This is a genomic window from Rhizobium sp. RAF56, from assembly GCF_052113965.1.
Classification (GTDB): domain Bacteria; phylum Pseudomonadota; class Alphaproteobacteria; order Rhizobiales; family Rhizobiaceae; genus Rhizobium.
The window spans coordinates 1-55,790 of the sequence record NZ_JBFRDU010000002.1 but is presented as its reverse complement, the minus strand read 5'-3'; the positions used below and the strand labels follow the sequence as shown (position 1 = coordinate 55,790).

General features: G+C 62.4%; 54 protein-coding genes and 1 pseudogene (1 of these 55 running past the window's edge). 33 read left to right on the top strand and 22 right to left on the bottom strand.

All coding sequences use genetic code 11. The annotated features are described in order from the left end of the window. The 3 genes in view from xdhB to AB4048_RS02150 are tightly spaced (at most 38 nt apart) and all read right to left on the bottom strand, a layout consistent with a single transcriptional unit that may run on beyond the window. On the bottom strand, positions 1-639 hold the beginning of the coding sequence (gene xdhB, locus AB4048_RS02160) for a xanthine dehydrogenase molybdopterin binding subunit (RefSeq protein WP_442200271.1). Its footprint begins 1,701 nt before the window's first position; 639 of the gene's 2,340 nt are visible here — the first part of the coding sequence; it begins with the start codon at positions 637-639; its stop codon lies off the left edge, out of view. Beyond that, entirely contained in the window at positions 639-2,105 is a 1,467-nt protein-coding gene (gene xdhA / locus AB4048_RS02155) for a xanthine dehydrogenase small subunit (RefSeq protein WP_442200270.1), read from the bottom strand. Before xdhA ends, xdhB begins: the two co-directional genes overlap by 1 nt. Positions 2,106-2,143: 38 nt before the next feature. Next, positions 2,144-2,920 carry a 3-hydroxybutyrate dehydrogenase gene (locus tag AB4048_RS02150; RefSeq protein WP_442200269.1) on the bottom strand — a complete coding sequence of 259 codons (777 nt, stop codon included), beginning with the start codon at positions 2,918-2,920 and terminating at the stop codon, positions 2,144-2,146. Between the two features lie 136 nt (positions 2,921-3,056). Between AB4048_RS02150 and AB4048_RS02145 the strand changes: the two genes are divergently transcribed. From AB4048_RS02145 to map, 9 genes and pseudogenes are all read left to right on the top strand, one after another. Further along, positions 3,057-3,251 (top strand): type II toxin-antitoxin system HicA family toxin, encoded by a 195-nt coding sequence (locus AB4048_RS02145; protein WP_442200268.1) that lies wholly within the window; start codon positions 3,057-3,059, stop codon positions 3,249-3,251. 12 nt (positions 3,252-3,263) lie between these two features. Further along, positions 3,264-3,650, top strand: a complete 387-nt coding sequence (locus AB4048_RS02140) for a type II toxin-antitoxin system HicB family antitoxin (RefSeq protein WP_442200267.1) — start codon at positions 3,264-3,266, stop codon at positions 3,648-3,650. Between the two features lie 69 nt (positions 3,651-3,719). Further along, a complete protein-coding gene (gene glpK / locus AB4048_RS02135; RefSeq protein WP_442200266.1) occupies positions 3,720-5,213 on the top strand; it encodes a glycerol kinase GlpK in 1,494 nt (497 codons plus the stop codon). A 155-nt stretch (positions 5,214-5,368) separates the two neighbouring features. After that, positions 5,369-5,743, top strand: coding sequence for a YciI family protein (locus tag AB4048_RS02130; RefSeq protein WP_442200265.1), 375 nt, complete (start codon positions 5,369-5,371; stop codon positions 5,741-5,743). Further along, positions 5,740-7,002 (top strand): RNA polymerase sigma factor, encoded by a 1,263-nt coding sequence (locus AB4048_RS02125; RefSeq protein ID WP_442200264.1) that lies wholly within the window; start codon positions 5,740-5,742, stop codon positions 7,000-7,002. The genes AB4048_RS02130 and AB4048_RS02125 overlap by 4 nt, the downstream gene beginning before the upstream one ends. 94 nt (positions 7,003-7,096) lie before the next feature. Continuing rightward, positions 7,097-7,573: an SRPBCC family protein gene (locus AB4048_RS02120; RefSeq protein WP_442200263.1), complete on the top strand. Its 477-nt coding sequence runs from the start codon at positions 7,097-7,099 to the stop codon at positions 7,571-7,573. Between the two features lie 30 nt (positions 7,574-7,603). Beyond that, the gene (locus AB4048_RS02115; protein ID WP_442200262.1) at positions 7,604-8,014 is read left to right on the top strand and encodes a DoxX family protein; all 411 of its coding nucleotides are present in this window, start codon (positions 7,604-7,606) and stop codon (positions 8,012-8,014) included. Positions 8,015-8,235: 221 nt separating this feature from the next. Beyond that, positions 8,236-9,295 (top strand): annotated as a pseudogene (locus AB4048_RS02110) (LLM class flavin-dependent oxidoreductase); the annotation flags it as partial. A 36-nt stretch (positions 9,296-9,331) separates the two neighbouring features. Continuing rightward, positions 9,332-10,090, top strand: a complete 759-nt coding sequence (map, locus tag AB4048_RS02105) for a type I methionyl aminopeptidase (protein ID WP_442200469.1) — start codon at positions 9,332-9,334, stop codon at positions 10,088-10,090. A gap of 10 nt (positions 10,091-10,100) precedes the next feature. On the opposite strand, the gene AB4048_RS02100 is transcribed toward map, so the two are convergent. After that, positions 10,101-10,661 carry a PadR family transcriptional regulator gene (locus AB4048_RS02100; RefSeq protein WP_442200261.1) on the bottom strand — a complete coding sequence of 187 codons (561 nt, stop codon included), beginning with the start codon at positions 10,659-10,661 and terminating at the stop codon, positions 10,101-10,103. A 408-nt stretch (positions 10,662-11,069) separates the two neighbouring features. Between AB4048_RS02100 and sbmA the strand changes: the two genes are divergently transcribed. Beyond that, positions 11,070-12,335: a peptide antibiotic transporter SbmA gene (sbmA, locus tag AB4048_RS02095; protein WP_442200260.1), complete on the top strand. Its 1,266-nt coding sequence runs from the start codon at positions 11,070-11,072 to the stop codon at positions 12,333-12,335. Positions 12,336-12,519: 184 nt separating this feature from the next. Continuing rightward, complete coding sequence (locus AB4048_RS02090) at positions 12,520-13,308, top strand: glycosyltransferase family 25 protein (RefSeq protein WP_442200259.1); 789 nt, start codon at positions 12,520-12,522, stop codon at positions 13,306-13,308. Between the two features lie 31 nt (positions 13,309-13,339). Here the strand turns inward: AB4048_RS02090 and AB4048_RS02085 are convergent, their stop codons facing one another. Beyond that, positions 13,340-14,326: a polysaccharide deacetylase gene (locus AB4048_RS02085; protein ID WP_442200258.1), complete on the bottom strand. Its 987-nt coding sequence runs from the start codon at positions 14,324-14,326 to the stop codon at positions 13,340-13,342. Positions 14,327-14,482: 156 nt separating this feature from the next. Here AB4048_RS02085 and AB4048_RS02080 point away from each other — a divergent pair, with 156 nt between their 5' ends. From AB4048_RS02080 to AB4048_RS02060, 5 genes are all read left to right on the top strand, one after another. Then, entirely contained in the window at positions 14,483-15,070 is a 588-nt protein-coding gene (locus AB4048_RS02080; protein WP_442200257.1) for an NnrU family protein, read from the top strand. A 104-nt stretch (positions 15,071-15,174) separates the two neighbouring features. Further along, positions 15,175-15,858, top strand: a complete 684-nt coding sequence (locus AB4048_RS02075) for a tetratricopeptide repeat protein (RefSeq protein ID WP_442200256.1) — start codon at positions 15,175-15,177, stop codon at positions 15,856-15,858. A gap of 15 nt (positions 15,859-15,873) precedes the next feature. Further along, positions 15,874-17,295 (top strand): ribosome biogenesis GTPase Der, encoded by a 1,422-nt coding sequence (gene der / locus AB4048_RS02070; protein ID WP_442200255.1) that lies wholly within the window; start codon positions 15,874-15,876, stop codon positions 17,293-17,295. A 101-nt stretch (positions 17,296-17,396) separates the two neighbouring features. Then, positions 17,397-17,861, top strand: coding sequence for a hypothetical protein (locus AB4048_RS02065; RefSeq protein WP_442200254.1), 465 nt, complete (start codon positions 17,397-17,399; stop codon positions 17,859-17,861). A gap of 1 nt (position 17,862) precedes the next feature. Further along, a complete protein-coding gene (locus tag AB4048_RS02060; RefSeq protein ID WP_442200253.1) occupies positions 17,863-18,144 on the top strand; it encodes a type II toxin-antitoxin system RelE/ParE family toxin in 282 nt (93 codons plus the stop codon). Between the two features lie 13 nt (positions 18,145-18,157). Here the strand turns inward: AB4048_RS02060 and AB4048_RS02055 are convergent, their stop codons facing one another. Continuing rightward, positions 18,158-19,249 (bottom strand): glycosyltransferase family 4 protein, encoded by a 1,092-nt coding sequence (locus AB4048_RS02055; protein WP_442200252.1) that lies wholly within the window; start codon positions 19,247-19,249, stop codon positions 18,158-18,160. A 233-nt stretch (positions 19,250-19,482) separates the two neighbouring features. Between AB4048_RS02055 and AB4048_RS02050 the strand changes: the two genes are divergently transcribed. Together AB4048_RS02050 and AB4048_RS02045 are read left to right on the top strand one after the other, a co-directional pair. Beyond that, positions 19,483-20,382: a hypothetical protein gene (locus AB4048_RS02050; RefSeq protein ID WP_442200251.1), complete on the top strand. Its 900-nt coding sequence runs from the start codon at positions 19,483-19,485 to the stop codon at positions 20,380-20,382. Continuing rightward, positions 20,379-20,696: a hypothetical protein gene (locus tag AB4048_RS02045; protein ID WP_442200250.1), complete on the top strand. Its 318-nt coding sequence runs from the start codon at positions 20,379-20,381 to the stop codon at positions 20,694-20,696. Before AB4048_RS02050 ends, AB4048_RS02045 begins: the two co-directional genes overlap by 4 nt. A gap of 13 nt (positions 20,697-20,709) precedes the next feature. On the opposite strand, the gene AB4048_RS02040 is transcribed toward AB4048_RS02045, so the two are convergent. Further along, positions 20,710-21,621, bottom strand: coding sequence for a sugar kinase (locus AB4048_RS02040; protein WP_442200249.1), 912 nt, complete (start codon positions 21,619-21,621; stop codon positions 20,710-20,712). A 173-nt stretch (positions 21,622-21,794) separates the two neighbouring features. Here AB4048_RS02040 and bglA point away from each other — a divergent pair, with 173 nt between their 5' ends. After that, complete coding sequence (gene bglA / locus AB4048_RS02035; protein ID WP_442200248.1) at positions 21,795-23,450, top strand: beta-galactosidase BglA; 1,656 nt, start codon at positions 21,795-21,797, stop codon at positions 23,448-23,450. An 11-nt stretch (positions 23,451-23,461) separates the two neighbouring features. Here bglA and ade read toward each other — a convergent pair whose 3' ends face one another. The 7 genes from ade to AB4048_RS02000 form a co-directional block, all read right to left on the bottom strand. Then, positions 23,462-25,159: an adenine deaminase gene (gene ade, locus AB4048_RS02030; RefSeq protein WP_442200247.1), complete on the bottom strand. Its 1,698-nt coding sequence runs from the start codon at positions 25,157-25,159 to the stop codon at positions 23,462-23,464. A gap of 161 nt (positions 25,160-25,320) precedes the next feature. After that, positions 25,321-26,646: an aspartate aminotransferase family protein gene (locus tag AB4048_RS02025; RefSeq protein WP_442200246.1), complete on the bottom strand. Its 1,326-nt coding sequence runs from the start codon at positions 26,644-26,646 to the stop codon at positions 25,321-25,323. A 361-nt stretch (positions 26,647-27,007) separates the two neighbouring features. Beyond that, a complete protein-coding gene (locus AB4048_RS02020; RefSeq protein ID WP_442200245.1) occupies positions 27,008-27,376 on the bottom strand; it encodes an ArsR/SmtB family transcription factor in 369 nt (122 codons plus the stop codon). A gap of 117 nt (positions 27,377-27,493) precedes the next feature. Then, positions 27,494-28,231: a HugZ family pyridoxamine 5'-phosphate oxidase gene (locus AB4048_RS02015; protein ID WP_442200244.1), complete on the bottom strand. Its 738-nt coding sequence runs from the start codon at positions 28,229-28,231 to the stop codon at positions 27,494-27,496. A gap of 137 nt (positions 28,232-28,368) precedes the next feature. Beyond that, complete coding sequence (gene choV, locus AB4048_RS02010; protein WP_442200243.1) at positions 28,369-29,424, bottom strand: choline ABC transporter ATP-binding protein; 1,056 nt, start codon at positions 29,422-29,424, stop codon at positions 28,369-28,371. Then, positions 29,421-30,266 (bottom strand): choline ABC transporter permease subunit, encoded by an 846-nt coding sequence (gene choW, locus AB4048_RS02005; RefSeq protein ID WP_442200242.1) that lies wholly within the window; start codon positions 30,264-30,266, stop codon positions 29,421-29,423. Before choW ends, choV begins: the two co-directional genes overlap by 4 nt. 84 nt (positions 30,267-30,350) lie before the next feature. Next, on the bottom strand, positions 30,351-31,301 hold the full coding sequence (locus AB4048_RS02000) for a choline ABC transporter substrate-binding protein (RefSeq protein ID WP_442200241.1): 951 nt from the start codon (positions 31,299-31,301) through the stop codon (positions 30,351-30,353). Positions 31,302-31,516: 215 nt separating this feature from the next. On the opposite strand from AB4048_RS02000, the gene AB4048_RS01995 reads away from it, so the two are divergent. From AB4048_RS01995 to AB4048_RS01985, 3 genes are all read left to right on the top strand, one after another. After that, on the top strand, positions 31,517-32,098 hold the full coding sequence (locus AB4048_RS01995) for a thymidine kinase (protein ID WP_442200240.1): 582 nt from the start codon (positions 31,517-31,519) through the stop codon (positions 32,096-32,098). A gap of 84 nt (positions 32,099-32,182) precedes the next feature. Beyond that, positions 32,183-33,205, top strand: a complete 1,023-nt coding sequence (locus AB4048_RS01990; protein WP_442200239.1) for a hypothetical protein — start codon at positions 32,183-32,185, stop codon at positions 33,203-33,205. 158 nt (positions 33,206-33,363) lie between these two features. Then, positions 33,364-34,500 (top strand): DUF2333 family protein, encoded by a 1,137-nt coding sequence (locus tag AB4048_RS01985; RefSeq protein WP_442200238.1) that lies wholly within the window; start codon positions 33,364-33,366, stop codon positions 34,498-34,500. 29 nt (positions 34,501-34,529) lie between these two features. Here the strand turns inward: AB4048_RS01985 and AB4048_RS01980 are convergent, their stop codons facing one another. After that, positions 34,530-35,255, bottom strand: coding sequence for a helix-turn-helix transcriptional regulator (locus tag AB4048_RS01980; protein WP_442200237.1), 726 nt, complete (start codon positions 35,253-35,255; stop codon positions 34,530-34,532). Between the two features lie 350 nt (positions 35,256-35,605). Between AB4048_RS01980 and AB4048_RS01975 the strand changes: the two genes are divergently transcribed. Beyond that, the gene (locus tag AB4048_RS01975; protein WP_442200236.1) at positions 35,606-36,544 is read left to right on the top strand and encodes a hypothetical protein; all 939 of its coding nucleotides are present in this window, start codon (positions 35,606-35,608) and stop codon (positions 36,542-36,544) included. A 113-nt stretch (positions 36,545-36,657) separates the two neighbouring features. Next, positions 36,658-38,337, top strand: coding sequence for a formate--tetrahydrofolate ligase (locus AB4048_RS01970; protein ID WP_442200235.1), 1,680 nt, complete (start codon positions 36,658-36,660; stop codon positions 38,335-38,337). A gap of 1 nt (position 38,338) precedes the next feature. Here the strand turns inward: AB4048_RS01970 and AB4048_RS01965 are convergent, their stop codons facing one another. Beyond that, positions 38,339-39,166, bottom strand: a complete 828-nt coding sequence (locus AB4048_RS01965) for an extensin-like domain-containing protein (RefSeq protein ID WP_442200234.1) — start codon at positions 39,164-39,166, stop codon at positions 38,339-38,341. A gap of 280 nt (positions 39,167-39,446) precedes the next feature. Here AB4048_RS01965 and AB4048_RS01960 point away from each other — a divergent pair, with 280 nt between their 5' ends. Then, a complete protein-coding gene (locus AB4048_RS01960; RefSeq protein WP_442200233.1) occupies positions 39,447-41,750 on the top strand; it encodes a TonB-dependent hemoglobin/transferrin/lactoferrin family receptor in 2,304 nt (767 codons plus the stop codon). 88 nt (positions 41,751-41,838) lie between these two features. Here AB4048_RS01960 and AB4048_RS01955 read toward each other — a convergent pair whose 3' ends face one another. Then, positions 41,839-42,120: a helix-turn-helix domain-containing protein gene (locus AB4048_RS01955; protein ID WP_442200468.1), complete on the bottom strand. Its 282-nt coding sequence runs from the start codon at positions 42,118-42,120 to the stop codon at positions 41,839-41,841. Between the two features lie 365 nt (positions 42,121-42,485). On the opposite strand from AB4048_RS01955, the gene AB4048_RS01950 reads away from it, so the two are divergent. Further along, positions 42,486-44,675: an anthranilate synthase gene (locus AB4048_RS01950; protein ID WP_442200232.1), complete on the top strand. Its 2,190-nt coding sequence runs from the start codon at positions 42,486-42,488 to the stop codon at positions 44,673-44,675. 66 nt (positions 44,676-44,741) lie between these two features. Here AB4048_RS01950 and AB4048_RS01945 read toward each other — a convergent pair whose 3' ends face one another. Then, the gene (locus AB4048_RS01945; protein ID WP_442200231.1) at positions 44,742-45,686 is read right to left on the bottom strand and encodes a GlxA family transcriptional regulator; all 945 of its coding nucleotides are present in this window, start codon (positions 45,684-45,686) and stop codon (positions 44,742-44,744) included. An 83-nt stretch (positions 45,687-45,769) separates the two neighbouring features. On the opposite strand from AB4048_RS01945, the gene AB4048_RS01940 reads away from it, so the two are divergent. From AB4048_RS01940 to queF, 3 genes are all read left to right on the top strand, one after another. After that, entirely contained in the window at positions 45,770-46,462 is a 693-nt protein-coding gene (locus AB4048_RS01940) for a DJ-1/PfpI family protein (protein ID WP_442200230.1), read from the top strand. A gap of 130 nt (positions 46,463-46,592) precedes the next feature. Continuing rightward, a complete protein-coding gene (locus tag AB4048_RS01935) occupies positions 46,593-47,507 on the top strand; it encodes a cation diffusion facilitator family transporter (RefSeq protein ID WP_442200229.1) in 915 nt (304 codons plus the stop codon). Beyond that, positions 47,508-47,972: a preQ(1) synthase gene (queF, locus tag AB4048_RS01930; RefSeq protein ID WP_442200228.1), complete on the top strand. Its 465-nt coding sequence runs from the start codon at positions 47,508-47,510 to the stop codon at positions 47,970-47,972. It abuts the gene before it with no gap. A 13-nt stretch (positions 47,973-47,985) separates the two neighbouring features. Here queF and AB4048_RS01925 read toward each other — a convergent pair whose 3' ends face one another. Next, positions 47,986-48,741 carry a DeoR/GlpR family DNA-binding transcription regulator gene (locus AB4048_RS01925; RefSeq protein WP_442200227.1) on the bottom strand — a complete coding sequence of 252 codons (756 nt, stop codon included), beginning with the start codon at positions 48,739-48,741 and terminating at the stop codon, positions 47,986-47,988. A 123-nt stretch (positions 48,742-48,864) separates the two neighbouring features. Between AB4048_RS01925 and AB4048_RS01920 the strand changes: the two genes are divergently transcribed. Then, on the top strand, positions 48,865-49,230 hold the full coding sequence (locus tag AB4048_RS01920) for a DUF4406 domain-containing protein (RefSeq protein ID WP_442200226.1): 366 nt from the start codon (positions 48,865-48,867) through the stop codon (positions 49,228-49,230). An 81-nt stretch (positions 49,231-49,311) separates the two neighbouring features. Here the strand turns inward: AB4048_RS01920 and AB4048_RS01915 are convergent, their stop codons facing one another. After that, the gene (locus tag AB4048_RS01915) at positions 49,312-50,070 is read right to left on the bottom strand and encodes a DUF2076 domain-containing protein (protein WP_442200225.1); all 759 of its coding nucleotides are present in this window, start codon (positions 50,068-50,070) and stop codon (positions 49,312-49,314) included. A 211-nt stretch (positions 50,071-50,281) separates the two neighbouring features. Here AB4048_RS01915 and AB4048_RS01910 point away from each other — a divergent pair, with 211 nt between their 5' ends. Together AB4048_RS01910 and AB4048_RS01905 are read left to right on the top strand one after the other, a co-directional pair. Then, the gene (locus AB4048_RS01910; RefSeq protein WP_442200224.1) at positions 50,282-50,869 is read left to right on the top strand and encodes an ATP-dependent Clp protease proteolytic subunit; all 588 of its coding nucleotides are present in this window, start codon (positions 50,282-50,284) and stop codon (positions 50,867-50,869) included. Between the two features lie 191 nt (positions 50,870-51,060). Then, a complete protein-coding gene (locus AB4048_RS01905) occupies positions 51,061-51,789 on the top strand; it encodes a class I SAM-dependent methyltransferase (RefSeq protein ID WP_442200223.1) in 729 nt (242 codons plus the stop codon). A gap of 18 nt (positions 51,790-51,807) precedes the next feature. Here the strand turns inward: AB4048_RS01905 and AB4048_RS01900 are convergent, their stop codons facing one another. Both AB4048_RS01900 and AB4048_RS01895 read right to left on the bottom strand, forming a co-directional pair. Next, entirely contained in the window at positions 51,808-52,245 is a 438-nt protein-coding gene (locus tag AB4048_RS01900; protein WP_442200222.1) for a hypothetical protein, read from the bottom strand. Positions 52,246-52,705: 460 nt separating this feature from the next. Next, the gene (locus AB4048_RS01895; RefSeq protein WP_442200221.1) at positions 52,706-54,043 is read right to left on the bottom strand and encodes a chloride channel protein; all 1,338 of its coding nucleotides are present in this window, start codon (positions 54,041-54,043) and stop codon (positions 52,706-52,708) included. A gap of 291 nt (positions 54,044-54,334) precedes the next feature. On the opposite strand from AB4048_RS01895, the gene AB4048_RS01890 reads away from it, so the two are divergent. Further along, entirely contained in the window at positions 54,335-55,525 is a 1,191-nt protein-coding gene (locus tag AB4048_RS01890; protein WP_442200220.1) for a benzoate/H(+) symporter BenE family transporter, read from the top strand. The last annotated feature ends 265 nt before the right edge of the window (positions 55,526-55,790 follow it).

Below are 55,790 nucleotides of genomic sequence, written 5' to 3'. Positions count from 1 at the left end.
CTGGGTCGATGACCAGACCGTTACCTCGTCGTCCTCGCCGGGGACGGCCATGGCGATGTGGCTTTCGAGATAGAAATGCTCCTGGCCGCCGATGCGCATTTGCCCCTTCAGCTGGCGGGGCGCCTTCGCCATTTCGGTCTCGGGCTCGCCGCGCTTCAGCGTCATCGGCGAGTAGACCAGAGGTTCGCCATTGGCGAGCGCACCGTCGATGTCGCTCCAGTGGGGCAGGTCGCGGTATTCGATCTTCGCAAGCCGCGCGGCGCGGCGTGCTGCGTCGCGGCTTTCCGCGATCACGGCGAAGATCGGCTGGCCGTGGAACTCCACCCTGCTTTCGGCAAGCAGCGGCTCGTCGTGCATGCCGTTGGAGCTGGTGTCGTTGGCGCCGGGCACATCCTTGCCGGTAAAGACCCAGACGACGCCTGGATAAGTTTCGACGGCGGAAAGATCCATGCCGACGATGTCCGCATGGGCGCGGTCCGAAAGGCCGAGCGCGCCGTGCAGGAGGTTTGCCGGCTCCGCAATGTCGTCGATGTAGTCGGCCGCACCCGTCACGTGTTTATGGGCGGAATCGTGTCTGAGCGATCCATGCATGGGACCGTTGATGACGACTTTGGCGCTGTCGAAGGCGGATTTGTCCATCACGCGATTTCCTCGAATCGCCGCAACTCCTGCGGCGCGCCGGCGGTCTCCAGATAAAAACGCGTCAGCAGGTTCTTGGCGGTCAGTTGACGGTATTCGCTCGTTGCGCGCCAGTCGGTAAGCGGCTTGAAGTCGGCGTCGAATGCCGGGCGGGCGGCAAGGACGGTCTCTTCCGTCCAGGGCTTGCCGATCAGTTCCGCCTCGACCGTGCGGGCGCGCTTCGGCGTTGCCGCCATGCCGCCGAAGGCGATGCGGATGTCGGCGACCGCGCCCGACGCGTCTAGCGTCAGGTGGAAGGCGCCGAGTACGGCGGAGATATCCTCATCGCGGCGTTTGGTGATCTTGTAGACAGAAAAGTGGCTGTCCTTTGCGGGGTAGGGCACAAAAACGCTTTCCACGAATTCGTCGCGTTGACGCGCCTGCTTGCCGTAGTCGATGAAGAAATCCTCGAGTGGCATCGCGCGCTGACCGGCGGTCGAACGCAGCTTGACTGTGGCGCCGAGCGCAATCAGCGGCGGCGGCGTATCGCCGATCGGCGAGCCGTTGGCGATGTTGCCGCCGATCGTGCCCATGTTGCGCACCTGGTCGCCGCCGATCCTGTCGATGAGACGTCCGAGCGACGGGATTTTCGCGGCGATCGCCGCAAAGGCTTGGGTATAGGTGACCCCCGCGCCGATGGTGATGCCGTCGTCGCCGGCGGCAAGCGTCTGAAGCTCGGTGAGATGATTGATGAAGACCACGGGATTGAGCGGCCGCATCTGCTTCGTCACCCAGAGCCCGACATCCGTCGCGCCCGCGACCATGGTCGCGGTGGTCTCGTCGGCGAGGATCTGGGCGAGCGCCGTCACGGAGCCCGGAACGATCAGCCGCTCGCCGCCGCTATCGACAACGATCGTCTCGCCGGTCTGCATGGCCCAGAGGCGGGAGATGATGTCGGCCCGCGTCGTTTCCAAGGGATCGAAAAGGGCGCTGGGGCGTGTCAGGCTCACCTGCTCGGCAGCCTTCACGATCGGCTCATATCCGGTGCAGCGACAGAGATTGCCTTGAAGGGCTTTCTCGATTTCGGCACGGCTGGGCTTCTCGTTCGCCAGCCAGAGGCCGTAGAGCGACATGACGATACCGGGTGTGCAGAAGCCGCATTGCGAGCCGTGACAATCGACCATTGCCTGTTGCACCGGGTGCAGCGTGCCGTCCTTGGCGGCCAGATGCTCGATGGTCACGACATGCGCGCCGTTGAGGGAACCGACGAAGCGAATGCAGGCATTGACCGTCTCGTAGCGCAGGGCGCCGTCGACGAGCCGGCCGACGAGCACTGTACAGGCGCCGCAATCGCCCTCCGCGCATCCCTCCTTCGTGCCTCTCAGATGTCGGTTGAGACGCAGGAAGTCGAGGAGCGTCTCGGTCGGGCGCAGGTTCGAAAGCGAGATATCTTCGCCGTTGAGAATAAAGCGGATGGCGTCGTTCATGGGGCTCCCGTCGGTGTTCCTCGCTCAACCGTGTATGGTTATGCCGCAGTCCACCCACCGTCAATCGACACATGCGTGCCGGTCACCTGCCGCGCCTCGTCGCTGGCGAGATAGAGCGCAAGTGCTCCGATTTCCTCGGCCTTGACGAATTCGTGGGTCGGTTGCGCCTTGAGGATGACTTCGGTCTTCACCTGCTCCTCGGTCATGCCGCGGGCGCGCGCCGTATCCGGGATCTGCCGCTCGACGAGTGGGGTCAGCACATAGCCGGGGCAAATGGCATTCACGGTCACGCCGAATTCGGCAAGCTCGAGCGCCGCGGTCTTTGTCAGGCCCAGTATACCATGCTTTGCCGCCACATAGGCGGATTTGAACGGCGAGGCGACGAGGCCGTGGGCCGAAGCGATGTTGACGATCCGGCCATGCTTCTTGGCTTTCATGTGCGGGATCGCGGCCCGCATCGTGTGGAACGAGCTCGACAGGTTGATGGCGATGATCTGGTCCCATTTGTCGATCGGGAAATCCTCGATCTTTTCGACATGCTGGATGCCGGCATTGTTGACGAGCACGTCGACGCCGCCAAACGTCTTTGCCGCGGTCTCGATGAGGTCGGCGATCTCGGCGGGCTTCGTCATATCGGCCGGATGATAGGCCACCTTGCCGCCGCCGATGCCCGCAAGGCGGTCCTTGATCGCCTCGATTTCCTCCGGCTTTCCGAAGCCGTTGATGACGACGTTGTCGCCCTTTTGCGCAAAGGCCGTGGCGATCGCCAGCCCGATGCCGCTTGTGGATCCGGTGACGACGACTGTTCTTGCCATGAAGATCTCCTGAAGGTCGCAGCCGCATCCGGCCGCAATGGGTTGAACAAGGTTATGCGCAAACGAGATGCGCTTGCAACGACAACACTCGACAATGTGCGGGCACGTGCATATATTTGCACAGTGTGGGGCGGTGATGAAGACGAACACGGCAAAGATCCGGCGGAGACTTGAGAGGGATGGCTGGTTCCTTGACCGGCATGGCGCCGGCCACGATGTCTACCGGCATCCGCAGATCGAGGGCATCGTCACATTGCCGCGACACACAACGGTATCGCCTTTGGTCGCCCGTTCCATCGGAAAGAAAGCGGGTTGGGCCGACCAGGCCTAGAAAGGAACTGAGATGGATCGTTATCCCGCAATCGTCGACGGCGAGGTCGGCGCTTATGGCGTCAGCTTCCCGGATATCGATGGCATCGTCGCGATGGGGGAGACGCTGGACGAAGCCATGCTCAATGCCGAGGAAGCCTTGCGCGACTACGCCACCGAGGCCGAGAAGGACGGTTTGGCGCTCGTAAAGCCAACCGCTCCCGAGGAGGTTCCGGTTCCGGAAGGTTGCACCCTTATCAGCGTCCCGCTCATCCGAATCAGTGGGCGCTCGGTCCGAGCCAATATGATGCTCGATGAAGACGTCCTCGCCTTCATCGACAGCGAGGCGCGCCGACGCTCCATGACGCGCACGTCTTACGTGGCCTGGATGACGCGTCGCATCGCTCAAATGGGCGGCTGACCATTTTTGTTTGACAGGCTTTCGCCCGTATTGTTCACCTTTGCACCTAACGGGAGTGGGGAGGACTGAATGAGCGGCTATGTGCTGGCAATAGACCAGGGAACGACGTCGACGCGGGCGATCGTCTTCAACGGGGAGATGAAGGTCGCCGGTGTCGGCCAGGAGGAGTTCCGGCAGATCTATCCTCAGTCCGGCTGGGTTGAGCACGACCCTGAGGAGATTTGGGAGAGCGTGCTCTCGACCGTCCGCAAGGCGATCGCGGCCGCCGGCATCGAGACCCGCCAGCTTGCCGCGATCGGCATCACCAACCAGCGCGAGACGGTGGTGGTCTGGGAGCGGGAGAGCGGTCGCCCGATCGGCAACGCCATCGTCTGGCAGGACCGGCGCACTGCGAATTATTGCGAGAAGCTTAAGCGGCAGGATCTGGAAAAGCTCTTCACCCGGCGCACCGGGCTGCTGCTCGACCCCTATTTTTCCGGCACGAAACTTTCCTGGCTGCTCTCCAACGTCAAGGGCGCGCGGGCGCGCGCCGCCAAGGGCGAACTTTGCTTCGGCACCATCGACACCTACCTTGTCTGGCGGCTGACGGGGGGCAAAAGCTTCGTAACCGATGCGACCAACGCATCGAGGACGCTGATGTACAATATCGGCGCCAATGCCTGGGACGAGGACCTGCTCGACATCCTGCGCGTGCCGTCGGCGATGCTGCCGGAGGTCAAGGATTGCGCCGCCGAATTCGGCGTCACGGACGAGGGCGTTTTCGGCGCGGCGATCCCTATCCTCGGCGTCGCCGGCGACCAGCAGGCGGCAACGATAGGCCAGGCCTGCTTCGAGCGCGGCATGATGAAATCGACCTACGGCACCGGCTGCTTTGCGCTGCTCAACACCGGCGCGGATATGGTGCGCTCGAAGAACCGCCTGTTGACCACGATCGCCTACCGGATGAACGGCAAGACCACCTATGCACTGGAAGGCTCGATCTTCATTGCCGGCGCTGCCGTGCAATGGCTGCGCGACGGCTTGAAGATGATCGAGCGCGCCAGCGATTCCGGGGAGTTGGCGGCGAAAGCGGATGAAACGCAAGAGGTCTATCTGGTGCCGGCCTTCACCGGCCTCGGCGCCCCCCATTGGGACGCCAACGCCCGCGGCGCGCTCTTCGGCATGACCCGCAACACGGGGCCGGCGGAATTCGCTCGCGCCGCGCTGGAAGCGGTCTGCTACCAGACGCGCGACTTGCTGGAGGCCATGCACAAGGACTGGAAAAACGGCGAAGACTCGACCGTGCTGCGCGTCGATGGCGGCATGGTCGCCTCCGATTGGACGATGCAACGGCTTGCCGATCTGCTCGACGCACCCGTCGATCGCCCTACCATCCTGGAAACCACCGCACTCGGCGCCGCTTGGCTCGCCGGCAGCCGCGCCGGCGTCTGGCCCGGCCAGGAGGAATTTGCGCGCTCCTGGGCTCGCGATCGCCGCTTCGAGCCTGAAATGGACGAGAAGCTGCGAACCACCAAGCTGAAGGGCTGGCGCAACGCCGTGAAGCGGACGCTGTCCGAGGGGTAAGGGGTGCCGCCGCCCGGAGGAGGCTGACGATCTCACGCTTGACCGTTTCCGTTTTTCTTCTTGTCGCCAGTCTCCAAAGCCCTCATGAAAATTCCTGCTGCGCGGTGTCGGTTTGCGCGCTACCTCTTCGTCTTCAAGTTCAGATGGAGAATCCGATGCTCTACGCAATTCTTTGCTACAACGACGAAAATGCCGTCTTCTCCTGGTCGAAGGAGGAGGAAGCCGCCACCATGGCGCGGCTGCATGCGGTCGAGAAGACGCTAGCCGACAAGGGCAAGCTCGGGCCGGTGGCGCGGCTGATGCCGACGACGGCGGCGACCACCTTGCGAAAAGGCAAGGACGAGCCGTTGATCCTCGACGGTCCCTTCGCCGAGACGAAGGAACAATTCCTCGGCTTCTTCGTCTGCGATTTCGAAACGCTCGACGAGGCGCTCGCCTTTTCGAAGGAACTTGCGATCGCCAATCCTGGCGCCGGCGCCTACGAGATCCGGCCGCTCTACGTGTTCCGGCCGGGAGCGATCTCTTCATGACCGACATTGCCTGGATCGAGTTCGCGCTGACGTCCGCCCGCCCGCAGGCGCTGGGTGCGTTGCTCAGGTATTTCCGCGATCTCGACATCGCCGAGGAGGCGTTTCAGGAGGCCTGCCTGAGGGCGCTGAAGACCTGGCCGGACAAGGGGCCGCCGCGCGATCCCGTGGCCTGGCTGATCTTCGTCGGACGCAACAGCGGCATCGACGTCGTGCGCCGGCGGGCGAAGACGGAGGCGCTGCCGGAAGAGGCGGCCTACTCCGATACAGGCGATGCCGAGACCGACATGGCCGATCGCCTGGATGGTTCCAACTATCGCGACGACATCCTGCGGCTGCTGTTCATCTGTTGCCATCCCGATCTTCCGGCGACGCAGCAAATTGCTCTGGCCCTCCGGATCGTCTCCGGCCTTTCGGTGCAGCAGATCGCCCGTGCCTTCCTTGTCGGCGACAGTGCCATGGAGCAGCGCATCACCCGCGCCAAGGCACGCGTGGCTGCCGCCGGCATCGCCTTCGAAACGCCGGGCGCGGTCGAGCGGGCAGAGCGCCTGACGATCGTCTCGGCCATGGTCTATCTTGTCTTCAACGAAGGTTATTCCGCAGCCGGCGCGGGTGGCGATGCCGCAAGGTTTTCGACGGAAGCGATCAGGCTCGGCCGGCTGCTGTTGCGGATCTTTCCGAGCGAGCCGGAAACGATGGGACTGCTGGCGCTGATGCTTTTGCAGCAGGCGCGCGCACCGGCGCGCTTCGACGCGGACGGACAGATCGTTCTCCTCGAAGACCAGAACCGCGCGCTCTGGGACCGGAACCTGATCAACGAGGCACTGGCGCTACTCGACAAGGCGATCCGGCATCGGCGGCCGGGTCCTTATCAGGTCCAGGCGGCGGTCGCGGCATTGCATGCGCGCGCCGCGCGCGCCGAAGAGACCGACTGGCGGGAGATCGAGCTTCTCTATCGAACGCTGGAGGCGATGCAGCCTTCGCCGGTCGTGACGCTCAATCGCGCGGTCGCCATCGCCAAGGTGAACGGGGCGAGCGAGGCCCTGGCAGTCGTCGAGCCGCTGGCCGGCAGGCTCGGCAATTATTTCTATTTCCACGGCCTGCGCGGCGGACTGCTGATGCGGGTCGGTCGCAACGCCGAGGCCCGCGAGGCTTTCGACAGAGCGATCGCGTTGGCGAACTCGCCGGCGGAAGCCGCCCACATCCGCTTGCAGCTGGACCGGCTTAAGGAAGACGCCTTGCCACCATCGGCGCAAAAATAAACGCGGCCGGTGTCGGTATGGTGAGACGCTCCACGTTCTTGGAATAACAGATGCAGCAACGCCTCGCTGCGACAATCTAGGGAAGGAAGACATCATGACCGCCGATACCGCAAAGCCCGAACATGTCCTCGAACTGGTGCGCGAGATTAACGCGCCGCGTGAGAAGATCTTCCGCGCCTGGACCGAGCCGGCGCTGCTCAAGCAATGGTTCACGCCACGCCCATGGACGGTCAGCGTTGCCGAGATGGACGTGCGCGTCGGCGGATCCAGCCTCATCGTCATGAACGGGCCGAACGGCGAGGAATTCCCCAACCGTGGCATCTATCTCGAAATCGTGCCCAACGAGAAGATCGTGTTCACCGATGCCTATACCAGCGCCTGGGTGCCCTCCGCGAAGCCCTTCTTCACCGGCATCATCGTGCTCGACGACATCGGCGGCGGGCGGACGCGCTATACCGCGACGGCCCTTCACTGGACCGCCGAGGACAAGGAACAGCACGACAAGATGGGCTTCCATGAAGGCTGGGGCAAGGCAACAGACCAACTGGCCGAACTCGTCGCCAAGCTTTGAGACCCCATTTTCTTTCCGGAGGTTACCGTCATGTCTGTCTCTCAATCGGGCGCCTTGTCGCGACCGCAGCGCGTCGCGGGGCTGATTTTAAGCGGCCTGATCGTCGCCTTCCTCGTTTTCGACGGCGTCATCAAGCTGATCCCGATCGCGCCGGTGACGGAGACGATGACGGCGCTCGGCTATTCCGGCGATCCGGCGCTCGCGCGCGGCCTCGGCATCCTCACGCTTGTCTGCGCGGCGCTCTATGCGCTGCCGAGGACGTCGGTCCTCGGAGCCATCCTCCTGACCGGGCTTCTCGGCGGCGCGATCGCCACCCATTTGCGCGTGGGGAGCCCCGTCTTTTCGCACCTGCTGTTCGGCGTCTATCTCGGCGTGATCGCCTGGGGCGGCCTTTACCTCAGATGTGAAGCACTTCGCAGGTTGATTCCGTTGCGGCAGTGAAGTCACTGATTTCAGATTCGAATTGCGTTCATCACTGCGACGGCAAGCGTGGGGGGGCTGGTGCTCGTCACGCGGAATATGCGTGATTTCTCAATCCCTGGCTGCCTCGCCGATAGGCGCCGTGCCATCAAGAATCGCGAAGAAATCGTTCCAGAATTTGAATTTGCGATCGCGGCGGCGCATCCTTATTTCAGGGCGAGCGCAACGAGATAGGCGAAACAATGGAACTGGGACTTTACACATTTGCCGACGTCGACCCGGAGCCCGCCGGCGGCAAAGGGCCGGAAGCTCAGCGGCGGCTGAAAAACCTCATCGAGGAGATCGAGCTTGCCGATCAGGTCGGCCTCGACGTCTTCGGCCTCGGCGAGCACCATCGCCCCGATTATGCGGCGTCGGCACCCGCCGTTGCCTTGGCGGCGGCCGCCGTAAAGACGAAGAACATCCGGTTGTCGAGCGCGGTGACGGTGTTGAGCTCCGACGACCCGGTGCGCGTGTTCCAGCAATTTGCGACGCTCGACCTCATTTCCAACGGTCGCGCGGAGATCATGGCCGGCCGTGGCTCCTTCATCGAGTCGTTTCCGCTGTTCGGTTATAAGCTCGAGGACTACGACCAGCTGTTCGAAGAGAAGCTCGACCTGCTTCTGGCAATTCGCGACGGCGAGCAGGTCACCTGGTCGGGCGAGACGCGGGCTCCTATTCACGGGCGCGGCGTCTATCCCCGGCCGCTGCAGCAGCCGTTGCCGATCTGGATCGCGGTCGGGGGTACGCCGCAGTCGGTCGCCCGCGCCGGCGCCTTCGGCCTGCCGCTGGCGCTCGCCATCATCGGCGGCGAGCCGCACCGTTTCGCGCCGCTCTTCAATCTCTACCGCGAGGCTGCCCGCCGCGCAGGCCAGGACGCCGCCAAGCTGAAAACGAGCATCAACGTCCATGGCTTCATCGCCGATACCACTTCGGCCGCCGCCGACGCCTTCTACGGTCCGCAGGCGGAGGTCATGAACCGCATCGGTCGCGAGCGCGGCTGGGGGCCGACCAGCCGGGCGCAGTTCGATGCCGCGCGCGGGCCAAAGGGCGCTCTCTTCGTCGGCGATCCGGAACTGGTTGCGGAAAAGATCGTGGCCCATCACAAGATCTTCGGCAACGATCGCTTCCTGCTCCAGATGGCGATCGGACTGATGCCACATGATCAGATCATGCGCGGCATCGAGCTATATGGCACGAAAGTCGCGCCGCTCGTCAGAAAGGCGTTGACGGAGGCGGGTTGAACAGGCGAAAGCCTCGTCAAGACCTTTCCACACCGGGTGCACGCCGGAACGCCGCATGATCATCACCAAAGACGACGAACTCACGAAGCTCAAGGCCGTCGGCCACATTTGCGCCAATGCGCTTCAGACCATGGCGGCGGCGCTGGAGCCGGGCATTACGACCGCGGAACTGGATGCGATCGGCCGCAAGGTGCTGGATGAGGCCGGTGCGCGTTCGGCGCCCGAGTTCTGCTACCAGTTCCCCGGGGCCACCTGCATCAGCGTCAACGAGGAGGTTGCGCACGGCATCCCGGGACCGCGCGTCATCCGGGCGGGCGATCTCGTCAACCTCGACGTTTCCGCGGAAAAGGACGGCTTCTTCTCGGATACGGGCGCCTCCTTCACGGTGCCCCCTGTCAAGCCGAAGATCGAGCGCCTTTGCCGGGACGGCAAACGCGCGCTCTGGGTCGGCCTCAATCAGGTGCGCAGCGATCAGCCCTTCTCGAAGGTCGGCCGCGCGATCGGCGCATTCGCCGCGAAAAACCGGTATACGCTCGTCGCCAACCTCGCGAGCCACGGCATCGGCCGTGCGCTGCACGAGGAGCCGGGCGAAGTTTCGACCTGGGCAGATCCGAGCGAAAAGCGCATCATGCAGGACGGCCTCGTTTTCACCGTCGAGCCTTTTCTGTCGCTCGGCGCGACCTGGGCCGAAGGGGGCGACGACGCCTGGACGCTCTACAGCGATCCGCGCGCCCCGACCGTGCAGTTCGAGCATACGGTCGTGGCAACGCGCAACGGGCCGCTTATCCTGACGCTCGCCGACGACGCCAAGTAGAGCAAGCCTCTCAGTCGCCGTCCTTCAGGATTTCGGTCGCCGCACGCTTCAGGATCGCGGCGATGCGATCGGCCTCGGCCTTCGACCAGGGATATTTCATGCGGAGTGCTGCTCTGAGCAGCTCTCGTGCCGCGCGTACCTCACCGCTGTCGCGATCGAATGGCGCGTCGCCGCGATCGTCCGCATCAGCGCCTTCGGGACCGAACGCCCGCTTCACATGCGCCATGCGCTCGCCGATCTGGCTGAGCTTGGCAAGGGTGAGCTCGATCTGCGCGCGATTTTCCTCGACGCGCTTCTCACCGCTTTCGGTAATGCGGTAGAGCTTCTTGGTGCCGCTCGCCTCGACGTCGGCAAGGCCGGTTTCTTCGAGATACGTAAGGGCGGGATAGATGACGCCCGGGCTCGGGACGTAGAAGCCGCCGGAGCGCTCTTCCAGGATCTTGATAAGCTCATAACCATGGCGCGGCTGCTCGGCCAGCAGCGCAAGGATGATCAGCTGCAGGTCCGCGGCGTCGAATTTCCGGCCGGTGCGGAAGCCGCCGCCGAACATGCCGCCTTTGAAGCCTTTCATGTCATGTCTCCCGTGCGCAAAGCGCATGTCATTCCGTTCGCGGCATCCGCCGCCGTCCCGCTCCGGCCGGCGGCCGTGGAACATATCGTTTTTGAAACCTCTCATGAGGGAACTCCCTTGTGTCAAGACTATATCGTTCGTAGTGTCGTACGACATATATCGTAAGATAATACCGGAGGCAAGAGGGCACAAGGGGTCTGCTGCGGGGTGTTTCGTTGAGCAAGTGGAAGAGGCGAGCGCCTCCGTGCCGCTGGCGGCGGGTGGAAAGGCGAATAGCCGTTACAAATGCGTAACAATGCGGCCTGGCCGTTGCCGCCAAGGGCGAACTGCCTTAGGTTCGCCGCGAAAACCGTCACTGCGGTCGCTGCGATCAAGATCGCGACCTAGATCAAGAAAGCCGTCTTCAACGTGTTCGTCTCCTTCTTTCCCAGGCCGAAGTTCTTTTTCATCTCGGCGGTCGTCTGGACCCTTGTCGCCATTCTCTTCTGGTATTTCGTTGGCGCGCAGCTCGGGGGGCGTGTCGGCCTGCCGCCGCTAGCGGACAGCGAATCCGCGCCGATCGGCGTTTCCGTCTTCTGGTCCGCACCCTTCCTCTGGTTCTACGTCTACTACGTCGTGGTGGTGGCGCTCTTTGCGGCCTTCTGGTTCCGCTTCAGCCCGCATCGCTGGCAATATTGGTCGGTGCTGGGCTCGGCATTGATCATATTCAACACCTATTTTTCGGTGCAGGTCAGCGTTGCGATCAATGCCTGGTATGGGCCGTTCTACGATCTGATCCAGCAGGCGCTGGCAAAGACCGCGCCAGTGACGGCCATGCAGCTTTACATGGGCATGCTCGGCTTTGCCGGCATCGCCTTCGTCGCCATCACCGTCGGCGTGCTCAATCTCTTCTTCGTCAGCCACTACATCTTCCGCTGGCGCACGGCGATGAACGAATACTACATGGCTAACTGGGGCAATCTGCGCCATATCGAAGGTGCCTCGCAGCGCGTCCAGGAGGACACGATGCGATTCTCCTCGACGGTCGAGAGCCTCGGCGTCAGCCTCGTCAGCTCCGTGATGACCCTGATTGCTTTCCTGCCGGTGCTGTTCAAGGTCGGGTCCAGCATCACCGAACTGCCGCTGATCGGCGAGGTGCCGCACGCACTCGTCTGGGCCGCGCTGTTCTGGTCGATCTTCGGTACGCTCTTCCTCGGCCTTGTCGGCATCAAGCTGCCGGGTCTTGAGTTCCGCAACCAGCGCGTCGAGGCCTCCTACCGCAAGGAACTGGTCTATGGCGAGGACGACAGCAGCCGCGCAACGCCGCCGACCGTTGCCGAACTCTTCGCCAATGTGCGTAAGAACTATTTCCGCCTCTATTTCCACTACATGTATTTCAACGTCGCCCGCATCTTCTACCTGCAGGCGGACAATCTCTTCAGCCTGATCGTGCTCGTGCCCTCGATCGTTGCCGGCAAGCTGACGCTTGGCCTGCTGACGCAGATCAACAACGTCTTCGACCAGGTGCGCGGCTCCTTCCAGTATCTCGTCAATTCCTGGACGACGATCGTCGAACTGCTCTCGATCTACAAGCGCCTGCGCGCCTTCGAAAGCGCGATCGAAGGCGAGCCGCTGCCGCAGATCGAGCTACGCTATTTCGAGCGCCTTGCGGCGAAGGAAAACGTCGAAGCCTGATGGCGGATGCCGCCTGAAGGCAGAGGATGCAACCGAAGGACCCGCCGATGTTTTCGGCGGGTTTTGTTTTTGGTGTTGTAGAGGTGGAGGGATAACCGATCCAATTTGTTGATTTCTACAGAGCATTGAAGTAGTCTTCTTCAGAATAAGCCGAATTAATACTTATTTTTGAAATATATTATATATGGATATACTTATAATTAGTCGGCGTGGGGAGCTTGCGCGCCGTGAATTTCAAGTAAGGCAGATGGCCAGGCTTGGCTTGGCCTTTGAATTCCTTGATGCCGTCGAGGCAGCGGATCTTAGCGATGACGAATGCCAGATGGCCGCTGACAGTTGGCCAAGCGCCACATTCCGGCAGGACATCGCTTGCTTCCATTCCCACAGGCTCGCGTGGCGCAAAGCGGCGTCGGACGGGCGCTTGACCTTGATACTCGAAGACGATGCGGTGCTCTGCGAGGGCATAGGCCAATCGCTTCAATCCATTTCATCGCGGCATTCACAATGGAATCATGTCTACGATCTGGAATTCATTCCCGAGCTTCATATTATCTCGGACAGACCGACATGGCAGGACGATGAGGGGGGAATAAGTGCCCGCCAGATCTACCGCAACAGGTTTGGCCTCGCTGGATATATCATCGGTCCCGAGGCAGCTCGGCGGATGCTTGCCGACACCGGGCGCTATGCACTGATCGACTGCTATTTCTGGCATCGGAGCTGGTTGAACGCCCAACAAATAGAACCGGCGCAGGTCGTGCAGATGCGCTTCCTTAAGGGTCAGGAAGCGCAGGATCTGTTCTTGCGCTCGCCGGATGAGCGAACCTTCAAGCCCTCGAGCCGCGTCAGAAAGCTGGCGATGAGGCTCAGAATCGAACTGGAGCGGGCGCGGGCGCTTCTGGCCGCCGCGTTCAGAGCGACAAAACGGCAACCGCGCATCGATTGGGCGGCTTTTGCCAAGCCAGCCGCCTAGCATGGCGCGGGTTCGATGGTCGGTATTTCCGCTACAGCCCCGACGCCTGCGGCCGGCCTCGTGCCTCGATCATCGGGATGGCCTCGGAATAGCTGACGCAGGCGACGTCCGGCCTGTGGCAGGCGTCGCTGACGAAGCGGTCGAGCGCGCGCCAATAGGCGCCGTCATTCATCTCGACGAAATGGAATCCGAGTTGCAGCGGGATGCGCTCGCCGTCGTACTGTTTCTCAAAAGCCGCTTCATAAGCCGAAAACGCGCGATCCTCGAAGGCCTTGGAATCGGTCTTGTCCTCGACGCCTTTCGAATGGCGGACATAGAGATTGTAGTCCATGCCGATCACCCCACGATGGTCCGGACCTTCGGGAATGAGCGGCAAGCCGAAGCGATAGAGATCTCCGACCTTCTGCGGCAACATCGGCCCGCGCGTCACCAAGCTGGCGTCGTAGGAAAAGCCCATCGCCTTTTCCGCCGGCACCAGGCCGTCGCTCGTCGAGAGGTAGGGCGCACGGAAGCCTTTGATGTCGTGGACGGCGAAATCCGCCCACCCTTGAGGCTCCTTGTCGGCCTCGCCCAAGTTCTTCCAGGCATCGCGCAGCGCCATGCGGGCGCTCATGAACTCGCGCTTCCAGTCCGCTTCGCTCCAGTTCTTGCCGTCGAAATGGCCGCAGGCGTGGCTGGAGATATCGTGCCCCTCCAGATGCGCGTCCCAGATATTGGCGATACGCGTGCGGGCGTCGTCTTCGCTCTTGGCAAAGCCGACATTGGACTTTCCGGGCTTCTGGCCGGGCGCCTGATAGGCCCTGGCCTGCTCGCGGTTCATCAGAAACGTGCAGGAGAGAAAGTAGGTGAAATGCGCGCCGGTCCGCGACGCCATTTCCCGGCTCTTCGTCCAGAGCGCGTTGTCGTGCGCGCCATCGAAGGAGACGAGCACGATCTGCTTCGGCTTCTCGTCGGCGTGGACGAAAGCGGGGAGAAGACAGGAAAGGGTGAGCGAGGCAACGGCGAGGAGGCGCGACATTGGGGACCCGGAATGGTTCGATTTGCGCTCTCGTCATACATAAATGCGGCGAAGCTGGGATGGGCGCCACATTTTTCGACCCGGCACACGGTTGACGGCTGGCTTTGACTGAAAAGATTGTGCAAGGATTCAAAGCGTTAACAAGAGGAGTCGCACATGGCGTTGTTGGTTCTAGGCATCGTTCTTTTTCTCGGTGTCCATCTGCTGCGTGTGGTGGCGCCCGGGTTCAGGCAGGCGATGATTGCGCGGATGGGCAAAGGCGCGTGGGCCGGCCTGTTTTCGGTTGCCAGCATCCTGACGCTGATCCTCTTGATCTATGGCTTCGCTCAGGCGCGGCAAGTGACGATGCCGATCTATACGCCGCCGATCTGGATGGCGCATATCGCCATCACGCTGATGCTTGTCGCCATGATCTGTCTTGCCGCGTCGCTGCTGCCGGCCGGCCGCATTGCGACGAAGGTCAAGCATCCCATGGTTCTGTCGGTGAAGATCTGGGCTCTCGCCCATCTGCTGGCCAACGGCGACAGCGCCTCGGTGCTGCTCTTCGGCGCCTTCCTTGCCTGGGGCGTGATCCTGCGCATTTCGCTCAAGCGCCGCGAGCGGGCCGGCGAACCGGTGCTTCGGCCCTTCGTGTCGGCGCGTAACGATATCTACGCGATCGTCATCGGCGTCATCGCCTGGGTCTTGATCATATGGCGGCTGCACGAGTGGATTATTGGCGTTTCTCCGCTTGTCGGCGCATGAATTGCAGTACTCCCCCTTACAAGCGGCGCAAAATGGAGTAGAAGGCCGGCTCATATTGCTGCATCCACAGTGGATGCAAGCTATTGCAGGCGCCGGAGACGAGAATGGCATTCAACGACGACAGCTTCATCCGTGAGGTCAATGAGGAACTTCGTTCCGACCAACTGAAGTTTGTTTGGCGCCGTTTCGGCCGCATCATTCTCGGGGCAGCGGTACTCGTCGTGTTGGGCACGGCAGCCTATAGCGGTTATCGCTATTGGGCGAGCGCCCAGGCGGGCAATACCGGCGACAGGTTCCTTGCGGCGCTGGCGCTGGCCGACCAGAACAAGGCGGATGATGCGCTCGCGGCCCTTGCGGCGATCGAGAAAGACGGTCACGGCTCCTATCCGCTGCTGGCGCGCATGCGCGCCGCCACCCTGCAGGCGCAGAAGGGCGATACGGCAACCGCGATTGCAGCCTTCACGGCGATCGGCAAGGAAGCTGGCGTTCCCGCCGTCATCCAGGACGCCGCCCGCCTGCGCGCGGCCTTCCTGCTTGTCGAAAACGGCACTTACGATCAGGTCTCGGCTGAAGCCGAGGAACTGGCGGTTCCGGCGAATGCATTCCGTCATTCGGCCCGTGAAGTGCTTGGCCTTGCCGCCTACAAGGCCGGCGACTTTTCCAAGGCACGCCAGTGGTTCCAAGCCATCACCGACGACCCGGAAACCCCTCGCAATGTTGCCAACCGCGCGCAGATGATGCTTGATAACATCACCGCATCCGGCAAGGCGCCGAAAGCCCAGGGCTAAAGGAAGAATTATCCGATGAGCTTTACGGTCGCGATCGTCGGTCGCCCGAATGTCGGCAAGTCCACACTTTTCAACCGTCTGGTTGGCAAGAAGTTGGCGCTCGTCGACGACACGCCCGGCGTAACGCGCGACCGCCGTCCCGGCGATGCGCGCCTCATGGACCTCAAGTTCCGCATCGTCGACACGGCCGGTCTCGAGGAGGCCGCCGAAGAGACGCTGCAGGGCCGCATGCGCGCCCAGACCGAGGCCGCGATCGACGAGGCCGATCTGACGCTTTTCGTCGTCGATGCCAAGATGGGGCTGACCCCGGTAGACCAGGCATTGGCCGAGATGCTGCGCCGCCATGGCCGCCCGGTCGTGCTTGTTGCCAACAAGTCGGAGGCGCGCGGTTCCGATTCTGGCTTCTACGACGCTTTTACGCTCGGGCTTGGCGATCCATGCCCGATCTCGGCTGAACATGGCCAGGGCATGATCGACCTGCGCGATGCCATCGTCGAGGCGATCGGCCATGAGCGCGCCTTCCCGCCGAAAGATGAGGTTGCCGTCACCGACGTCGTCATTCCGCGGCCCGCCGAAGGTGCCGAGGACGACGAGGAAGAGCCGGTCTACGACGAGACCAAGCCGCTGCGCGTTGCCATCGTCGGGCGCCCGAATGCTGGAAAATCGACGCTGATCAATCGCTTTCTCGGTGAAGACCGACTGCTGACCGGCCCGGAGGCAGGAATCACCCGCGATTCCATTTCCGTCGACTGGGCCTGGCGCGGCCGTACCATCAAGATGTTCGACACCGCCGGCATGCGCCGCAAGGCAAGGGTGATCGAGAAACTCGAGAAGCTCTCGGTCGCCGACGGCCTGCGCGCCATTCGCTTTGCCGAGACGGTGGTTATCGTCTTCGACGCCACCATCCCGTTCGAGAAGCAGGATCTGCAGATCGTCGATCTGGTCGTCCGCGAAGGTCGCGCCGCCGTGCTCGCCTTCAACAAGTGGGACATGATCGACGACCGCCAGGCGGTCCTCGCTGATCTCCGCGAAAAGACCGACCGTCTGCTGCCGCAGGCGCGCGGCATCCGCGCCGTGCCGATTTCCGGCCAGACCGGCGAGGGGCTCGACCGCCTGATGCAGGCAATCGTCGATACCGACAAGGTCTGGAACAAACGCGTATCGACTGCCAAGCTCAATCGCTGGCTGGAAGTGCAGCAGGTCCAGCATCCGCCACCGGCGGTCTCAGGCCGCCGCATCAAGCTGAAATACATGACGCAGGTGAAGGCGCGCCCGCCGGCCTTCATGATTTCCTGTACCCGCTCGGATGCGCTGCCCGAATCCTACGTGCGCTATCTGATCAACGGCCTGCGCGCCGATTTCGCCATGCCCGGCGTACCGATCCGCATCCACTTCCGTTCGGCGGAAAATCCGTTCGAGTCGAAGAAGAGGCGCTAGTCGCGCCTATGCGCTGCCGCTGAAGCGTCAGGTTTTGCTGGACACCCTTCCATGATTTCTCAATAATGCTGCAAAGATTATTGAGAGATCATGGGTGAAGCATGCGAAGCGCGGGAATTCAGGTCGTAGATGGCAAGACCGTGAAGAGCCTGGTCGAGGCGCACGCGGTTCACGGCGCCGTCGTGCTGGGTCGACCTGGCGGATGGGGCATCCTCGTGCGGTACGGGAATGCCGAGCGGGCCGTCGCAGCGCAGCGCTCCGATAGCCCGAGGCTGTGGCGCAACCTTAACACCGCCGTCGCCTTCGTGCGCAACGAGCTTGGCGTCTCGCGGTTTGAAATCGATACAGCCGAATACGACCCCGAGGCAATCGAGCGCAAGCGGCCGGATCAGGCTGAGCGCCTGCGTCAGCAGCATGAGGCGGCGGCCCACGATGCCTGGTTTCGCAAGGAGGTGCAGGAAGCCCTCGATGGAATAGACGATGGCAGCAATCCCATCGTGCCCGAGGAAGAAGCAAGGCTTCGCCTCGACGCATTACGCGCCGATATAGCGAACCGGATAAGATAGCGTGGAACTTGTCTGGCGCGAGACCGCTCTTCGCGATCTGGAGCGCGTGATCGCCTTTATTGCCGATCGAAATGCCATTGCGGCTCGTGATCAACTCGCGAGGATCGAAGATCAAGTCCAACGCCTCATCGCGCATCCACATTCGGGCAGGATCGGACGTGTTGAGGGCACACGGGAGTTGGTCGTCAGCCACACGCCGTTCGTGGTGATCTACCTATTGACTGACGCCGTCGAACTCGTCCGCGTCCTGCATGGTGCGCAGGCATGGCCGCCGCAGTCGTAAAATTCCGAACGCGTCATCTGTTGCGGCGCTTGCCGGCACGGCCGTTTGCCGAGCGCACATTGTCGATGAACTGGCCTGTCGCCGCTTCCCATGAATAGGTCATCGCCAGCGCCCTTGCCTCCGTTCGAGAGCAGGCGAGCGCCGCCATGCAAGCTTTCCCAAGGTCGTCGCTGAGCGCGCCAGCCCGCGCGTTCGGGCCGATGATGTCGACAGGGCCGGTCACCGGATAGGCTGCGACCGGCACGCCCGAGGCGAGCGCCTCGAGGATCGTGTTGCCGAAGGTATCGGTCTTCGACGGGAAGACGAAGACGTCCGCCTGGGCGTAGGCGGCGGCCAGTTCCTCGCCGAACTTCGTGCCTGTGAAAAGCACATTCGGATAGCGTTCCTGGAGGTCCGCCCGGCTTGGCCCGTCGCCGACGACCACTTTCGAACCGGGCAGATCGAGATCGAGAAACGCCGCCAGGTTTTTCTCGGGCGCAACACGGCCGACGGTCATGAAGATCGGCCGCGGCAAGCCGAACGGCGTTGGCTCCAGGGGCTGGGGCCGAAAGAGCGTCGCGTCGATGCCGCGGCTCCAGGCAAGCAGGTTTCTCAACCCCTTTCCGGCGAGCTCGCTTGCGAGGCTTGGCGTCGCCACCATGCAGCCCGAACCGCCATTGTGAAACCAGCGCACGAAGGCGTAGAGCCAGGACTTCGGAATGGGCAGACGCTGGGCGACATATTCAGGGAAACGGGTGTGATAGCTGGTGGAAAACGGCATGCCGTTGCGGATGCACCAACGTCGCGCCAAAAGGCCGAGCGGCCCCTCGGTCGCGATATGCACGTAAGAGGGCAGGGCCGCTTCGATCCTTGCGGCGACCCGACCATAGGTCGTCACCGACAGGCGTATCTCGGGATAGGTGGGGCAGGGAATGCTCCGAAACCCCTGCGGGGTGATCATGCTGACCGCGATGCCGAGCTTTGAGAGTTCCCGATTGGTGTTTTCGATCGAGCGGATGACGCCGTTGACCTGCGGATGCCAGGCATCGGTCACCATCAGCAGCCGCCCGGAGGCCGCTCTGCTTGCCTGTTCCTGATCCCTCGCGGCGAGATCGGTAGCCGCCATAAATTGTAGCATGTCCCGACTGATCCATTCGCGCGCCGCCTCATGCGGAGGCGTTGACTGGGCCTGTATCGACGATTCGCGCGCCGCTCCATTTTGGCGGGCCTCCATGATGGAAATATTACAGGGGGGAATGCGCCCCGGTTCCTGCGTTGAACCAATCAAGGATTGTATTCGGTTTGTTGCATACACGCTTCGCCGTGGTATGACTCTCCGCGGGGGTTGGGGAGTTAATCATGAATATTTTCAAAGCTTTGCCGGCTGTGCTTCTGCTTGCCGTTCTCATCGGGTGTGCTGGCGTTGATGCTGATGACATCCAGAAGTTCGGTGTCGCGGCGACCTCGGTCGCGGTTGCTACCCGCGACGCGCGAACGATCGACAACCGGCTTGTGAACGGCATTCGGACGGAAGAGCAGGCGACCCAATTCGCACGCGGCGGCGGTGCATACCGGTTCCCGCCGGATTTCAAGCCACCGCTCGCGACGGGCGAGGTCTGGGATGCCCGCATCGCCTATGCGGTTGCGCTTGCGGATTACGGCACGGCGCTCGCGAAGGCAGCGAGCGGTGTCAACGGACCCGACATCGATACCGCCGTCGACAATCTGCAGAAAGCGGTTGAAACGGCAGCGCCGAAGCTCGCGGCGATGAAGAACGTCGAGCCCGTCAGCGATGCCGCGACGGCGGTCGCCAAGCGGGCTATCACCCAGGCGGCGCTGCAGCGCATCCGTGCGGCGATGTCACTGGCCCATCCTTCCATCGTCAAGGGCAGGGATTTGCTGGCTGCGGATTTCGCCTTGGTCGCCGACCGCGCGCAGGAACACTATGGCGACTGGGTCGCGCGCAAGCAGGCCGCGCTCAACACCATCAGGAGCAACGGCAGCGCCAGGGAAAAATACGAAGCCTATCGCGCTTTCCTCGCCGAACAGCAGTCGCTTGCCGATGCGGTGGCGCTGCTGGTGCCGGGCAAGGACGGCGGAGAGCCGGGCTATGTCGCGCTTCTCGACAAGATGGTCGCTGCCCACAAGGCGTTGGCGGAGGGGTCGCAGAATCCGCAGACGCTTGACGACTTTCTCCATGCTGCGTCCCAGGTCTGGGGCCTCATCGACACGTTCTCATCGGGAGGAAAACCATCATGACGACCAACGAAACAGCTTACGATCGGCTTCGTTCCGGCAAGGTCGCCGCCAATCTTGGCTTCAGCGACGCCGTGACGGCGCAGGCCGGTCAAAGGTTTCTCGATGCCTACCACCGTTTCGACGACGAGCTGGACGAGATGGTGGCAAAGAAACTTGCAAAGTCCTCGGCCGCCTATGCCACGCTGACGGCGGGAATGAAGGGCATGAAGAAGGATCTGGAAGACATCGTCGACGACATAGAGGCGATGGTCGATACCGCCAATGCCGCGCTGAAGATCGCCAAGATATTCCTGCAGATCGTCCCGATGCTCTGAGGATTTGCCGGGCCTATAGTCCGAGCTTCTCCGCCGGAACGAGTGCGCCGTGCTCGCCGATGACCTTGGCGGCGACGCCGGCGGCGAAGCGCGCGGCGGCGACGGCATCGTTGTCGATCACGAATTTGGCGAGAAATGCGCCGTTGAAGCTATCGCCGGCGCTGGTGGTATCGACGACCGTGTCGATCCTTTCGGCCGGGACGAGGATTTCACCGTCATCCGTGCCGATGGTGGCGCCATCGGCTCCGTTCTTGACGACGACCATTGCCGCGCCGAGCGCGCGGTAGCGGCTGATGGTTTCGGCAATGGTGCCGTCGCCGAAATGAGCGGCTTCGTCATCGAAGCTCGGCATGACGATGGTCGAGGCGCGGGCGCCCTCGCTGATTGTCGAATGCATGGCGTCGAGGCTGGACCACAGGCGCGGGCGGATGTTGGGGTCGAAAACGACGGGCTTGCCGACGGCTTTGGCGCGGCGGAGCTCGGCAAGCAGGGTCGTCGCATCGTCGCGCGGAAGGATCGCGAGCGTGATGCCCGAGAAATAAAGGACGTCGGATGCCTCGATCGCCTCGCGCAGCCGGTCGCCGTCGGCGGCGAGCTGGCGCGCCGCCGCACTATCGCGCCAATAGCTGAAGGAGCGTTCGCCGTTCGTCAAGTTGATCATGTAGAGGCCGGGCGTCCTGCCGCGGATGCGAAGGACATGCGCCGTGCCGATACCGGCCGATTGCATGAACTCCATCATCTCGCCGGACATCGGATCGTCGCCGAGTGCGGTGAAGTAGTCGACTGACCAATCCTTCGGCAGGCAGGCGCGAGCATACCAGGCGGTGTTGAAGGTATCGCCGGCAAAGCCCTTTCGCAAAAGGCCGCTATCGGCCTGCGACAACTCCACCATGCATTCGCCGATCGAAAGAAACCGCCCGCTCAATATAACGCCCTCGCAACCCGTTTCCTTAGCTGATACGCGGACGACGCCGCCGTGACAAGCCGTCGTGCCCAAGGCGCTGGCGGCCGCCGGTTGTGGGCTTCGCTTTCGGTTTGTATTTTTCGCAGCCGCCGCTAGTCTCCGGATAACAGCATCGGCCGGAGGCGTATTGTTGCATGGAATCAAAGGACAGGGCTGAGAGCGCCGACTGGTGGCGTGGCGCGGTGATCTACCAGGTCTATCCGCGCTCGTTTCAGGACACGGACGATAACGGTCTCGGCGACCTCAAAGGCGTCACGCAGCGGCTGCCGCATATTGCCTCGCTCGGCGTCGACGCGATCTGGCTTGCGCCGTTCTTTACCTCGCCGATGGCCGATATGGGTTACGACGTCTCCGACTATTGCGACGTGGATCCGATCTTCGGCGCGCTTGCGGATTTCGACGAAATGCTCGGCGCCGCCCACGCCCTCGGCCTCAAGGTCATCATCGACCAGGTGATCTCGCACACCTCCGACCGCCATCCGTGGTTCGTGGAAAGCCGTGCGAGCCGGACGAATTCAAAGGCTGACTGGTATGTCTGGGCGGACCCGAAGCCAGACGGCACTGCGCCGAACAACTGGCTCTCGATATTCGGCGGTCCGGCCTGGGAGTGGGACGGGGTGCGCCGACAATACTACATGCACAACTTCCTGACCTCGCAGCCGGATCTCAACTTCCACAGCCGGGATGTTCAGGATGCGGTCCTCTCGGCGGTGAAGTTCTGGCTCGAAAGGGGCGTCGACGGCTTCCGGCTCGATACCGTGAACTACTATTTTTGCGACAAGGATCTGCGCGACAATCCGCCGGCGGTTGTCGTGGTCGGCGGGCTCGATGCGCCGGACAGCAATCCCTACGGCATGCAGAACCACCTCTACGACAAGACACAGCCGGAAAATCTCGGCTTCCTCACGCGTTTTCGTGCGCTGCTCGACGCTTATGAAAACCGAGCAACCGTCGGCGAAGTCGGCGACGGTGCGAGATCGCTCGATACGGTCGCGGCCTATACGGGCGGCGGCGACAAGCTCAACATGTGCTACACCTTCGACCTGCTCGGCCCGGAATTCACGCCGGCCCATTTCCGCCGCGCCGTCGGCGCCTTCCAGGAAAAGGTGAGCGACGGCTGGGTCTGCTGGGCGTTTTCCAACCATGACGTGACGCGACATGCCAGCCGATTCGCGGCAACAGAAGAGGAGCGGCCGCGCATCGCCAAGCTGGCGATCACCTTGCTCGCCAGCTTGCGCGGTTCTATCTGCCTCTATCAGGGCGAGGAACTCGGGCTGCCGGAAGCCGAGCTTGCCTTCGAGGACCTGCGCGATCCCTACGGCATCCGCTTCTGGCCCGCCTACAAGGGACGGGACGGGTGCCGCACGCCGATGCCCTGGGAGACGGCGCGTGCCAATGCCGGCTTCAGCGGGGCGGCAAAATCCTGGCTGCCGGTGCCCCACGAGCATGCGGCACTCGCCGTCGACGCCCAGGAGGCGGACGATGCCTCGGTGCTCCATCACTACCGCCGTACGCTCGCCTTCCGCAAATCCCATCCGGCCTTGCGCGACGGCGATCTCGCCTTTCTCGATACGGGCGAGGAGGTGCTTGCCTTTACCCGCAGGAAGGATGGCGAAACGCTGCTGTTCGTGTTCAACCTTGTCCGCGAACCGGCAAAGCTCGATTTACCGGAGGGCTTGGCGTATCTGGAGGCCGTGGCGATCCCGGGCTTTTCGGCGACCCATGCGGGCGCCAAGGTGACGCTCGACGGGCTGGACGTGTTCTGCGGGCGGGTCGTGGAGGGCGCCTGAGCGGCGGTTATTCACCCCAGCAGCCGGAACGCATCGACATCCACCATCCCCTTGTCCGAGATCTTCAGATGCGGGATGACCGGGAGCGGCAGGAAGGCGAGTTGCAGGAACGGTTCCTCCAGCGTGCCGCCAAGCGCGCGGGCGGCCTTGCGCAGTTCGTGCAGCGTGGCGCGGACGCTCTCGAAGGGTTCGAGGCTCATCAGGCCGGCGACGGGAAGCGCGATCTCGCCGGTCACGCGGCCATCCTCGACGACGACGAAGCCGCCCTTTATTTCGCCGAGACGATTGGCGGCGTGGGCCATGTCATCCTCATTGACGCCGACGACGCAGATATTATGGCTGTCATGGCCGACGGTCGAGGCGATCGCGCCCTTCTTCAGCCCGAAGCCCTGCACGAAGCCGTTTGCGTGGTTGCCGTTCTTGCCGTGGCGCTCGATGACGGCGACCTTGATGATGTCGCGGATGAGGTCGACGCTTGTCTGATTGCCGTTGACGGGAAGGCGGAAGCGGCGGTGCTCGGTGATGATCTTTCCCGGCATGACGCCGATCACCGAGGTTTCGCCTTCCGTCACCGGCACGCCGAAATCCGCGGCCTTGACGATGCGCGCCTTGACGCTGTCGAGGCCGACGGGCGCCACCGGCCTGCGGGTCGCAAACAGCGCGTCGGTGACGCGGCGGCCGGCGGCGAAGACCATATCCGCCTTGCAGCTTTCCAGGCTGTCGACGACGACGAGATCGGCACGCCAGCCCGGCGCCACCAGGCCGCGATCGCTGAGCCCGAAGGCGCGGGCAGCCGAGATCGATGCCGCCCGATAGATGGCGAGCGGCTCGACACCGTGCTTGATCGCCGTGCGGATCATATGGTCGAGATGGCCCTGTTCGGCGATGTCGAGCGGATTGCGGTCGTCGGTGCAGAGCGCCAGGAATGGCGACAGCCGCTCGGTGATGATGGGCATCAGCGCTGCCAGGTCCTTTGAAACCGAGCCCTCGCGCACGAGGATATGCATGCCCTTGCGGATTTTTTCGAGCGCCTCCTCGGCGGTGGTCGCCTCGTGCTCGGTGCGGATGCCTGTCGAGAGATAGCCGTTGAGATTTCTGCCGCGCAAGAGCGGCGCGTGGCCGTCGATATGGTCGCCCTGGAAAGCTTCGAGCTTGGCCATGCAGATCGGATCCTTGTGGATCACGCCTGGAAAATTCATGAACTCCGCAAGCCCGATGACTTTCGGATGGTCGCGATAAGGCAGAAGCGCCTCGATCGGCAGGTCCGCGCCCGAGGTCTCCAAATGCGTGGCGGGCACGCAGGAGGAAAGCTGGACGCGGATATCCATGATCGTTTCGAGGGACGATTCGAGGAAGAACTGGATGCCCTCGGTACCGAGCACGTTGGCGATCTCGTGCGGATCGCAGATGACGGTGGTGACGCCATAGGGAAGCACGCAGCGGTCGAATTCATGGGGCGTGACCAGCGAGGATTCGATGTGGAGATGGGTGTCGATGAAGCCGGGAACCACGATCCTGCCGGAGATGTCGATCTCCTCGCGGCCGGCATAGGTCTCGCACGTCCCAACGATGCGGTCGCCGCAGATGGCAATATCGGAGGCAACGAGTTCGCCGGTGACGAGATCGAAGTACTGTCCGCCCTTGAGCACGATATCTGCGGGCATGCGGCCGACGCCCTGGTCGATCATACGTTCGAGTTTGGCGCTCATGGCATTCCTCGCATGCGTTGGTGATTCGGCTTTGCCCCTCACCCTAGCCCTCTCCCCGTTTTACGGGGAGAGGGGACTGCGCTGAATTTGCCGCTACGTCCTCGCTCCCTCTCCCCGGCTGCGGGGAGAGGGTGGGGTGAGGGGCAATTCGCCCTGAGACCTCAAATATTGCTCTGCAGAATCTCCCTGAGCTTGCCGAATATCTCGTCGATATGGTGTTTCTCGACGATCAGCGGGGGCGAGAGGGCGATGATGTCGCCGGTGGTGCGGATGAGCAGTCCCTTCTCGTAGGCTTTCAGGAATGCCGTAAAGGCGCGCTTGGTGGGTTCGCCCGCGATCGGTGCCAGCTCGATGGCGCCGATGAGGCCGGTGTTGCGCAGGTCGATGACATTGGGGCAATCCTTCAGCGAATGCAGGCCGTCCGCCCAGTAGTCGGCGAGCTCGGCGGCGCGCGTCAGCAACCCCTCCTCCTTGTAGGTGTCGAGCGTGCCGAGCGCTGCGGCGCAGGCGATCGGGTTGCCGGAATAGGTGTAGCCGTGGAAGAACTCGATCATGTGCTCCGGGCCGTTCATGAAGGCATCATGAATTTCCGACGTCACGAACACCGCGCCCATCGGGATGACGCCGTTGGTCAGGCCCTTGGCGGTGGTGATCATGTCCGGCTTGACGTCGTAATATTGCGCCGCGAACGGGGCACCGAGGCGGCCGTAGCCGGTGATGACCTCATCGAAGATCAGGAGAATGCCGTGCTTGGTGCAGATCTCGCGCAGCTTCTGCAGGTAGCCCTTCGGCGGAATGAGGACGCCGGTCGAACCTGCCACCGGCTCGACGATGACGGCAGCGATCGTCGAGGCGTCGTGCAGGGTGACGATGCGTTCCAGTTCGGTCGCCAGATCTCCGCCGTGTTCCGGCTCACCGCGGGTAAACGCGTTCTTGTCGGGAATGTGCGTGTGGGGCATGTGGTCGACGCCGGTCAACAGCGTGCCGAACATCTTGCGGTTGGAAACAATGCCGCCGACGGAGATGCCGCCGAAATTGACGCCGTGATAGCCGCGCTCGCGGCCGATCAGGCGGAAGCGCGAGCCGTCGCCCTTCACGCGATGATAGGCTAGCGCCACTTTCAGCGCGGTCTCGACCGATTCTGAGCCGGAATTGGTGTAGAGCACGTGGTTCAGGCCTTCCGGCGCGATGTCGACGAGACGGTTGGCAAGCTCGAAGGCCTTGGGATGGCCGAGCTGGAAGGCCGGCGCATAGTCGAGCTCGCCCGCCTGCTCACGGATAGCCTCGGTGATCTTCGGCCGGCAATGCCCGGCGTTGACGCACCACAACCCGGCCGTTCCGTCCAGCACCTGCCGTCCGTCATGCGTCGTATAGTGCATGTCCTTGGCGCCGACGAAAAGCCGCGGTTCCTTCTTGAACTGGCGGTTCGCGGTAAACGGCATCCAAAAGGCGCGCAGGTCGTTGGGGGCATTCAGGCGGTTGGACATTCTCTACTCCCCGGCCAATCGGTGGCCGTCTCCGGGTGGCGGGCGGAGCGTCCGCGCCTTCATGCATGCTGAAAGCGCAAGAGTTGCGGCGAGGTTCTACGAACCGGGGCGCCCATTGCGCGCTCGTTGCGAGCGCGCGGCGCTCCTGCGCCTTTATATTGATCGCCCGGTGAAACTATCAGCCGACCAAGGCGCGTCAAGACGAGGCCGGAAAATATAGGGGAAAGCTGGAAATCTGCGGCGCTGGTCAGACGAACGGGCGCGGCGCCCGACAGTAAAAAGCCGGCGAACCTAACGGTCCACCGGCAAGCGATGAAAATAATTGGTAATAAAATCAGCGAGTTCGAAAATACCGGCTCGCCTATCTCGCCCCGGCTGATAGCATTTCAGCGTTGCTTCGGTAAACCGATTTGGTCTTTTCGGCCTGAAAAAATTCACCTTCGCAATAAATTTCTTCCAACGTAGCTAAAACCTTGATCACAGGCTCCGATGCACTGGAATAATAAATGGTCTGTGCGTCGCGACGCGTCGTAACCAACCGCTGCGCGCGAAGTTTCGAAAGATGCTGAGAAAGGGCAGACTGGCTAAGACCCATCTTAGTCGCCAAAACGCCGACGGGAACCTCCCCTTTCACCAGGCAGCAGAGAATGAGAAGGCGCTTGGGATTCGCCATCGCAGATAGAAGCGCTGCTGCTGACATTGAATGATCTTCTAAATTTTCGATTTTCATATTCAATCTCTCTAAAAATATATCTGAAAATAAAACGATATATGCAGTTCAGGCTTAGGCAGGTTAAATATAGCAAAGAATATGAAAGATTGTATATTCCTAAATTTGGGGTAGTGCCTATATTAATTTAGACCTGTAAGAATCAGTATATTCGAGCCGCTCGATTGCTTGGTCGAACTCGAAACGATGGATTTTCTCGCCGGAGAGAAAGTCAAAACCGGCCGCGTCTACATCGATTATTCGCCAGTCTTCTGCCAGGTGGCCCTTGATTCTGCTGGAAATAACGCCGGCAATGTCCAAGCGGTGGCTTTGCAGATCGGCAATGATCGCTTCGGCGCCTGCCGCGATCGCTTCGCTCGCGGGCGAGCTGATCTCGAAATCCTCACCCGGTATCACATAGGCTCGGCCGAAACCGCCGTTGAGGCTAGCGCTACGTGGTTGCAACCGAAAGAAGCAAAAATCCGGAAAATCGATGTAGAGCGAGGCCTTCGGATGGCGGCGCAGGAAGCGAGCGCGCGTCCGCTGATGGCCTGGGCTTTCCCGCTCGACCCGCTCGGCCACGCACTGCACGCCGAGACGGGGATGGGCGAGCGGATCTCCCTTGCCCGGTTCGCCCACAAGCAGCGAAGCGCGTGGATCCGCGGTCAGCGCCTTGGTGTGCGCCGAAAGTGCTGAGACGAGGATGACGGGAACGCCATCGATGTCGGTGCCGATCAGGGCGCGGCTGGCGGAAGGGAAGCCGGTCTCGGGGTCGATGACGGCAAGCGCTGCATGTCGGGCCGAGCGCAGCAGGATGCGCGCGAGCTTGCGCGCCTCATCATCGGTTTCACGCAGGACGGACGGCTTGTCGTTCATGGTCGTTCACGCTCTCCTCGGGCGCCCGAATACGAACGGGCGGCAAGGCGCGTTCGCATCGTCGGCAATTGTCCGACATATGCGCGATCCCGTCCGAAAACCAGTGCCTTGTCCGTGCTGTCTGCGGGTTTACCCAGCTACGCCTGTTCCTTGCGCCGGTGGCTGGTGAGCCCCGCCACGATATCCTGCGCGGATATCGTCCCGATGATCGCGCCGTTGTCGACGACGCCGATCGTTCCCGGCTGGCGGGAGAGGGCGTCCAGAATGTCGACGAGGGGCGTGTCCATGCGGGCGGTCGCCGTCACGGTATCTCCGGCGGCCGGATGGCCGAGACCGGGCTGCATGACGTCGCGCGCGGTCAGCATGCTGATGGGATTCATGTGCTGGACGAAGTCCGCGACGTACTGGTCGGCGGGGTTCTTCACGATGTCCTGCGGCGTCCCGCATTGGATGATGCGGCCGCCTTCCATGATCGCGATCCGGTTGCCGATGCGGAAGGCCTCGTCGAGGTCATGGCTGACAAAGAGAATGGTGCGCTTCAGCCGCCGCTGGAATTCCAGCAGTTCGTCCTGCAGCCGCGTGCGGATGAGTGGGTCGAGCGCCGAAAACGGCTCGTCCATCAGAAGCACCGGCGCGCCGGTCGCAAAGGCCCGGGCAAGACCGACGCGCTGCTGCATGCCGCCGGAGAGCTCGTTGACCTTGCGGTCGGCCCATTTCGTGAGATTGACGAGTTCCAGCTGTTCGCCGACGCGCTTCTTGCGCTCGGTTTCGGCAACGCCGGCAAGCTCCAGTCCGAAGCCGACGTTGTCGGCGACGCTTCGCCATGGCAGAAGCGCGAATTGCTGGAAGACCATCGAAACGGTGTGCATGCGCAGATCCCTGAGCGATCTGGCCGAACAGCCGTAGGGATTGACGGGGCCGTTCGCGGTTGCCACCGACACGTCGCCGCGCACGACGGGCGCCAAGCCATTGACCGCACGCAACAGCGTCGATTTGCCGGAGCCGGAAAGCCCCATCAGAACGAGGATCTCGCCTTCCTCGATGGAGAGCGAGGCATTGGCGACACCGAGTACGAGACCGGTCGCCGCGCCGATCTCGTCGCGCGTCTTGCCATGATCGACGAGGAAAAGCGCCTGCTCCGGCCGATTGCCGAAGATGATGCTGACATTGTTGAAAGTGACGGCCGTGCTCATGCGCCGTCTCCCGCGTCGGAGGAGCGGAACATGCGGTCGAGGATGATCGCGAGGATGACGATGCAGAGCCCGGATTCAAATCCCTTGGCGACATTCACCGTATTCAGCGCGCGCACCACAGGCACGCCGAGGCCGGCGGCGCCGACAAGGGCGGAAATCACCACCATCGACAGCGACAGCATGATGGTCTGGGTCAGCCCCGCCATGATCTGAGGGGTGGCGAAGGGAAGCTCGACCTTCCTCAAGACCTGCATCGGGGTCGCCCCGAAGGATTCCGCCGCCTCGACCAGCGATGGCGGCGTGGAGATGATGCCGAGCCGCGTCAGCCGGATCGGCGAAGGGACGGCGAAGATGACGGTGGCGATCAGGCCCGGCACGGTGCCGAGGCCAAAGAGGATAAGCGCCGGGATCAGATAGACGAAGGTCGGAATGGTCTGCATCAGGTCGAGGATCGGCCGCATGAAGGAATAGACCCAGGCGCGGCGGGCAGCCGCAATGCCGAGCGGCACGCCAATGATCATGCAGACGAAAGTGGCGGCGAGCACAAGCGCCAGCGTCTCGGTCGTCTCCTTCCAATAGCCCTGGTTCATGATCAGCAGGAGACCAATGGCGGTCAACACGCCAACGATGATCGAGCGGCGGAGCCAATAGGCGATAAGGACGATCGCGGCGATGACGACGAACGGGTTCGGCGCCTGCAGGACGAAGAGCAGCGCATCGATGACGTGTGAGAGGATGTAGGAGAGCCAGTTGAAAAACCACTCCCCATTGGAAGTCAGCCAATCCACGAACTCTTTCGCCCATGGGCCGATCGGGATGCGATAGTCGGTTATCCAGTTCACGTGCTTGGCCCGCTGCTAAGAGGGATCGGATGGATCGGCTGAACGTGAAAAAAAGGGGCGGTCGTGCCGCCCCTTACCTGTTGATCAGAGGCCCAGCTTCGTCTTCACCGCCGCGACGGCGTCGCCGCCGTCCTTGGTGGTAACGCCGGCGAGCCACGGTGCGACTGCCGCCGGGTTGGCCTTCAGCCACTCGATGGCGGCCGCGTCCGGCTCTTTTCCGTCGTTCTGGATCTTGCCCATGATCTCGTTTTCCATCGTGAGCGAGAAGACGAGGTTTTTCATGAGCGTAGCGACGTTCGGGCACTCCTGCATGAAGCCGGCGCGCACGTTGGTGTAGATCGTGGCTCCGCCGAAATTCGGCCCGAAGGTATCGTCGCCGCCGGTCAGATAGGTCAGCTTGAATTTCGTGTTCATCGGATGGGGTTCCCAACCGAGGAAGACGATCGGCTTGCCTTCCTTCTCGGCGCGGGCGACCTGTGCGAGCATGCCCTGCTCGGAGGACTCGACCAGTTCGAAGCCCTTCAGATTGTCTTCGTTCTTGTCGATCAGACCGAGAACCAGCCGATTGCCGTCGTTGCCCGGCTCGATGCCGTAGATCTTGCCGTCGAGGTCTTCCTTGTGAGCGGCGATATCCTTGAAGTCCTTGATGCCGAGGCCGGCACCCTTCTCGTTGGTCGCGAGCGTGTACTTCGCTCCTTCGAGGTTGGGGCGGATGGTCTCGACCGACTTGTCGTCGGTAAAGGGCTTGATGTCGGCGGCCATGGACGGCATCCAGTTGCCGAGGAAGACGTCGATATCCTTGTTCTTGAGCGATGTGTAGGTCACCGGAACGGACAGAACCTTGATATCGGTCTCATAGCCGAGCGCCTTGAGGATGACGGAGGCGGTGGCCGTCGTCGAAGTGATGTCGGTCCAGCCGACGTCGGAAAAATGCACGGTGCCACAGCTTGCCGGTTCTGAAGCCGAGGCGGCTCCCGCGACGAACAGCGAAAGGGCTGCGGCGAGGGACAATGTCGTCGATTTCATTTTTATCATTGTGTAACTCCCAGTCGAACATTCCCAAGCAATCACCAATACCTTAGATTTTCAAGCTACTTCCGCTTGATTGCGGCGCTTTGCCGGGGCGGATTGCGACGCGCGCGTTTTTGTGACGCCAGCCGACCGCGTTTCCAGTATTTTCTGTGGTTTTCGCCCGCCCCACCTTTTCATGCCGCGCCCGAACTTTCATGAAACGGGGGAAGGAGAATGCAATGGCGAAACTCTATTTTCACTACTCGACGATGAACGCCGGGAAATCGACGATGCTTCTGCAGGCGTCCTACAATTATCACGAGCGCGGCATGCGCACGGTGATCCTTATCGCCGCCTTCGACGACCGCGCCGGGCGCGGCATGATCTCCTCGCGTATCGGTCTGTCGGCCGAAGCCATTCCCTTCGAGGCAGGCGACGATCTCTTCGCCGTGGTCGAACGCCTGCACGCCGAGGCGCCGGTCGACTGCGTCTTCGTGGACGAGGCGCATTTCATGACGCCAGAGCATGTCTGGCAACTGGCTCACATCGTCGACCGGATGAACCTGCCGGTCATGACCTACGGTCTGCGTACGGATTTTCGCGGCAAGCTGTTTCCCGCCTCGCAAGAACTGCTGGCGATCGCCGACGAACTGCGTGAAGTGCGCACCATCTGCCATTGCGGCCGCAAGGCGACAATGGTCGTGCGCCACGACGGCGAAGGGCGCGTGCTGCACGAAGGCGCCCAGATCGATGTCGGCGGCAACGAGAAGTATGTCTCGCTCTGCCGGCGGCACTGGGAAGAGGCAATGGCTGAAGGCTGACGAGGCGCGGCATCGCAAATCCATCGATTCCGATTTAAGGAATTATGCAGTAGTCTCGCTCGCAGTAACCGGAGAGTGCGTTTCATGGCCGCAGCCCTGTCGTTCGAGACGGAAATCCGCGATGCGATGGTGACGCTCGACTTGGCGCTCAAGGGTGCGGATGCCGCTGACGCCATGCTGGAAGCCCATGCAAAGGGCAAAGCGAGCCTCGAGACGATCAATTTTCCGCGGGAGGAGGGGCTGCTACGCGAAGCCGCACGTCTGATGGAAGACTGGCAGTCGCGAATAGGCAGGCTGCTGAGCGAACTCGACGAAGCGACGGCGGCCGCGCATCTTCGGTTCGAACGACTGTTCGACGTCAACGCCGGCGAGGAGACGCGTCCGCCGCTGCACAGGCGGTTCGCCCTCAGCCGACCGACACCCGAAACGATCCTGGCCGAGATCAAGGGGCTGCTCGTGATATCGGCCTCGCTCGACCAGACGCTGAAGGGTTTGCGGCCGCTCGTCATGCGCCGGCAAAAGGCCTGCGAGGGACATCTGGTGCGGATCATCGAGCGGCGCCGGAACCTGGATTTTCGGATCGAGGAGGCGCAACGCCACGTCGATGCGCTGAAGCCGAAGATCGCGGCGCGGTCGCAGCGTATCGGGACGGTGCTGAGCACTGAGCGCGCCGCGGCCATCGAAGAAAACCATGAGGCGCTCGTCGCCGAACAGCAAGCCTTGATCGCGAAGCAAGCCGAGTTGCTGCCCGAACGACAAACGCTCCGGCGGCTGATACCGACCTACGAGGGCTTTGTGGAAAACCTGAACGCGCAGGTTCGCGTCCTCAATCTGATGAAGGCGAAGCTCGATACCGACATCGAGCAGCGCATCGCCATCATGAAGGCGGTGTTAGCAAGCTCCACAGCATTGCCGGACGCGTTGCCGCCGGCCGTTACCGGGCTGATCGAAGCCTACGACAACAATCCGGTCGCCGGCTACAAGGTCGAGGAGCGCAAGGCGCGAGCCGATGCCGCTTTTTCCCGGCCGCCGCATAAATGGCGAGGCGAAGTCGTTGACGACAATCCTGGCGGGGCAAATGTCGAGGCGGCTTCCGAGGCGAATTGAGAACCGCGTCGCGAAATTTGCAAGAGGCGGTTGCCGAGACGGCTGCGAACACATATCTGGGTTTATTCGGGACGCGACGGCCGCAACAGCGCCGAGCGTCATCGTAACATTTTGAAGTTGTGCATAATCGCCAGCCAGCAAGCCCCGAGGAGACGCGCATGCTCAATCCGATCGTTGCCTTTTTCGAACGGATTTTCCGCGCTATCGGGCATGGTTTAGGCTTGGCTGCCGCCGGGTTGCTCTGGCCTTTCCTTGCAGCGCACGGCTGGTATCGCCGCCGTGCCTGGACGATCCAGCTGCCGATCGCCGCCTTCGTCGCGCTGCTTGTTGTGCTCTACGCCTATTTCATCTGGCAGACGCAGTCCTGGCGCGACTTCGACCCTAACTATGTCGACCGCTTCAAGCTTGGCGAACGTCAGGCCGTTGCGGGTCAGGAGCTGCCGCCGGCTGCGAACGCCGCTGGGGCCGCCGCGCCGAAAACCTGCCAGACGTCCGCCGTCGTCGACGTCACCTCCGACCTCATCGACTTCAACGTCAATCGCAATGCGTGGATTTCGTCGATGCTGCTCTACAAGGTCGGCTTCTTCGGAATGGACTGGGATCGCACGCCCTTCCTCGACAACAAGGCGGCATTCCAGCGCGGCGTCAACCAGGCGATCCGGCGCACCTCCGTGGAGCTGGTGGATGCGCTCGGCCGCGTCCGCGGCACCTCCGGCATCAATGCCGACCTGCAGAACGCGCGCGGCAACCTGCAGTTCGACGAGTCCAGCTGGTACTTCGGCCTGAACCCCTTCGGCCCAAAGACGCCGACGCCTGCCTACTATCGCGCCGCGATCCGCAGTCTGGCGAAGTTCAACACCGATCTCAGCCTCTGCAACGCCACCTTCGACAGCCGCGCCGATAACCTGATCGAATTCGTCGACCGTATCGCCAACGATCTCGGCAGCACCTCGGACATTCTGGCGGAGCGCTCCGAGAAGCACAATTTCGGCTGGTTCGACACCCGCGCCGACGACCGGTTCTGGTTCGCCTATGGCCAGCTCTACGGCTACTATGGAATTTTGAGCGCCGCCGGCGCCGATTTTTCGCGGGTGATCGCCGAGCGCAATCTGGGCACGCTTTGGGCGGATACCATGCGTCAGTTCCAGGCCGCCTTGCGCATCCGGCCGTTCATCATCTCGAACGGGCGTGAGGATGGCTGGATCATGCCGAGCCATTTGGCGACGATGGGTTTCTATATCCTGCGGGTGCGGTCCAATCTGGTGGAGACGCGCGTCGTTCTGGGCGGCAGGTAAGGCCGCCCGGCCGACGTCCCGCCAGCCCCTCAGCTGATGAGCTTCAGCCGAATGGTCTTGGCGACGAGCTGCGTGCGGTTGACGCAATCGAGCTTCTTCATCGCGTTGTTCATGTAAGCGTTGATCGTGTGGTCTGAGAGCGAAAGGATCCGTCCGATTTCGACCGACGTCTTGCCCTGCGCCGTCCACCGGACCACTTCGATCTCGCGGGTCGACAGCGGATGCGGCAGCGCCTTGCCGTCTGTCTTCACATAATTGTAGGCGTCGACCGCCTGCAGCACGATCATATGGAGTTCATTGATCTCGCTCTGGGCGAGATTGCCGCGGTTGCCCGAGAAGTTGAAGATTAGGTGTTGACCGTCACCGTCATAAGCCGGGCAGATAACGCCCATCTGCATGTCATAGGCGTCAAGCAAATCGCTCAAAGCAGTCGGCATTTCCATGTCAGGGTAGGGGCGTTTGTCCCTGTTGTGCCAGATGCGCGGCACGACCGACCTGTGAATACGCGCAATGGACATGGTCGCCATGTGACCCGCGTCGAATGCCTCGATGAAGCTTGCCGGCAAGGATGACGCGATGATCAGATCCGCGAGTGTCGAGTTGTCGACAGTCGGCGCACGCAGCAGCGAATAATAAGTTAAGCCGAACGCAGCGGTCAAACGTGCCATCGCCAAGGCGAACGCGTCATCGCCGCGCGCCGAGGTAAACGCCGTTGAAAGCAGGGATTGTCGTTCGGCGGTGATCATATAGGACATATTAATACGTGCCCAAGTTGCTACCGCTATCACATAACGAATTCGTGAAGGAATACTAGCTGCAATTTCTTACTACCGCTAACATGACTTAATTTTAATATATGTTCATAATGATATGATAAGCGCCGCCGCGCCTTGAGATATCTGCATGCGTTGCCCTTGAGTACGCGTTGAAGTTGATATAAAAAGCAGCGCTCTTTGGGCTAGCCCGCCTAATAGCTTGCCAATGCAAGTGGTGATTGCTATCGATTAGGCTGCGGTCATTTCGGGGCGTTCGGTATTCCATGTGGCTGGGTCGTGTTTTATCGGTATTTTTTGGCAGCAACGCGTGCGCAGGATTTCTTGCCGCGTTGACGTTTGCGTTGCCGGCCGCGGCGGCCGCGCGCAGCGCTGATCCCCTCGACGGTCCCATGCAGTTCGTGCTGGCGCACGGTGACGCCGGATTTTGTCCCGCCGACGGCAGCTGCCCCGAGTGGATCGTCGCCGAGGGCCAGATCGTCCCGAACACGGCGACAAAATTCAAGCGGTTGCTCGCCAAGCTCGGCGACCGGAAACCGCCGATCGTCATGCGCTCGCCGGGCGGCGATGTGACGGCGGCTCTGGAGCTTGGTCGGCTCATCCGCAAAAACGGACTATCGATCGCGGTCGGCGGAACGCGCGCGCGCGACTGCGGCGTCGACGACCCGCTCTGTGCGGCCGGACGCGAAGCCGACGGTTCGATCCGGGGAGCGACCTATTCCAGCGACGGCGTATGCTTCTCCGCTTGTCCCTTTGCCTTTGCGGGCGGGGTGCGCCGCGTCGCCAGCCCATTCACCTATCTCGGCGTTCATCAGATCACCACGACGTACGACGAGGTGCGCGTCAAATATCGGACCGAATACCAGGTCGTGAACGGCAGGCGGCGCGTCGTCGCCAGCCGCGAGGTCGGGCGAAAAATTGTCGGCCAGCACACGACGACCAAGCTTTCGAAGACGATGCGCAAGAAGCTGCTCGCCTATTTCAAGTCCATGGGGGTCGAGCCCGCCATCCTCGACATGTCGATGAGCGCAAGCCCACGGTCCATCTACCTGATCCCCGAGATCGAGGCGGCCGCCATCCACCTGACGACCGAATTTGCTTCCGCCGACGACCTCGTCATGGCCGGGCCCTGTCTAGCCGGACGTGCGCTTTCAAGCTGCCTGGCAGAGCGTTGGGCGCCGACAGCGCCGGCCGTTGTCGCGCCGGTTCTTGTCCCTCCCGCGCCGTCGCAGCTCACGGCGCAGCCACCGTCCAATACGCCGAACAGCTGACGGGCCGGCCGCGATCGCGGAATGCGACTGCCAGTGTGTCTCTGCGGCAATGCTGAGTAACAGTTGCCGACTGATCGGCTACGCGAACTAAAGAAAAGACAGGCGGGGGCGGCATGCAAAAGGTCAAGTCCGACATCGAGATCGCGCGCGCAGCGGTGAAGAAGCCGATCTACGAGATCGGCGCGAAACTTGGCATCCCGCCCGAGCAGCTTGCGCCCTATGGCCACGACAAGGCGAAGATCAGCGCTGAATTCATCGCCTCGCGCTCCGCAGACAAGAAGGGCAAGCTCATTCTGGTGACGGCCATCAACCCGACGCCGGCCGGCGAAGGCAAGACCACCACGACAGTGGGTCTCGGTGACGGGCTGAACCGCATCGGAAAGCGCGCCATCGTCTGCGTGCGGGAGGCCTCGCTTGGTCCGTGCTTCGGCACCAAGGGCGGTGCGGCCGGTGGCGGTTATGCGCAGGTGATCCCGATGGAGGACATCAACCTGCATTTCACCGGCGATTTCCACGCGATCACCTCCGCCCACAATCTGTTGGCGGCGATGGTCGACAACCACCTCTACTGGGGCAACGGTGAGAATATCGACCTCAGGCGGATCACCTGGCGGCGCGTCATGGACATGAACGACCGGGCGCTGCGCGATATCGTCTCCTCGCTCGGGGGTGTCGCAAACGGTTATCCACGGCAGGGCGGCTTCGACATTACCGTTGCTTCCGAGGTTATGGCAATCCTCTGCCTCGCCTCGGACCTGAAGGATCTCGAAGCCCGGCTGGGCAACATCATCATCGGCTACCGGCGCGACAGAAGCCCGGTCTTCGCCCGCGACCTGAAGGCCGATGGCGCGATGGCGGTACTTCTCAAGGATGCGATGCAGCCGAACCTCGTGCAGACGCTGGAAAACAATCCGGCGCTGGTCCACGGCGGTCCCTTCGCCAATATCGCCCACGGCTGCAACTCCGTGATCGCCACGCGCACGGCGCTGACGCTCGGCGACTATGTGGTGACCGAAGCCGGCTTCGGCGCCGATCTCGGGGCGGAGAAATTCTTCGACATCAAATGCCGCAAGGCGGGCCTTGCCCCGGACGCGGCGGTCATCGTCGCGACGGTGCGGGCGCTGAAGATGAACGGCGGCGTCGCCAAGGCCGATCTCGGCGCGGAGAATGTCGCGGCGCTTGTAAAGGGCTGCGCCAACCTCGGCCGCCATGTCGCCAACGTGCGCAAGTTCGGCGTTCCCGTCGTGGTCGCCGTCAACCATTTCACCAGCGATACCGAAGCCGAGATCGAGGCGGTCAAGGACTACGTATCCCGGCTCGGCGCCGAGGCCATCCTCTGCCGTCACTGGGCGGAAGGCTCGGCCGGCATCGAGGAACTCGCCTACAAGGTGGTCGAGCTTGCCGAATCCGGCCAGGCGCATTTCCGTCCGCTTTACCCGGACGACCTGCCGCTGTTCGAAAAGATCGAGACGGTGGCGTCCAAGATCTATCACGCCGGCGAAGTGACCGCCGACAAGGCGATACGCGACCAGCTGCACAGTTGGGAAGAGCAGGGCTACGGCAATCTGCCGGTCTGCATGGCAAAGACCCAATACTCCTTCTCGACCGACCCCAACCTCAGGGGCGCGCCGGAAGGCCATGTCGTGACGGTCAGGGAGGTGCGCCTATCGGCCGGCGCCGGCTTCGTCGTCGCCATCACCGGCGAAATCATGACCATGCCCGGCCTGCCGGCCTCTCCTTCCGCCGAGCGGATTTTCCTGAATGATCAGGGTTATATCGAGGGATTGTTTTGAGTCAGTGGCAATACCGAAACCCGCCGTTGCGGCTGATCACGTCCAGATGAAAGTGATGCTCGTGCGCGGCGTCGCTCTCCGGGTCGAGGACGGTCGCGAAATAGAGGCAGCCGGCGGCGCTGACGGTTCGCTGGAAGGCACCGGTGAGCGTCGAATCTTCCCGACGCGGTTCGACCGCCACGGACGTGCCCTTCTCGAAGGTGAAGCTCGCGACATCGATGGCGTTGCCGCGCGCATGTTCGGAAATCTTGCCGGTCGTCGCATTGTTGCGCAGCCGACAGATATAGGTGGACGCCTGGTTGATGGTGGTGATGCGGCCGGCATCCTTGAGCGCCGTGCCGGCCGCCGGGATGACGCTTTCCTTCATCCAGTGGGCTAGCGCCAGCGCGGTCGCGCAGCGCATCTTGCCTTCCGGCTTCACTTTGATGCCCGGCAGCGCCTCGCTCAGGAGGATCGGCTTGTCGATGCCGCAGCCATTGCCGTCGTCGATGCGGGGGATGTCCTTGAAGGTCGCGCCGAGCGCCTGGAGTTCGGTTTCGCAGGCCTGATGATCCGCGTCGGTCTCGCTGGCAATCGTCAATGGCGGGCGAGGCGGGCCTTGCATCTCGGCGGGTTGATCGGATGTCTCGTCCGGCGCCGCGGGCAGGCTTTTCGGCGCGTCCGGCTCTGTCGGTTTCGAAGACTTCGGAGCCTCTGGCCGCGGAACCGGGGCCGGTGCGACGATCGCCGCAGGCGCTCCGGGCCGCGTTTGCGGCAAGGGCGCGTTTTCCGGAAGGGCGGCTGCGGTCAGCAGAAGACAGGCTGCGGCAGCCGTTGCGATCCTGAGCATTGAATGTTCTCACCCGCTTTGGTCACTTCTCGCATAAGAACGCCTCAGGGTGGCATTTTGTTGCAATCGCGCAACGGCCGGCCGCAACTGCGTAAACTTGATCAAAATAATCATGAATACGCGTGGACATATATTGACAACTTTAGTCATGTTTTTTACGTGGCAAAAACAAGGCGGGCGATGACCGCCTCAACAAGGATTAAGTACCCAGCCAGCCCCTTGGACGCGTTCGAAAACGTCCGACCAGCCAGCCCGGTCGATATATTGAAAGGGTTGGTTCATGACGCTCCGGCAATCTCGCACGGTTCTTTTGGCTTGCACGGCATTCCTGACATTTGGTTTGGCCTCCACTTCTCTCGCCCAGCAGGCGCAAAAGCCCGCGGCAACGGCAGAAAACGGCGATACCGCGCTGCAGCCGATCGTCGTCAAGGGCAAGCGCATCGCTCCGCCGCCCGGCAGCGTTGCCGACACGCCGCTCGCGACGCAGACGACGCAGGACACGATCCTGAAGAAGAACGTCAACAATCTTTCGGACTTCGGCCGTACGGTAGATCCGGGCGTGACCTATGTGCCGAAGCAGGGCGGCGTGTTTCTGCGCGGTCTCGGCGGTCCGCGTGTGACGACGCTGGTCGACGGCATTCCGATCCCCTTCCTGTCGAACTCCGCGCGCGCCGCCAACCCGATCACCGATACCACCAACGCCGACGGCGGCATGAACACGTTCGACTTCCAGTCGCTGTCGACGTTCGACATCATGCGTGGTGCCAACTCCAGCCGCGCCGGTTCCGGCGCCCTTGCCGGCGCGTTCGTTCTGCGCACGCTGGAGCCCGAGGATCTGATCGAGCCCGGCCGCGATTGGGGTGGCGTCACCAAGTTCGACTATGACGGCACCGATCGCAGCGCCGGCGGTTCCGTGGCCGTTGCCAAGAAGATCAACAACACGTCCGTGCTCTTCCAGGGCTCCTACCGCAAGGGTCACGAGAGCGAGAACAACGGCACCGTCGACACCATCGGGCCGACCCGCACCGAGGCCAACCCGGCCGATTACGACCAGAACAATCTGCTCTTCAAGCTGCGTCAGCAGCTGGAAGGCGGCCACATGGTCGGCATCACCGCCGAGCGTTTCGATCGCGATACGACGACGGATCTGAAAACGTTGCAGGGCGCCACCACGGGCTCGTCGCGCGTCTATAAGCTCGGCGACTACGACGGCACCGAGGACAATAGCCGCGAACGCGTATCGCTCGACTACCAGTTCGAAGCACCGAGCGCAGACTCGGTCATCGATGCCGCGCGGATGAGCGTCTATTGGCAGCGCCTGAGCCGCGAAGCCGGTGCCGAAGGCACGCGCGTCGGCTCGGTGGCCGGACCCTGGCTGCGCAACAACGAAATCGAGGAAAACGATTTCGGCGTGACCGGCAATCTGACCTCTCGCTTCAACACCGGCAACTTCGAGCACGAGGTGAATGTCGGCGGAGACGCCTCGCTCTTCAGCGCCAAGTCCTTCATCGACGGTATCGACGCCTGCATTCTCGGCACCGCGAGCCGCGCCGCCCAGGCGGGCTCTTGCCCTGCGCTGCACGCCGACCAGTCGGATATTCCAGATGTCGACGGCAAGCGGCTCGGCATGTTCATCGACGACAAGATCGCTTTCGGCGACAGCAACTTTGCGCTGACGCCGGGCCTGCGCTTCGACTGGTACGACTACGATCCGAAGAAGACCAGTGCTTTCGAGGCGAACTCCGGCTTTGCCGCCAACGGTTTCCCGGAAGGCAGCAACGGCTCGCGCATCTCGCCGAAGTTGCTCGCAACATACCAGGCCGCGCCCGAGGTCGAACTCTTTGCGCAGTGGTCGATGGCCTTCCGCGCACCGACCGTCAACGAGCTCTATCTCGATTTCTCCAATCCGGCCTTCGGCTATGCGACCGTGGGTAATCCCGACCTCGATCCGGAAACGGCGAACGGCTTCGAAATCGGCGCGAACCTCGGCGATGACGACATGGGCGGCCGCGTCACGGCGTTCAGCAATCGCTACAAGAACTTCATCGACACGGAAACGGATTTCACCACCCTTTATCCGAACGGCCTGACCAGCTACTTCAACCGCAACCGCGTCCAGATCTCGGGTGTCGAACTGGAAGCGCACAAGCTCTTCGAGAACGGCATCAACCTGCACGGATCGATGGCCTATGCCTATGGCAAGGACACGGACACGAACGAATATCTGCGCACCGTCGCGCCGCTGAAGGCGATCGTCGGCGTCGGCTACCAGCGGGAAACCTGGGGTACGGACCTATCGCTCGTTACCTCAGCCGCCATGCGTAACGACGGCAACGCCAAGACCTTCGATGCGCCGGGTTACGGCATCGTCGATCTGACGGCATGGTGGGAACCGGAACAGGTCAAGGGGCTGCGCATCCAGGGCGGCGTCTACAACCTCTTCGACAAGACCTATTACAACGGCGTCGCGCTGAAGGATCTCAACGCATCGACCGTGCCGAGCAACAGCAACACCAATCAGCCGATCGCCTTCTATTCGGAGCCCGGCCGCACATTCAAGATCTCGCTCGTCAAGCGGTTCTGATAGGCAAACGTAAAGGGCGACCTTCGGGTCGCCCTTCTGCATTCAACTGTGAATTCAAAAGGAAATTTTCTATTCGGATCGCTGTCGATCAGGCAGCTTCGGAAATGCGCACTTCCACATGCAGACCAGCCGACGCCAGCATGTTGACGAGCGCGTCGAGGCCGAACAGGTTGATCTTGCCGCGCAGGAGATCGGATATGCGCGGTTGCGTCACGCCAAGGCGGCTCGCAGCCTCCACCTGGGTCCATCTCTGTGCTCGGATATGCTGGTCCAGCGCCATCATCAATGCGGAGCGCAGTTTCATGTTCTCCGCCGCCTCCGGCGTATCTTCGACCGCGTCCCACACGCTTACAAACGTTTCGTCACTCATCGGCCAAGCTCCTTCACAAGATCGCCGTAGCGTTTTACGGCCAATTGCAAATCCGTCCTGCTGGTCTTCTGTGTCTTCTTCTGAAAATGCAAAATTTTGTATAATCTCTGCAAGCCCTTTTTCAGCTTCGTTGTTGGCCACCCGCGCTTGCTCCTGTTGATTTTGCCGCTTGCGCGGCGAAAAAACTCACGCTAACAATTTCGCCCATGAACATTTCTTTGAACATTGCATCGTGGTGGTGGGCTCGCTGAAGCGGCCTCGATCAATCGTGTTCAAAGACGACCGAGAAGCCGCCCGAGACGATCAGGCGGCTTTTTTGTCTTCAAGCGCCTGTCATCCGGGCCCCGATAACGGAGTGAGGGACAATGGTAACGATCCTTAGGGATGATGGTGCGGAAATCTATGAGACCAAGGGCGGCATCACGGTCACCCGAAAGCGTCGGGCGATCCCCTATGGCGATGCCGTCTCTTCCTATGTCGACAAGCTCGATGAGCGGCGCGGCGCCGTCTTCTCCTCCAACTACGAATATCCCGGCCGCTATACGCGTTGGGATACGGCGGTAGTCGATCCGCCGCTCGGCATCTCGTCTTTCGGCCGCAATGTCTGGATCGAGGCCTATAACGCACGCGGTGAAGTGATCCTCGGCTTCATCGCCGAACGGCTGAGGACGGTCGCCGATCTCGTGCTCGGTTCGCAGACCGACAGGCGGCTCGATCTGGCGGTGAAAACCCCGGACCGCGTGTTTACCGAGGAAGAACGGTCGAAGATGCCGACGGTCTTCACTGTGCTGCGCGCCGTGACCGATCTTTTCCACAGCCATGCCGATTCGAGCATCGGCCTCTACGGGGCCTTCGGCTACGATATCGCCTTCCAGTTCGACGCGATCGACCTGAAGCTGAAGCGCCCGGCCGACCAGCGCGACATGGTGCTTTTCCTTCCCGACGAAATTCTCGTCGTCGACAACTATGCCGCCAAGGCGTGGATCGACCGCTACGATTTCGAGAAGGACGGCGTTTCGACCGAGGGCAGGGCCGGCGACATCGCGCCGGAGCCGTTCGTTTCCAACGAGACGATCCCGCCGAAGAGCGATCACCGGCCCGGCGAATATGCCGAGTTGGTCGTCAAGGCGAAGGAAAGCTTCCGCAAGGGCGACCTTTTCGAGGTGGTGCCCGGCCAGAAATTCATGGAGCGCTGCGACAGCAAGCCGTCGGACATTTCCAAGCGGCTGAAGGCGACCAACCCGTCGCCCTATTCCTTCTTCATCAATCTCGGCAATCAGGAATATCTCGTCGGCGCGTCGCCGGAAATGTTCGTGCGCGTATCCGGCCGCCGCATCGAGACGTGCCCGATCTCCGGCACGATCAAGCGCGGCGACGATCCGATCGCCGATTCGGAGCAGATCCTGAAGCTGCTCAATTCCAAGAAGGACGAGTCGGAACTGACCATGTGCTCCGACGTCGATCGCAACGACAAGTCGAGGGTCTGCGAGCCTGGCTCGGTGAAGGTGATCGGCCGCCGGCAGATCGAGATGTATTCGCGTCTGATCCACACCGTCGACCACATCGAAGGCCGCCTCCGCGACGACATGGACGCCTTCGACGGCTTCCTCTCGCATGCCTGGGCCGTCACCGTCACCGGCGCGCCGAAGCTTTGGGCGATGCGCTTCATCGAGGCGCATGAAAAGAGCCCGCGCGCCTGGTACGGCGGCGCCATCGGCATGGTCGGCTTCAACGGCGACATGAACACCGGCCTGACGCTCAGAACCGTGCGCATCAAGGACGGCATTGCCGAGGTTCGTGCCGGTGCTACACTGCTGAACGACTCCATTCCCGAAGAGGAAGAAGCCGAAACCGAACTGAAGGCCTCCGCCATGCTTTCCGCAATCCGCGATGCCAAGGCCGCCAATTCCAGCAAGGCCGGGCGCGACGTCGCCCACGTCGGCAAGGGCATCAATATCCTGCTCGTCGACCACGAGGACAGCTTCGTCCACACGCTCGCCAACTATTTTCGCCAGACCGGCGCCACGGTCTCGACCGTGCGCAGCCCGGTGCCGGAGGAAATCTTCGAACGGCTCAATCCCGACCTTGTCGTCCTGTCGCCGGGACCGGGCAATCCGAAGGATTTCGACTGCAAGGCGACGATCAAGAGAGCCCGTGCCCGTGACCTGCCGATCTTCGGCGTCTGCCTTGGACTGCAGGCGCTTGCGGAGGCCTACGGCGGCGAGCTCAGGCATCTGGCGGTGCCGATGCACGGCAAGCCGTCGCGCATACGCGTGCTGGAACCGGGGTTGGTCTTCTCCGGTCTCGGCAAGGAGGTCACCGTCGGCCGTTATCACTCGATCTTCGCCGATCCCGCGACCCTGCCGCGCGATTTCATCATCACGGCGGAAAGCGAGGACGGCACGATCATGGGCATCGAGCACGCCAAGGAACCGATCGCCGCCGTCCAGTTCCATCCTGAATCGATCATGACGCTCGGCGGCGACGCCGGCATGCGGATGATAGAAAACGTCGTGGCGCATCTGGCGCGAAGGGCAAAAACCAAGGCTGCGTAGGCAGGGGCGGCGGTGTGTAACTCACCTGAGTGATATGCCAATGGCCCCTTCCGGCCCGGATGCCCGTCAGAAATGTTCGCGATAGGCCTGCGGAGTCGTGCCAAGCGACCGAAGGAAGCTTCGCCGCATAGTCTCATCCGAGCCGAAGCCGCAGCGCAGGCGTGTCTGGCTGACGGAAGCGCCCTGCTCCAGCAGGCGCCGCGCCGCTTCGACGCGGATGTCCTCGATAGCCCGGGCTGGCGTGCGCCCGGTCGCCGCCCGATAGTGGCGTGAAAAGCTGCGCGCGCTCATATGGGCGCGTTCGGCGAGGGCAGGGAGCGAGAGATCTCCGCGCAGGTTCTCCATGATCCAGCCGTGCAGGCTGTCGAAGCGCTCTCCGCCGGCCTGCAGTGCAAGGGCGGCACTGAATTGCGATTGTCCGCCCGGCCGCTTCAGGAAAACGACAAGTTCGCGGGCGATCTCGAGCGCCACGTCGCGGCCGAGGTCGTCCTCGACAAGGGCGAGCGCCAAGTCGATGCCGGCGGTGACGCCCGCCGATGTCCACATAGTGCCGTCCCTGACGAAGATGGGATCGGCCTCAAGGCGGACCCTCGGAAAGCGTTCGAGGAATTCCGCGCACCGCCGCCAATGCGTCACGGCGCGCTTGCCGTCGAGAAGGCCGGCGCTCGCCAGCAGGAACGCACCGCTGCAAACCGAGGCCGTTCGACGGCTGATCGCCGCGCGGCGCCTGATCCAGTTCATCAGCCCATCGTCCTTACAGGCCTCGTTCACGCCCCTGCCGCCGGCGATGACGAGGGTGTCGACCTCGGTGGCCTCCGGCAGGATCGCGGTGACGAGCACGAGGCCCGAGGTCGTGACGACCTCGCCACGCGCCGAGACGGCCGCGATCTCATAGGGCAGCGCCTTTGCGGCATTTCTCATCATGTCGTTGGCGGTAGCAAAGACCTGCAAGGGACCCGTTACATCGAGCAACTGGGCATTGTCGAAGGCTAGGATTTCGATCCGGCGCATGGTTGGCTCAAAACGTGGGGTGAATGGCAAATTCGCCAAACAATGTTGGTGTAGAGTTGAGAAGTCAACCACGGGAGATCGCCATGACGCTACGCTTCGGACTTCTCGCCTTTCCCAATGTGCAACAGCTCGACCTGACCGGACCCTATGAGGTCTTCGCCTCGGCGCCCGGTTCCGAGGTCCATATCCTCTGGAAGGACCTGTCGCCGCTGACTTCGGCGACTGGACTGAAGATCCAGCCGACGACGCGCTTTGCCGATTGCCCGGCGCTGGACGTGCTATGCGTGCCCGGCGGCGCCGGCGTCAATGCGCTGCTTGAAGATGATGAGACGCTGGCCTTTGTGCGCGAGAAAGCAGCCGAAGTGCGTTTCGTCACCTCGGTCTGCACCGGCGCCTTGGTACTCGGCGCAGCGGGGCTGCTGAAGGGCAAGCGCGCCACGACACATTGGTATGCCCAGGATTTCCTGAGCCGCCTCGGCGCCGTTCCGACCGAGGGCCGCATCGTGCGCGACGGCAAGGTTATCACCGCCGGAGGCGTGACCGCGGGCATCGACTTCGGCCTGGAGGTGCTGGCGGCGCTCGCCGGAGAAGACGAGGCCAAGATCGTCCAGCTGTCGCTCGAATATGCGCCGGCGCCGCCCTTCCGCTCGGGCACGCCGAGCGAGGCGTCGACAGAAGTGCTCGCTGAAGCCAAAAAGCGGCTCGGCGGATCGCGGGCGGTGCGCGAGGCTATTTTCGAGCGGATCGCGCCTGCCTTTGCATCCTCATTCAGTTGATTTGACAAGCGGGGCCTCTTGCCCCATATGACCCGTCATCCAGACCGCGTGCGCGAACTTCGTGCACGCGGTTTTGCGTTGAAATAGGCCTGTAATTGCAATTCATTTGCATGAGCGTTGAGGAAACGGCATGAGCGGAAGCGGGGGAGAAAAGATAACGCGGCTGGCCTTCTGGGGCATGCCGATTTCGCTTGGCGTGCTGGCGCTGAAGATGTCCGCTTGGTGGGTGACCGGCTCGCTGGCGCTGTTGTCGGACGGCCTTGAATCCTTCGTCAACGTCGTCGCCTCCTTCATCGCCTTCTTCGTCATTCGCTACGCGCAGAAGCCGGCCGACCACGACCATCCCTTCGGCCATCACAAGGCGGAATACCTGTCGGCCGTGACCGAAGGCGTGCTGATCGTCGTCGCGGCGCTGCTGATCGTCCAGCAGGCGGTCGGGCACTTCAGCCATCCGATGCCGCTGGATGCGCCGTTTCTCGGCCTTGCCATCAACTTTGTCGCCGGCATCATCAATGCCGTCTGGGGCGTGATGCTTGTCAAGGCTGGCCGCGCGCATCGCTCGCCGGCGCTCTTGGCGGACGGCCAGCATATTCTGTCCGACGTCTATACCTCGATCGGCGTGATCGTCGGCCTGTTGCTGGCGCTCGCAACCGGCTATGCCGTCATCGACCCGATCATCGCTATCCTCGTTGCGGTCAATATTCTCTTCCAGGGCTGGAAGGTGATCTCGCATTCGATCGGGGGGCTGATGGACAAGGCGGTCGAGCCGGACGAGGAGGCCGCGATCAAGGCTGCGATTGCCGCCAACGCATTCGGCTCCCTCGGCGTCCATGACCTGAAGACGCGGGTGGCCGGAACCGTCACTTTCGTCGCCTTCCATATGGTCGTGCCGTCGTCCATGCCGGTCGGTGAGGCGCATGATATCTGCGACCGCCTTGAAGATGCCATAAGGGATATCCATGCGGGCGCTCAGATCACCATCCACGTGGAGCCGGAGGGCGAAAAGGCCCATGGCATTCGCGTCAAAGTCGTCAAGGAGGCTTAAATGCCCAACACCGATGTGTCCGGCCTTTCCATGCTCGGCAGCTCTGCCGAAATCGCAACCAAGCCCGAGGATGCGGTTCTGGAGAGGGTGCCTGCGGGCCATCAGGGCACGGATTACGTCGTGCGCTTCACCGCGCCTGAATTCACGTCGCTCTGCCCCATGACCGGCCAGCCGGACTTTGCCCACATCGTCATCGACTACATTCCGAACGAATGGCTGGTGGAATCGAAGTCGCTGAAACTGTTCTTCTTCTCCTTCCGCAATCACGGCGCTTTCCACGAAGATTGCTCGATCTACATCGCCAAGCGGCTCATCGAACTGCTCGATCCGAAATGGCTGAGGATCGGCGCCTACTGGTATCCGCGCGGCGGCATTCCGATCGACGTCTTCTGGCAGACAGGCAAGCCGCCAGAGGGCGTATGGCTGCCGGACCAGGGCGTTGCGACCTATCGCGGACGCGGGTGAGGGACGGCTGCCGTCACGCTTCGAGGATGGAGGCGGCGAGTTCGCGATACGGCCGCAGCCGTGCGGCTGACGTCTCTGTCGGAACGATCAATCCCGAGACCTCCGATATGGCGAGCACCTGGCACGGCGACACCATGTCGAGTTTCTCCGGCGTCAGCAGCACATAGGTTTCCGCCGAACACCGGGCGATGTGCCGCTTGATGGCGGCCTCCTCCAGATCGCCGGTCGACAGCCCGTGCACGGGATGCGCCGCGGTCACCCCCAGGAAGAAGATATCCGGGCGCAGTCCGGAGATCGCGGTCATCGCCACGGCGCCGGTCGACACCATCGAATGCTTATAGATGCGGCCGCCGATCAGGATCACCTCCGCGGTCGGATGTTTCTCCAGCGCAGTTGCGATCGTCGGGCTGTGCGTTGCCACCGTGAAGGCAAACTCGCGCGGCAGCCTGCGGGCGATTTCGGCCGTCGTCGTGCCACCGTCGAGAAAGATCATCTGGCCTGGCCGCACGAGCGCTGCAGCCGCTGTTCCCAGCCTCTGCTTCATTTCCGAAGAGATCTCGCCGCGAGCGGTGAGATCCGGCAGTTCCGGCGCGAGCGGCAAGGCGCCGCCATGGACCCGCTTCAGCAGGCGCTGCGCGGCCATCTCCCGTAGGTCGCGTCTGATCGTGTCTTCGGATAGCGAGAAATTCTCGGCGACGCGTTTGGCGACCACTTGGCCGTCTCGGCGAAGGAGATCGAGGATCAGGTTCTTGCGTTGCGTCGTCAGCATTGGTTCTGCACGAAGTTTCATGAATAATTACAAAATTACACGAACTAAATCGACATTCAAGAAAATTCGTGCATCCTTGCGCATGGCCTTGGCGTTGGAGGCCATGGTGAAAGGAGTTCGATCATGATGATCTTGATTGCGGGACCTTATCGCTCCGGGACGGGCGACGATCCGGGGAAAATGGCGGAAAACCTGAGGCGGCTGGAAGCGCCGTCCCACGCACTCTTCAAAGCAGGGCACGTGCCGATGATCGGCGAGTGGGTGGCATTGCCGGTATGGAATGCGGCCGGCGGCGCTTCGGTCGGCGATGCGCTCTATGAGGAGATTTTCCACCCGGTCGCGGGCCGTCTGCTTGCGCTCTGCGACGGCGTTCTGCGATTGCCGGGCGCGTCGCAAGGGGCCGATAACGATGTGCGCATCGCACGCGAGCGCGGCATTCCGGTGTGGTTCCGTCTGGAGGACGTGCCCGGCTGCGCTGCCGCGGCATAATGTAAAGCCGCCGGGAGATTGTCTCCGGCGGCTCCTCGGATGGATCGGCGCGTCATGCTCGCTCTTTTGCGAGCCGCCTCATCACGCAATCGAGCTGTCGTCGTTGTCGAACGAATCGTCGAAGCCATCGTCGTTGTCGTCATCGCTGGCATTGTCGACCTGGGCATCGTTCGACGTGCCGCCGTCCTTCTGACCCTGGCCCTTGTCATCGTTGACGTAATAGTTGTTGACGGTGGTTTCCTCGACCGGTTGCGCGCCGAGGCCGGAACCGGCGAGGGGATTGCCGCCGAAGCCGCCGAGATGCGGGCCGAACAGGCCGCGCAGCGAATCCGCCAGCATCACGCCGCCGGCGACACCCGCCGCCGTGCCGAGAGCGCCAGTGAGGAAGCTGCCGGCCGCCGAAGGTGCCGCAGGCTGTGGGTTCCAGGGGCCGGCCGGCTGCTGCTGCGCAGGCGCGGCGTTGCGGGCGTAGTCGTCGTAGAGCCGGCCTTGCTGGTTGCCGACCGGCGGCACGCTGCGGCGGGGCGCTTCGTCGGCGTGGCCTCCGCCGAAGAGCGAGCCGAGCCCGCCGGGGAAGCCGCCACTCTGTTCGCTACGGCTTTCGCCCCGGTGCGCTTCGAGCTCGCGCACTTGCGCCTCAAGCTGCTGAATGCGGTCGGCCGCGGCTTTCAGGCCCTGTTCCTGTACGATCACCGCCTGCGCCAGGAAGTAGGCGGCGTATGGCTGGTCGCGCAGCGCCTGGCCGATCAAGGCTTCCGCATCGCCATCGCGAGGCGTGGCGGCGGCGGATTTCGTGCGTTCGAAGAGGGAGGTAAGCAGTTGGCGTTCTTCGGGCGACATGGGTGGCCTCCTTCGCAATTGATGGCGCTGACTGTTGACCGCGCCGGACTGACGTAGGATTGAAATCCGGCATTTCAAAGCGCGTCACGTTACATTTCGGTAATCTGCAACCATGTTCGTGAGTTCCCGCACTTCCCCTTTTTCTCGCATTGTTTTAGGCATGGATACGCACTATGTGCGGTGGACGACACATCATGCCGGAGAGTTGCACATGAACGACGAAGACCAGGACGAAGACAAGACGAAGGAGCTGATGCTCGGCAAGGAGACGGAGGCGAATCTCTTCAAGTCGCGATCGATCTTCATCTACGGTCCGATCACGCAGGAACTGGCGCAGAAGGTCTGCACGCAGCTCGTGGCGCTGGCCGCCGCCAGCGACGAGGAGATCCGCGTCTATGTCAATTCGCCTGGCGGCCACGTGGAATCCGGTGATTCGATCCACGACATGATCAAGTTCATCAAGCCGAAGGTGTGGATGATCGGCACCGGCTGGGTCGCCTCGGCCGGCGCCCTGATCTACGTCTCGGTTCCGAAGGAACGGCGTATTTGCCTGCCGAACACGCGCTTCCTTTTGCACCAACCGTCGGGCGGCACCCGCGGCATGGCCTCCGACATAGAGATCCAAGCCCGCGAAATCATCAAGATGAACGAGCGCCTGAACCGGATCTTTGCCGCGGCCACCGGCCAGCCGATCGAAAAGATCGCCAAGGACACGGACCGCGACTACTGGCTCTCCTCCGAAGACGCTCTTGCCTACGGCCTCGTCTCGCGCATCGTCACCTCGCAGAGCGAGCTCTGATGTGACCGAATAACAGCACCCTCGCTTGCTGACCGCAGGCGAGGGCGCTTTCTTTGAGACCCGCTTGCCGGTGTGGCCCCTCATCCGGCTGCCGCGCGCGACGGCCTCGACCGATCCGACGTCTCCCCCAGCGCTAGCCTGCCTTCCGCCACCATGCTTTGTTCGCGCCGTCGATCCCCGATGGAGGCCGCATGCCCGATCTTCACTACGAGCATCCCCGGCTCGCCGCGATCTACGACCTTGGCAACGGTTGGTCGGAAGATCGGGATTTCTATCTGAGGCTTGCGGGAGAGGGGCAAAAGCGCATCCTCGATCTCGGATGCGGCACCGGCGTTCTAAGCCATGCCTATGCGGCGCTCGGCCATGTGGTGACCGGCGTCGATCCTTGCCTGCCCATGCTCGACGTGGCGCGCCGCGGCGCGAACGGCGATCGTATCTGCTGGATCAGGTCTTTCGCCGAGGCCTTCCGTTCCGACACGCGCTTCGATCTGATCGTCATGACGGGCCATGCCTTTCAGGTTTTGCTCGATGACGCCGATATCGCGGCAACGCTGGCGATGATGCGCGACCATCTGGCCGACGACGGCCGCATCGTCTTCGAGACCCGCAACCCGGCGGTCGACTGGGGCGGAAGATGGGACGGCGGCGTGCGCGACTACGTGTCGGAGGGCATCACGATCCGGGAAACGCGCGCGGTCATCTCGAAAGAGGCCGACCGGTTGCGCTTCGAGACGCGCTACGATTTTCCCGACGAGGCGCTGGTTTCGGTAAGCGAACTCCGCTTCCTGTCCCGCGAAGATATGGAGAGCCGCCTTGCATTGGCTGGCCTATGCGCCGAGCAGGTGCTGGGCGATTGGCGGGGCGGCCCGTTCGATCCCGCCACCTCGGACGAGATGATCTTTGTCATTCGCCGCGCCTGACGGGCGGCCATTCCCCTTCTATTTGCTGGATCGCGCGGTGCACCGATATGCCTGCTTGACGCAAGCGATCTGAGGGGTGGAGCATTTTGCTTCTCCGTTCACGACCGAGCAGAATGAACATTGATCGTTCAGCTCCAGGCAGTCCGGATTGGCGCTAATGAACTCTCTCATGCTTACGGCCTGTTCCTGCGCTCCCGCATTGGTATCGGCGGCGTCAGCCGCAACGGCCGGCGTCCCGTTGAGGGCTGCAAGCAGGAGCCAAAGGGCGAGCTTGAACGATGCAGGTTTCATTGAGAGATTTCCTTTGCACCGATGTTCCATCGCATCGAGGCTGAGCTGTTCGAAGTATTTATACCCAAGGTAGCGCAGAACTGGCGGAGTCCGCACCGAAAACAACATCCTTTCAAATAGCCATGCCGGAACCGCCGGAGGCGGAAATCCCCGGTTGAGCGGCATGTCGTTTCGGACGGGGCGCCTGAAGTTGCCTCGTGAAACTAAAATAAATGGCGCCTTCCGGCACCCCGTTCGGCGGTTTATGCCCGCAACTTCGGTCTCTCTGCGACCCTCGCCACCTCCATCGGCAGCGAGAAACCATGTGTGCCGCACAGGCACGTCCGGAGCGAAACCCGTCGGCGCGTCTCCACGCCGCCGCCGTCTCCGGAGGGAGACCTTTTTCTGCGGACCCTCGAGGAGGGGGCTCACGTCGTTCCCCAACCCCAAGCGCCGATCCCGCCTCGCCGCGACGCCTCGCGGTGCATCCGATAGCGGGATGAGAGGGATTGTGGCATGGCTGCGAGCAAGGGGGATGAGAAAATGATTAAGTGATTGAATTTGCTTTCTCAGGTCTTTGTTTCATGCCCGGCTGTTATCCTGTTTGCGACATGACAGACATCGCTAATGGCAGCAAGCCGACCGCCTACTCTTTCTGCGCTGACCGACGCGCTCGAATTGCTGCTGCGATGAACACCCGAGATAGGCCATGGTATAAGGGCTCGTGCGATAGAATTCGCGAAGTCACGTAGCCGATCATGGAAACCGCCATGATCGGGATCACGGCCTCATGGTCGCCGGTCATTTCCAGGATGATGACGAAAGCGGTCATCGGTGCCTGGACCACACCGGAAAAATAACCCGCCATTCCCAGGATCGCGGCGAGCGCAATGCTCGTTCCAAGAAGCGATCCCATCGTACTTCCAAATCCGGCGCCCACGGCTAGCGAGGGCGCAAAAATGCCGCCCGGGATGCCCGAAAGCATCGACAGGAAGCTTGCCGCCAACTTCTCGACAAAAAAGAACACGGGGAGCGCATTTCCTTCGACGGCGCTTTTCGCCTGTTCGTAGCCGGTGCCGAAAGTGGTGCCTCCCGAGGCAACGCCGACAATGGCGACCGCGAGCCCGCAAAGTCCTGCCACCACCACGACACGGGTGAGCGGCCGTGGGTGGACCCAACGCCTGACACGCTGGCCAAAATGCAAAGCAAACCCGCTGAAGCAGGCGCCGAGAGCGCCGCCACCGACGCCACAGACGAGTACAAGCGCCCAGTCACGCATTTGAGTGGGGGCGACCGACGCTTCTCCGAAGTAGTTGTAGCTGCCTGCAAGGCCGAGCGCCGCGAGGCCGGAGAGAATGACGGCGGTCAAGACGATACCGTTCGCACGAGATTCGTAGGTCCGGCTCATCTCCTCGATGGCGAACACTATACCGGCCAAGGGCGTGTTGAAGGCAGCCGCGATGCCCGCCGCAGAACCCGCCAGGATCAATCCTCTCGCCTGCTGCATGCCGCCAAACCGCGCGACGGCCAGCATGATCGATCCGCCTACCTGGACAGTTGGCCCCTCACGGCCGATCGAAGCGCCACACAACAGGCCGAGTATGGTCAGCACGATTTTGCCAACGGCGATCTTCAGCGATAGCAAGCGTCCTCGGTCCTCGTCCTCGCGAAGATGGCGGGCAGCAATCGCCTGCGGAATACCGCTTCCCTGTGCGTTGGGAAACACGGTCGCTGCAAGATAGGCAGACAGCATGAAGCCGCCGGGAGCAATGACGAGGGGAAGCAGGAACGAGAACTCGCCGGATGTCGTCAGCGATGCGAACGCCTTCTGGGCAAGATCCGCCAGTTTGGCAAACGCGACGCTCACGACACCGATTGCAATTGCACCAAACCAGAAAACAAGCCTTGGCCGCCAAAGTGAAAACGATCCCCAGAGGACGCGAGAGCGACGGACAAGCTTCGACTTGCGATAGGTGATGGACATCGGGGACTCGGAAAAATGGGGACGAAACCTTTTAGCGCCTGCGAATAGGAAACGTCACCCCAGGCGATGAGCCAATTGTGAGCGGTGTAGCGAAAGCTTGCCATATATCGCGCCTCGCGTCCGCTTCGGGCGAACGCCGCCATTAAAATCGATGACTTCTAGACGCAAGCCTTTCTATTTCCATACGCACCCTTCCAGTCAACCGAACCATATCCCCGCCATCCGGCCTTGCGCGGCTGCTTTGCCTCGTGCTCCATGCCGGTCTCCATTCGCCGCGCCCCGAGTCCCGCCATGTTGAAAGATCTATCCGTTCAAAGCCTGTTTATGGGCCTCCTTGCCGCTTTCGTCGGCTTTGCCAGTTCGTTTGCCGTGGTCCTGCACGGATTGCAGGCGGTGGGGGCGAGCGATGCGGAGGCGGCTTCGGGGTTGATGGCGCTGTCGCTGGCGATGGGGATCGCCGGCATCGTGCTCAGCGCGGCGACGCGGCTGCCGATCAGCGTCGCCTGGTCGACGCCGGGGGCGGCGCTGCTTGCGAGCGCCGGTGCCATGGCGGGAGGATTTCCGGTTGCGGTCGGTGCGTTTCTCGTTTGCGGGGTTTTGATCGTCGTTGCCGGCCTGTTTCGGCCGCTCGGGCGTGCGGTTGCCGCCATTCCCGCGCCGCTTGCCAATGCAATGCTTGCCGGCGTGCTCATCGGGCTCTGTTTCGCGCCGGTGAAGGCGATTGCCTTCAATCCCTGGCTCGGCCTGCCGATCGCGCTTGCCTGGATCGTCGTCGGCGCGTTCAAGCGGCTCTTTGCGGTGCCGGCGGCCCTTGCCGCCTTCGCGCTGGTACTTGCCTTCGGCGTCGACATTCCGCCGGGCGCGTTTTCCGCGATCGAACGGTCGCTTCTGCCGAGCGCCACCTTCGTGATGCCGGCCTTTACCTTGGCGGGCCTCGTGTCGATCGCGCTGCCGCTCTTCATCGTCACCATGGCCTCGCAGAATATTCCCGGCATCGCCGTCTTGAAGGTCAATCACTATCATCCGAAGCCGGGACCGCTGTTTGCCGTGACCGGCCTGTTTTCACTGCTCTGCGCGCCCTTCGGCGGGCATGGCGTCAATCTTGCGGCGATCACGGCGGCGATGTGCGCCGGACATGACGCGCATCCCGATCCGGCCCGGCGCTATTGGGCGGCGATCGTCGCCGGCATCGCCTATGTCGTATTCGGGCTGCTCGCCGGCGCGGTCACCGCATTCGTGGGGCTGGCGCCGCCGATCCTCATCGAGGCGGTTGCGGGCCTGGCGCTGGTCGCCGCCTTCTCAGGCTCGGCAATGGCTGCCTTCCATGAGGCCGAAACGCGGGAAGCCGCCGCCATCACCTTCCTCGTCACCGCCTCCGGCGTCACATTCGCAGGCGTTTCAGGCGCATTCTGGGGACTTTTGGCGGGCGGTCTGATGCTGGTGCTGCAGCGGTTCGTCAAGGCGACACGCAAGCCAAGCTGAGAGGCGGAGACGGTGGCAGTCTGCAAGGTTTGAGCCCGCTGCCAAAGCCTGCAGCTGCTCCTTCGTCATGCTCTGGCCGTCCGTGATATCTGCAACGGATTGAATTTATTGAGATGCAGCAGATCCTCGGCACAAGGCCACTGCTGTCCGGTTTAAATTCAGGTCCATTTGAGCACCATCTGTCTGGTGTCGCCTGGCGGGTCTGGCGGAGGCTTGAGGAGGAGGTCGGTGCGGCGGCGGTGCATGAGGTTTGCGCGCACCAGGC

Bases quoted from the DNA above. Each gene is read 5' to 3' on its own strand.
- AB4048_RS01920 (WP_442200226.1), top strand. From the start codon at position 48,865: ATGATGATCTTGATTGCGGGACCTTATCGCTCCGGGACGGGCGACGAT.
- AB4048_RS02050 (WP_442200251.1), top strand. From the start codon at position 19,483: ATGAATATTTTCAAAGCTTTGCCGGCTGTGCTTCTGCTTGCCGTTCTC.
- AB4048_RS02065 (WP_442200254.1), top strand. From the start codon at position 17,397: ATGCGAAGCGCGGGAATTCAGGTCGTAGATGGCAAGACCGTGAAGAGC.
- AB4048_RS02025 (WP_442200246.1), bottom strand. From the start codon at position 26,646: ATGTCCAACCGCCTGAATGCCCCCAACGACCTGCGCGCCTTTTGGATG.
- AB4048_RS01955 (WP_442200468.1), bottom strand. From the start codon at position 42,120: ATGAGTGACGAAACGTTTGTAAGCGTGTGGGACGCGGTCGAAGATACG.
- AB4048_RS02045 (WP_442200250.1), top strand. From the start codon at position 20,379: ATGACGACCAACGAAACAGCTTACGATCGGCTTCGTTCCGGCAAGGTC.
- ade (WP_442200247.1), bottom strand. From the start codon at position 25,159: ATGAGCGCCAAACTCGAACGTATGATCGACCAGGGCGTCGGCCGCATG.
- AB4048_RS01990 (WP_442200239.1), top strand. From the start codon at position 32,183: ATGGCCGCAGCCCTGTCGTTCGAGACGGAAATCCGCGATGCGATGGTG.
- AB4048_RS01935 (WP_442200229.1), top strand. From the start codon at position 46,593: ATGAGCGGAAGCGGGGGAGAAAAGATAACGCGGCTGGCCTTCTGGGGC.
- AB4048_RS02115 (WP_442200262.1), top strand. From the start codon at position 7,604: ATGTCTGTCTCTCAATCGGGCGCCTTGTCGCGACCGCAGCGCGTCGCG.
- AB4048_RS01915 (WP_442200225.1), bottom strand. From the start codon at position 50,070: ATGTCGCCCGAAGAACGCCAACTGCTTACCTCCCTCTTCGAACGCACG.
- AB4048_RS01925 (WP_442200227.1), bottom strand. From the start codon at position 48,741: ATGCTGACGACGCAACGCAAGAACCTGATCCTCGATCTCCTTCGCCGA.
- AB4048_RS01910 (WP_442200224.1), top strand. From the start codon at position 50,282: ATGAACGACGAAGACCAGGACGAAGACAAGACGAAGGAGCTGATGCTC.
- AB4048_RS01965 (WP_442200234.1), bottom strand. From the start codon at position 39,166: ATGCTCAGGATCGCAACGGCTGCCGCAGCCTGTCTTCTGCTGACCGCA.
- glpK (WP_442200266.1), top strand. From the start codon at position 3,720: ATGAGCGGCTATGTGCTGGCAATAGACCAGGGAACGACGTCGACGCGG.
- AB4048_RS01945 (WP_442200231.1), bottom strand. From the start codon at position 45,686: ATGCGCCGGATCGAAATCCTAGCCTTCGACAATGCCCAGTTGCTCGAT.
- queF (WP_442200228.1), top strand. From the start codon at position 47,508: ATGCCCAACACCGATGTGTCCGGCCTTTCCATGCTCGGCAGCTCTGCC.
- AB4048_RS02055 (WP_442200252.1), bottom strand. From the start codon at position 19,249: ATGGCGGCTACCGATCTCGCCGCGAGGGATCAGGAACAGGCAAGCAGA.
- AB4048_RS02140 (WP_442200267.1), top strand. From the start codon at position 3,264: ATGGATCGTTATCCCGCAATCGTCGACGGCGAGGTCGGCGCTTATGGC.
- AB4048_RS02100 (WP_442200261.1), bottom strand. From the start codon at position 10,661: ATGAAAGGCTTCAAAGGCGGCATGTTCGGCGGCGGCTTCCGCACCGGC.
- choV (WP_442200243.1), bottom strand. From the start codon at position 29,424: ATGAGCACGGCCGTCACTTTCAACAATGTCAGCATCATCTTCGGCAAT.
- AB4048_RS02020 (WP_442200245.1), bottom strand. From the start codon at position 27,376: ATGAAAATCGAAAATTTAGAAGATCATTCAATGTCAGCAGCAGCGCTT.
- der (WP_442200255.1), top strand. From the start codon at position 15,874: ATGAGCTTTACGGTCGCGATCGTCGGTCGCCCGAATGTCGGCAAGTCC.
- xdhA (WP_442200270.1), bottom strand. From the start codon at position 2,105: ATGAACGACGCCATCCGCTTTATTCTCAACGGCGAAGATATCTCGCTT.
- AB4048_RS02000 (WP_442200241.1), bottom strand. From the start codon at position 31,301: ATGATAAAAATGAAATCGACGACATTGTCCCTCGCCGCAGCCCTTTCG.
- AB4048_RS01995 (WP_442200240.1), top strand. From the start codon at position 31,517: ATGGCGAAACTCTATTTTCACTACTCGACGATGAACGCCGGGAAATCG.
- AB4048_RS02125 (WP_442200264.1), top strand. From the start codon at position 5,740: ATGACCGACATTGCCTGGATCGAGTTCGCGCTGACGTCCGCCCGCCCG.
- AB4048_RS02145 (WP_442200268.1), top strand. From the start codon at position 3,057: ATGAAGACGAACACGGCAAAGATCCGGCGGAGACTTGAGAGGGATGGC.
- AB4048_RS02015 (WP_442200244.1), bottom strand. From the start codon at position 28,231: ATGAACGACAAGCCGTCCGTCCTGCGTGAAACCGATGATGAGGCGCGC.
- AB4048_RS01985 (WP_442200238.1), top strand. From the start codon at position 33,364: ATGCTCAATCCGATCGTTGCCTTTTTCGAACGGATTTTCCGCGCTATC.
- AB4048_RS02120 (WP_442200263.1), top strand. From the start codon at position 7,097: ATGACCGCCGATACCGCAAAGCCCGAACATGTCCTCGAACTGGTGCGC.
- bglA (WP_442200248.1), top strand. From the start codon at position 21,795: ATGGAATCAAAGGACAGGGCTGAGAGCGCCGACTGGTGGCGTGGCGCG.
- AB4048_RS01960 (WP_442200233.1), top strand. From the start codon at position 39,447: ATGACGCTCCGGCAATCTCGCACGGTTCTTTTGGCTTGCACGGCATTC.
- AB4048_RS02085 (WP_442200258.1), bottom strand. From the start codon at position 14,326: ATGTCGCGCCTCCTCGCCGTTGCCTCGCTCACCCTTTCCTGTCTTCTC.
- AB4048_RS02075 (WP_442200256.1), top strand. From the start codon at position 15,175: ATGGCATTCAACGACGACAGCTTCATCCGTGAGGTCAATGAGGAACTT.
- AB4048_RS01950 (WP_442200232.1), top strand. From the start codon at position 42,486: ATGGTAACGATCCTTAGGGATGATGGTGCGGAAATCTATGAGACCAAG.
- AB4048_RS01895 (WP_442200221.1), bottom strand. From the start codon at position 54,043: ATGTCCATCACCTATCGCAAGTCGAAGCTTGTCCGTCGCTCTCGCGTC.
- AB4048_RS01980 (WP_442200237.1), bottom strand. From the start codon at position 35,255: ATGTCCTATATGATCACCGCCGAACGACAATCCCTGCTTTCAACGGCG.
- AB4048_RS02150 (WP_442200269.1), bottom strand. From the start codon at position 2,920: ATGGCAAGAACAGTCGTCGTCACCGGATCCACAAGCGGCATCGGGCTG.
- AB4048_RS02130 (WP_442200265.1), top strand. From the start codon at position 5,369: ATGCTCTACGCAATTCTTTGCTACAACGACGAAAATGCCGTCTTCTCC.
- AB4048_RS01900 (WP_442200222.1), bottom strand. From the start codon at position 52,245: ATGCCGCTCAACCGGGGATTTCCGCCTCCGGCGGTTCCGGCATGGCTA.
- AB4048_RS01940 (WP_442200230.1), top strand. From the start codon at position 45,770: ATGACGCTACGCTTCGGACTTCTCGCCTTTCCCAATGTGCAACAGCTC.
- AB4048_RS01970 (WP_442200235.1), top strand. From the start codon at position 36,658: ATGCAAAAGGTCAAGTCCGACATCGAGATCGCGCGCGCAGCGGTGAAG.
- map (WP_442200469.1), top strand. From the start codon at position 9,332: ATGATCATCACCAAAGACGACGAACTCACGAAGCTCAAGGCCGTCGGC.
- AB4048_RS02090 (WP_442200259.1), top strand. From the start codon at position 12,520: ATGGATATACTTATAATTAGTCGGCGTGGGGAGCTTGCGCGCCGTGAA.
- AB4048_RS02080 (WP_442200257.1), top strand. From the start codon at position 14,483: ATGGCGTTGTTGGTTCTAGGCATCGTTCTTTTTCTCGGTGTCCATCTG.
- AB4048_RS01905 (WP_442200223.1), top strand. From the start codon at position 51,061: ATGCCCGATCTTCACTACGAGCATCCCCGGCTCGCCGCGATCTACGAC.
- AB4048_RS01890 (WP_442200220.1), top strand. From the start codon at position 54,335: ATGTTGAAAGATCTATCCGTTCAAAGCCTGTTTATGGGCCTCCTTGCC.